The organism is Mycobacterium sp. E1214, from assembly GCF_001666755.1.
GTDB lineage: Bacteria > Actinomycetota > Actinomycetes > Mycobacteriales > Mycobacteriaceae > Mycobacterium.
On sequence record NZ_LZJC01000098.1, the window covers coordinates 1 to 55,301 of the forward strand.

At 71.9% G+C, this 55,301-nt stretch carries 56 protein-coding genes and 2 pseudogenes (1 of these 58 running past the window's edge); 31 read left to right on the forward strand and 27 right to left on the reverse strand.

Going from position 1 to position 55,301, the window contains the following annotated elements:
- The 6 genes and pseudogenes from A5700_RS14410 to A5700_RS14435 all read left to right on the forward strand — a co-directional run.
- Nucleotides 1-79, forward strand: a pseudogene (locus A5700_RS14410) (type VII secretion protein EsxI); the annotation flags it as partial.
- 118 nt (nt 80-197) lie between these two features.
- Nucleotides 198-1,100, forward strand: a complete 903-nt coding sequence (locus tag A5700_RS14415; protein ID WP_068075017.1) for an ESX secretion-associated protein EspG — start codon at nt 198-200, stop codon at nt 1,098-1,100.
- A 266-nt stretch (nt 1,101-1,366) separates the two neighbouring features.
- Nucleotides 1,367-2,881 (forward strand): type VII secretion integral membrane protein EccD, encoded by a 1,515-nt coding sequence (eccD, locus tag A5700_RS14420; RefSeq protein WP_068075019.1) that lies wholly within the window; start codon nt 1,367-1,369, stop codon nt 2,879-2,881.
- A pseudogene (locus A5700_RS14425) lies at nt 2,859-3,524 on the forward strand (S8 family serine peptidase); the annotation flags it as partial. The gene eccD and the pseudogene A5700_RS14425, both read left to right, overlap by 23 nt.
- A gap of 120 nt (nt 3,525-3,644) precedes the next feature.
- On the forward strand, nt 3,645-4,499 hold the full coding sequence (locus A5700_RS14430; RefSeq protein ID WP_068204814.1) for a cyclodehydratase: 855 nt from the start codon (nt 3,645-3,647) through the stop codon (nt 4,497-4,499).
- 125 nt (nt 4,500-4,624) lie between these two features.
- Nucleotides 4,625-5,980, forward strand: a complete 1,356-nt coding sequence (locus tag A5700_RS14435) for an AarF/UbiB family protein (RefSeq protein WP_156671222.1) — start codon at nt 4,625-4,627, stop codon at nt 5,978-5,980.
- On the opposite strand, the gene A5700_RS14440 is transcribed toward A5700_RS14435, so the two are convergent.
- The 3 genes from A5700_RS14440 to A5700_RS14445 form a co-directional block, all read right to left on the reverse strand.
- Nucleotides 5,981-6,262, reverse strand: a complete 282-nt coding sequence (locus A5700_RS14440; RefSeq protein ID WP_068070369.1) for a WhiB family transcriptional regulator — start codon at nt 6,260-6,262, stop codon at nt 5,981-5,983.
- A 134-nt stretch (nt 6,263-6,396) separates the two neighbouring features.
- On the reverse strand, nt 6,397-6,558 hold the full coding sequence (locus A5700_RS26120) for a hypothetical protein (protein ID WP_156671218.1): 162 nt from the start codon (nt 6,556-6,558) through the stop codon (nt 6,397-6,399).
- 86 nt (nt 6,559-6,644) lie between these two features.
- Entirely contained in the window at nt 6,645-8,738 is a 2,094-nt protein-coding gene (locus A5700_RS14445) for an ATP-dependent DNA helicase UvrD2 (protein ID WP_197502845.1), read from the reverse strand.
- Nucleotides 8,739-9,079: 341 nt separating this feature from the next.
- Between A5700_RS14445 and mrx1 the strand changes: the two genes are divergently transcribed.
- Together mrx1 and A5700_RS14455 are read left to right on the forward strand one after the other, a co-directional pair.
- Nucleotides 9,080-9,334: a mycoredoxin Mrx1 gene (mrx1, locus tag A5700_RS14450; RefSeq protein WP_068070367.1), complete on the forward strand. Its 255-nt coding sequence runs from the start codon at nt 9,080-9,082 to the stop codon at nt 9,332-9,334.
- Nucleotides 9,335-9,375: 41 nt separating this feature from the next.
- Nucleotides 9,376-10,077 (forward strand): sensor domain-containing protein, encoded by a 702-nt coding sequence (locus A5700_RS14455; RefSeq protein ID WP_082960501.1) that lies wholly within the window; start codon nt 9,376-9,378, stop codon nt 10,075-10,077.
- Between the two features lie 3 nt (nt 10,078-10,080).
- Here A5700_RS14455 and nudC read toward each other — a convergent pair whose 3' ends face one another.
- From nudC to A5700_RS14475, 4 genes are all read right to left on the reverse strand, one after another.
- Nucleotides 10,081-11,004 carry an NAD(+) diphosphatase gene (gene nudC / locus A5700_RS14460; protein ID WP_068070365.1) on the reverse strand — a complete coding sequence of 308 codons (924 nt, stop codon included), beginning with the start codon at nt 11,002-11,004 and terminating at the stop codon, nt 10,081-10,083.
- Nucleotides 11,004-12,074 carry a TrkA family potassium uptake protein gene (locus A5700_RS14465; RefSeq protein ID WP_068070364.1) on the reverse strand — a complete coding sequence of 357 codons (1,071 nt, stop codon included), beginning with the start codon at nt 12,072-12,074 and terminating at the stop codon, nt 11,004-11,006. The genes nudC and A5700_RS14465 overlap by 1 nt, the downstream gene beginning before the upstream one ends.
- A gap of 80 nt (nt 12,075-12,154) precedes the next feature.
- Nucleotides 12,155-15,460, reverse strand: coding sequence for an ATP-dependent helicase (locus A5700_RS14470; RefSeq protein ID WP_068070378.1), 3,306 nt, complete (start codon nt 15,458-15,460; stop codon nt 12,155-12,157).
- Nucleotides 15,457-18,606, reverse strand: coding sequence for an ATP-dependent DNA helicase (locus A5700_RS14475; protein WP_068204816.1), 3,150 nt, complete (start codon nt 18,604-18,606; stop codon nt 15,457-15,459). The genes A5700_RS14470 and A5700_RS14475 overlap by 4 nt, the downstream gene beginning before the upstream one ends.
- A 123-nt stretch (nt 18,607-18,729) precedes the next feature.
- Here A5700_RS14475 and A5700_RS14480 point away from each other — a divergent pair, with 123 nt between their 5' ends.
- From A5700_RS14480 to A5700_RS14490, 3 genes are read left to right on the forward strand one after another with little or no spacing between them, the layout of a single operon-like run.
- The gene (locus A5700_RS14480; RefSeq protein ID WP_068070362.1) at nt 18,730-18,933 is read left to right on the forward strand and encodes a hypothetical protein; all 204 of its coding nucleotides are present in this window, start codon (nt 18,730-18,732) and stop codon (nt 18,931-18,933) included.
- A gap of 54 nt (nt 18,934-18,987) precedes the next feature.
- Nucleotides 18,988-19,773 (forward strand): alpha/beta hydrolase, encoded by a 786-nt coding sequence (locus A5700_RS14485; RefSeq protein WP_068070361.1) that lies wholly within the window; start codon nt 18,988-18,990, stop codon nt 19,771-19,773.
- Between the two features lie 2 nt (nt 19,774-19,775).
- Entirely contained in the window at nt 19,776-20,084 is a 309-nt protein-coding gene (locus A5700_RS14490; protein ID WP_068070360.1) for an MGMT family protein, read from the forward strand.
- Here the strand turns inward: A5700_RS14490 and A5700_RS14495 are convergent.
- The 3 genes from A5700_RS14495 to A5700_RS14505 form a co-directional block, all read right to left on the reverse strand.
- The gene (locus tag A5700_RS14495) at nt 20,081-20,935 is read right to left on the reverse strand and encodes a TIGR02569 family protein (protein WP_068070359.1); all 855 of its coding nucleotides are present in this window, start codon (nt 20,933-20,935) and stop codon (nt 20,081-20,083) included. The two genes, A5700_RS14490 and A5700_RS14495, sit on opposite strands and share 4 nt — an antisense overlap.
- A gap of 36 nt (nt 20,936-20,971) precedes the next feature.
- Entirely contained in the window at nt 20,972-22,156 is a 1,185-nt protein-coding gene (gene moeZ, locus A5700_RS14500) for an adenylyltransferase/sulfurtransferase MoeZ (protein WP_156671223.1), read from the reverse strand.
- A gap of 69 nt (nt 22,157-22,225) precedes the next feature.
- On the reverse strand, nt 22,226-23,251 hold the full coding sequence (locus A5700_RS14505) for a DUF3152 domain-containing protein (protein WP_156671219.1): 1,026 nt from the start codon (nt 23,249-23,251) through the stop codon (nt 22,226-22,228).
- 198 nt (nt 23,252-23,449) lie between these two features.
- Here A5700_RS14505 and A5700_RS14510 point away from each other — a divergent pair, with 198 nt between their 5' ends.
- On the forward strand, nt 23,450-24,136 hold the full coding sequence (locus A5700_RS14510) for a TetR/AcrR family transcriptional regulator (protein ID WP_068070356.1): 687 nt from the start codon (nt 23,450-23,452) through the stop codon (nt 24,134-24,136).
- Here the strand turns inward: A5700_RS14510 and A5700_RS14515 are convergent.
- Nucleotides 24,123-24,392 carry a DUF3107 domain-containing protein gene (locus tag A5700_RS14515; protein ID WP_082959884.1) on the reverse strand — a complete coding sequence of 90 codons (270 nt, stop codon included), beginning with the start codon at nt 24,390-24,392 and terminating at the stop codon, nt 24,123-24,125. The two genes, A5700_RS14510 and A5700_RS14515, sit on opposite strands and share 14 nt — an antisense overlap.
- 224 nt (nt 24,393-24,616) lie before the next feature.
- On the opposite strand from A5700_RS14515, the gene A5700_RS14520 reads away from it, so the two are divergent.
- Complete coding sequence (locus tag A5700_RS14520; RefSeq protein WP_068070355.1) at nt 24,617-25,423, forward strand: MmpS family transport accessory protein; 807 nt, start codon at nt 24,617-24,619, stop codon at nt 25,421-25,423.
- A gap of 2 nt (nt 25,424-25,425) precedes the next feature.
- Here A5700_RS14520 and A5700_RS14525 read toward each other — a convergent pair whose 3' ends face one another.
- Entirely contained in the window at nt 25,426-26,166 is a 741-nt protein-coding gene (locus tag A5700_RS14525) for a ferritin-like fold-containing protein (protein WP_068070354.1), read from the reverse strand.
- A 254-nt stretch (nt 26,167-26,420) separates the two neighbouring features.
- On the opposite strand from A5700_RS14525, the gene A5700_RS14530 reads away from it, so the two are divergent.
- Nucleotides 26,421-27,950, forward strand: a complete 1,530-nt coding sequence (locus tag A5700_RS14530; RefSeq protein ID WP_068070353.1) for a DEAD/DEAH box helicase — start codon at nt 26,421-26,423, stop codon at nt 27,948-27,950.
- A 16-nt stretch (nt 27,951-27,966) separates the two neighbouring features.
- Nucleotides 27,967-29,181: a hypothetical protein gene (locus A5700_RS14535; protein WP_068070352.1), complete on the forward strand. Its 1,215-nt coding sequence runs from the start codon at nt 27,967-27,969 to the stop codon at nt 29,179-29,181.
- Here A5700_RS14535 and A5700_RS14540 read toward each other — a convergent pair.
- Complete coding sequence (locus tag A5700_RS14540) at nt 29,178-29,978, reverse strand: ParA family protein (RefSeq protein ID WP_068070351.1); 801 nt, start codon at nt 29,976-29,978, stop codon at nt 29,178-29,180. The genes A5700_RS14535 and A5700_RS14540 overlap by 4 nt on opposite strands.
- 152 nt (nt 29,979-30,130) lie before the next feature.
- Between A5700_RS14540 and A5700_RS14545 the strand changes: the two genes are divergently transcribed.
- From A5700_RS14545 to A5700_RS14555, 3 genes are read left to right on the forward strand one after another with little or no spacing between them, the layout of a single operon-like run.
- On the forward strand, nt 30,131-30,721 hold the full coding sequence (locus tag A5700_RS14545) for an acid phosphatase (protein ID WP_068070350.1): 591 nt from the start codon (nt 30,131-30,133) through the stop codon (nt 30,719-30,721).
- On the forward strand, nt 30,718-31,818 hold the full coding sequence (locus A5700_RS14550) for an isochorismate synthase MenF (protein ID WP_068070349.1): 1,101 nt from the start codon (nt 30,718-30,720) through the stop codon (nt 31,816-31,818). The genes A5700_RS14545 and A5700_RS14550 overlap by 4 nt, the downstream gene beginning before the upstream one ends.
- The gene (locus A5700_RS14555) at nt 31,815-32,297 is read left to right on the forward strand and encodes a GNAT family N-acetyltransferase (RefSeq protein ID WP_068070348.1); all 483 of its coding nucleotides are present in this window, start codon (nt 31,815-31,817) and stop codon (nt 32,295-32,297) included. The genes A5700_RS14550 and A5700_RS14555 overlap by 4 nt, the downstream gene beginning before the upstream one ends.
- Here A5700_RS14555 and A5700_RS14560 read toward each other — a convergent pair.
- Entirely contained in the window at nt 32,249-32,683 is a 435-nt protein-coding gene (locus A5700_RS14560; RefSeq protein ID WP_068070347.1) for a hypothetical protein, read from the reverse strand. The genes A5700_RS14555 and A5700_RS14560 overlap by 49 nt on opposite strands.
- Before the next feature lie 77 nt (nt 32,684-32,760).
- Here A5700_RS14560 and A5700_RS14565 point away from each other — a divergent pair, with 77 nt between their 5' ends.
- Together A5700_RS14565 and whiB1 are read left to right on the forward strand one after the other, a co-directional pair.
- Entirely contained in the window at nt 32,761-33,735 is a 975-nt protein-coding gene (locus tag A5700_RS14565) for a diacylglycerol kinase family protein (protein WP_068070346.1), read from the forward strand.
- 272 nt (nt 33,736-34,007) lie between these two features.
- On the forward strand, nt 34,008-34,262 hold the full coding sequence (gene whiB1, locus A5700_RS14570; protein WP_068070345.1) for a transcriptional regulator WhiB1: 255 nt from the start codon (nt 34,008-34,010) through the stop codon (nt 34,260-34,262).
- Nucleotides 34,263-34,325: 63 nt separating this feature from the next.
- On the opposite strand, the gene A5700_RS14575 is transcribed toward whiB1, so the two are convergent.
- Complete coding sequence (locus A5700_RS14575; RefSeq protein ID WP_068070344.1) at nt 34,326-35,825, reverse strand: sensor histidine kinase; 1,500 nt, start codon at nt 35,823-35,825, stop codon at nt 34,326-34,328.
- A 27-nt stretch (nt 35,826-35,852) separates the two neighbouring features.
- The gene (locus A5700_RS14580) at nt 35,853-36,068 is read right to left on the reverse strand and encodes a biotin/lipoyl-binding carrier protein (protein ID WP_068070376.1); all 216 of its coding nucleotides are present in this window, start codon (nt 36,066-36,068) and stop codon (nt 35,853-35,855) included.
- 177 nt (nt 36,069-36,245) lie between these two features.
- On the opposite strand from A5700_RS14580, the gene A5700_RS27425 reads away from it, so the two are divergent.
- Nucleotides 36,246-36,320: a 50S ribosomal protein bL37 gene (locus A5700_RS27425; protein ID WP_011728008.1), complete on the forward strand. Its 75-nt coding sequence runs from the start codon at nt 36,246-36,248 to the stop codon at nt 36,318-36,320.
- A gap of 15 nt (nt 36,321-36,335) precedes the next feature.
- Here the strand turns inward: A5700_RS27425 and rsrA are convergent, their stop codons facing one another.
- Together rsrA and A5700_RS14590 are read right to left on the reverse strand one after the other, a co-directional pair.
- A complete protein-coding gene (gene rsrA, locus A5700_RS14585) occupies nt 36,336-36,638 on the reverse strand; it encodes a mycothiol system anti-sigma-R factor (RefSeq protein WP_068070343.1) in 303 nt (100 codons plus the stop codon).
- Nucleotides 36,635-37,297 carry a sigma-70 family RNA polymerase sigma factor gene (locus A5700_RS14590; protein ID WP_197502844.1) on the reverse strand — a complete coding sequence of 221 codons (663 nt, stop codon included), beginning with the start codon at nt 37,295-37,297 and terminating at the stop codon, nt 36,635-36,637. Before A5700_RS14590 ends, rsrA begins: the two co-directional genes overlap by 4 nt.
- Before the next feature lie 294 nt (nt 37,298-37,591).
- On the opposite strand from A5700_RS14590, the gene A5700_RS14595 reads away from it, so the two are divergent.
- The 3 genes from A5700_RS14595 (at nt 37,592) to A5700_RS14605 (ending at nt 39,268) form a co-directional block, all read left to right on the forward strand.
- Nucleotides 37,592-38,452: an NAD(P)-dependent oxidoreductase gene (locus tag A5700_RS14595; protein WP_068070341.1), complete on the forward strand. Its 861-nt coding sequence runs from the start codon at nt 37,592-37,594 to the stop codon at nt 38,450-38,452.
- Between the two features lie 10 nt (nt 38,453-38,462).
- Nucleotides 38,463-38,951 carry a YbaK/EbsC family protein gene (locus tag A5700_RS14600; protein ID WP_068070340.1) on the forward strand — a complete coding sequence of 163 codons (489 nt, stop codon included), beginning with the start codon at nt 38,463-38,465 and terminating at the stop codon, nt 38,949-38,951.
- 68 nt (nt 38,952-39,019) lie between these two features.
- Complete coding sequence (locus tag A5700_RS14605) at nt 39,020-39,268, forward strand: hypothetical protein (protein ID WP_068070375.1); 249 nt, start codon at nt 39,020-39,022, stop codon at nt 39,266-39,268.
- Nucleotides 39,269-39,273: 5 nt separating this feature from the next.
- Here the strand turns inward: A5700_RS14605 and A5700_RS14610 are convergent, their stop codons facing one another.
- Nucleotides 39,274-40,044 (reverse strand): SOS response-associated peptidase, encoded by a 771-nt coding sequence (locus A5700_RS14610; RefSeq protein ID WP_068070339.1) that lies wholly within the window; start codon nt 40,042-40,044, stop codon nt 39,274-39,276.
- Between the two features lie 44 nt (nt 40,045-40,088).
- On the opposite strand from A5700_RS14610, the gene aroA reads away from it, so the two are divergent.
- Entirely contained in the window at nt 40,089-41,375 is a 1,287-nt protein-coding gene (gene aroA / locus A5700_RS14615; RefSeq protein ID WP_068070338.1) for a 3-phosphoshikimate 1-carboxyvinyltransferase, read from the forward strand.
- Nucleotides 41,372-42,352, forward strand: coding sequence for a ribosome small subunit-dependent GTPase A (rsgA, locus tag A5700_RS14620; protein ID WP_068070337.1), 981 nt, complete (start codon nt 41,372-41,374; stop codon nt 42,350-42,352). The genes aroA and rsgA overlap by 4 nt, the downstream gene beginning before the upstream one ends.
- Here rsgA and A5700_RS14625 read toward each other — a convergent pair.
- Nucleotides 42,339-42,815 carry a helix-turn-helix domain-containing protein gene (locus A5700_RS14625; protein ID WP_068070374.1) on the reverse strand — a complete coding sequence of 159 codons (477 nt, stop codon included), beginning with the start codon at nt 42,813-42,815 and terminating at the stop codon, nt 42,339-42,341. The genes rsgA and A5700_RS14625 overlap by 14 nt on opposite strands.
- A 95-nt stretch (nt 42,816-42,910) precedes the next feature.
- On the opposite strand from A5700_RS14625, the gene A5700_RS14630 reads away from it, so the two are divergent.
- The 3 genes from A5700_RS14630 to A5700_RS14640 are packed head-to-tail and all read left to right on the forward strand — an operon-like array spanning nt 42,911 to nt 45,481.
- The gene (locus A5700_RS14630) at nt 42,911-44,092 is read left to right on the forward strand and encodes an acetyl-CoA C-acyltransferase (protein ID WP_068070336.1); all 1,182 of its coding nucleotides are present in this window, start codon (nt 42,911-42,913) and stop codon (nt 44,090-44,092) included.
- 8 nt (nt 44,093-44,100) lie between these two features.
- Nucleotides 44,101-44,994 (forward strand): NmrA family NAD(P)-binding protein, encoded by an 894-nt coding sequence (locus tag A5700_RS14635; RefSeq protein WP_068070335.1) that lies wholly within the window; start codon nt 44,101-44,103, stop codon nt 44,992-44,994.
- Nucleotides 44,987-45,481, forward strand: coding sequence for a DUF302 domain-containing protein (locus tag A5700_RS14640; protein WP_068070334.1), 495 nt, complete (start codon nt 44,987-44,989; stop codon nt 45,479-45,481). The genes A5700_RS14635 and A5700_RS14640 overlap by 8 nt, the downstream gene beginning before the upstream one ends.
- On the opposite strand, the gene A5700_RS14645 is transcribed toward A5700_RS14640, so the two are convergent.
- Nucleotides 45,478-46,689 (reverse strand): cytochrome P450, encoded by a 1,212-nt coding sequence (locus tag A5700_RS14645; protein ID WP_068070333.1) that lies wholly within the window; start codon nt 46,687-46,689, stop codon nt 45,478-45,480. The genes A5700_RS14640 and A5700_RS14645 overlap by 4 nt on opposite strands.
- A 186-nt stretch (nt 46,690-46,875) precedes the next feature.
- Between A5700_RS14645 and A5700_RS14650 the strand changes: the two genes are divergently transcribed.
- Entirely contained in the window at nt 46,876-47,430 is a 555-nt protein-coding gene (locus tag A5700_RS14650) for a TetR/AcrR family transcriptional regulator (protein ID WP_197502843.1), read from the forward strand.
- Nucleotides 47,431-47,487: 57 nt separating this feature from the next.
- Here A5700_RS14650 and A5700_RS14655 read toward each other — a convergent pair whose 3' ends face one another.
- From A5700_RS14655 to A5700_RS14680, 6 genes are all read right to left on the reverse strand, one after another.
- Complete coding sequence (locus A5700_RS14655) at nt 47,488-49,197, reverse strand: GMC oxidoreductase (RefSeq protein WP_068070331.1); 1,710 nt, start codon at nt 49,195-49,197, stop codon at nt 47,488-47,490.
- The gene (locus tag A5700_RS14660) at nt 49,194-50,687 is read right to left on the reverse strand and encodes an NAD(P)/FAD-dependent oxidoreductase (protein WP_068070330.1); all 1,494 of its coding nucleotides are present in this window, start codon (nt 50,685-50,687) and stop codon (nt 49,194-49,196) included. Before A5700_RS14660 ends, A5700_RS14655 begins: the two co-directional genes overlap by 4 nt.
- Before the next feature lie 100 nt (nt 50,688-50,787).
- Nucleotides 50,788-51,864 (reverse strand): AraC family transcriptional regulator, encoded by a 1,077-nt coding sequence (locus tag A5700_RS14665; RefSeq protein ID WP_068070329.1) that lies wholly within the window; start codon nt 51,862-51,864, stop codon nt 50,788-50,790.
- 7 nt (nt 51,865-51,871) lie between these two features.
- Nucleotides 51,872-52,882: an SMP-30/gluconolactonase/LRE family protein gene (locus A5700_RS14670; protein WP_082960500.1), complete on the reverse strand. Its 1,011-nt coding sequence runs from the start codon at nt 52,880-52,882 to the stop codon at nt 51,872-51,874.
- Nucleotides 52,879-53,688 carry an SDR family NAD(P)-dependent oxidoreductase gene (locus tag A5700_RS14675; protein WP_068070328.1) on the reverse strand — a complete coding sequence of 270 codons (810 nt, stop codon included), beginning with the start codon at nt 53,686-53,688 and terminating at the stop codon, nt 52,879-52,881. Before A5700_RS14675 ends, A5700_RS14670 begins: the two co-directional genes overlap by 4 nt.
- The gene (locus tag A5700_RS14680; protein WP_068070327.1) at nt 53,685-54,950 is read right to left on the reverse strand and encodes an acyl-CoA dehydrogenase family protein; all 1,266 of its coding nucleotides are present in this window, start codon (nt 54,948-54,950) and stop codon (nt 53,685-53,687) included. The genes A5700_RS14675 and A5700_RS14680 overlap by 4 nt, the downstream gene beginning before the upstream one ends.
- Nucleotides 54,951-55,139: 189 nt before the next feature.
- Between A5700_RS14680 and A5700_RS14685 the strand changes: the two genes are divergently transcribed.
- Nucleotides 55,140-55,301, forward strand: partial view of a mycofactocin-coupled SDR family oxidoreductase gene (locus tag A5700_RS14685; protein ID WP_068070326.1) — the start only. The gene runs 684 nt beyond the window's last position; only the first 162 of its 846 coding nucleotides appear in the window; the start codon lies at nt 55,140-55,142; its stop codon lies off the right edge, out of view.

The window sequence follows — 55,301 nt, forward strand, 5'->3', positions numbered from 1 at the left end:
CTCCCACGGCCAGAAGGTGCAAAGTGCCGGCAGCAACATGGCCAGCACGGACAGCGCCGTCGGGTCCAGCTGGGCCTAACCGCAACCTCAGGCGCGGCAGCACACCCGGAAGTGGTGTGCTGCCGCGTCCTGCGGTTATCGTGCAGTTTGAGCCCCTGAAAGTTTTGGGGACCGGCTAGGGACCGACAGAGGTATCGATGGACCAACAGAGCACCCGCACCGACATCACCGTCAACGTCGACGGTTTCTGGATGCTTCAGGCACTGCTCGACATCCGGCATGTGGCACCGGAACTGCGGTGCCGCCCGTATGTCTCCACCGACTCGAGCGACTGGCTCAACGAGCATCCCGGCATGGCCGTGATGCGCGAGCAGGGCATCGTCGAAAACGATGAGGTGATCGAGCACGTTGCCGCCCGGATGAGAGTGCTCGCCGCGCCCGACCTCGAGGTCGTCGCCCTGCTGTCCCGGGGCAAGCTGCTCTACGGGGTGGTGGACGACGAGAACCAGCCGCCCGGTTCGCGCGACATCCCCGACAACGAATTCCGGGTGGTCTTGGCGCGCCGCGGCCAGCACTGGGTCTCCGCGGTGCGAGTCGGCGGCGACATCACCGTCGACGATGTCGCGGTGGCCGACAGCGCGTCGATCGCGTCGCTGGTCATCGACGCCCTGGAGTCGATCCACCACGCGGAGCCGGCGGCCATCAACGCGGTCAACGTGCCGCTGGAAGAGATGCTCGAAGCGACCAAGTCGTGGCAGGAGTCCGGCTTCAACGTCTTCTCCGGTGGCGACCTGCGCCGCATGGGGATCAGCGCGGCCACCGTGGCGGCGTTGGGGCAGGCGCTGTCGGACCCGGCAGCCGAGGTCGCGGTATACGCCCGGCAGTACCGGGACGACGCCAAAGGCCCCAGCGCGTCGGTGCTGTCCCTCAAGGACGGGTCGGGCGGCCGGATCGCGCTCTATCAGCAGGCCCGGACGGCGGGTTCGGGGGAGGCGTGGCTGGCGATCTGCCCGGCGACCCCGCAACTCGTGCAGGTCGGCGTCAAGACTGTGCTGGACACCCTTCCGTACGGCGAGTGGAAAACGCACAGTCGCGTGTGACATTCGATGAAACATAGAGTTTACCAACGCCTTTGCACTCAACATGCGGTTGAGATGCCGACACGGCATACTTCTTGCAAAGAGCAGCAGCAAACCTTTAGCCAGTGTCACCACACTCTTAATCGCAAGGCGAGGCAGATGAAATCCGAAACAGTCGGGCCGCGCGGTCACCGGCGTCGCAACGCCTCGGTGAGTGCATCGGCACAGACTCCCGCGCGACGGGCGGCACGGGGTTACTCAATCATCACGGTAGAAAGTGCAGGGCGATGACTGCGGTAGTTGTTGAAGCACCACAGCCTGACGTCGAGGGAATCTCACAGCCTCAGGCGGTAGTCGTCGGCGTCATGGCCGGCGCCGGCGTCCAGATCGGTGTCCTGCTGGACGCCAACGCCCCCGTCTCGGTGATGACCGAGCCGCTGTTGAAGGTGGTCAACAGCCGGCTCCGGGAGCTGGGCGAGAGCCCGCTGGAGGCCAAGGGCCGCGGCCGTTGGGCGCTGTGCCTGGTCGATGGGTCGCCGTTGCGGGCCACCACCTCCCTCGCCGAACAGGACGTCTACGACGGCGACCGGCTCTGGATCCGGTTCATCCCGGACACCGAGCACCGCTCGCAGGTCATCGAGCACATCTCGACCGCGGTCGCCGCGGACCTGAGCAAGCGCTTCGCCGCGATCGACCCCGTCGTCGCGGTCCAGGTCGGTGCCTCGATGGTGGGCATCGGCGTCACCACCGCCGCCGGCCTGCTCGGCTGGTGGCGGTGGCACCACAACTCGTGGTTGCCCACGGTCTACGCCGGGGTGATCGGCCTGCTGGCCCTGGGCGTCGCGCTGATGCTGCTGATGCGCGCCCGCACACAACAGGACCGTCGCGTCGCCGACATCATGTTGCTGAGCAGCCTGGCGCCGATCTCGGTGTCCGCCGCGTCGGCGCCGCCCGGTGGGGTGGGATCGCCGCACGCCGTGCTCGGCTTCGGCGTGCTGACCGTCGGCGCGATGCTGGCCCTGCGGTTCACCGGTCGTCGGCTGGGCATCTACACCGCGATCGTCACCGTGAGCCTGGTGACCGCGATCGCCGCCCTGGCCCGGATGGTCGCCATGACCAGCGCCGTGACGCTGCTGACCACGGTCGTGCTGGTCAGCGTGCTGGTGTACCAGAGCGCCCCCTCGATCGCCCGCCGTCTGGCCGGGATCCGGCTGCCCGTGTTCCCGTCGGCCACCAGCCGCTGGGTGTTCGAGGCGCGTCCGGACCTGCCCACCACGGTGGTGCGTTCCGACGGTGGCCCGCCGGTCCTGGAGGGGCCCGCCTCGGTTCGCGACGTGCTGACCCAGGCCGAGCGTGCCCGCTCGTTCCTGACCGGGCTGCTGACCGGGCTGGGCGTGCTGATGATCGTCTCGCTGACCGCGCTGTCGGACCCGCACACCGGCCAGCGCTGGCTGCCCGTGTTGCTGGCCGGTTTCAGCGCCGGCTTCCTGATGCTGCGCGGCCGCTCCTACGTCGACCGCTGGCAGGCCATCACCCTGGCCGGAACCGCTGTCCTGATCGTCGCCGCGGTGGTGTTGCGGTACGCGCTGGTGCTGCAATCCGGCCTCGCGGTTTCGATCAGCGCGGCGATCCTGGTGCTGCTGCCCGCGGCGGGCCTCACGTCCGCGGCCGTGGTGCCGAACTCGATCTACAGCCCGCTGTTCCGCAAGTTCGTGGAATGGATCGAATACCTCTGCCTCATGCCGATCTTCCCGCTGGCATTGTGGTTGATGAACGTCTATGCAGCCATCCGTTACCGCTAACGACAAGAGGTGGCGGGGTCGCGCGTCCGGCGCGGCCCTTGCCGCCGTCTTACTTGCGTCCGGCGCCTTGGGCGGCATGCCGCCCGCGTACGCCGTCTCGCCGCCGACCATTGATGCCGGGGCGGTGCCGCCCGACGGCCCGCCGGGGCCACCGGCCCCGATGAAGCAGACCGCCTACTGCACCGAGGTCGGCGTGCTGCCGGGCTCGGACTTCCACGTACAGCCCAAGTACATGGACATGTTGAACCTGCAGGAGGCGTGGCAGTTCGGCCGCGGCGCCGGGGTGAAGGTCGCGGTCATCGACACCGGTGTGAGCCCGCACCCGCGGTTCCCGCACCTGATTCCGGGTGGCGACTACATCATGGGTGGCGACGGCCTGTCGGACTGCGACGCGCACGGCACCATCGTCGCGTCGATGATCGGCGCCGCCCCCGCCGGCGGCGCGGGTGCACCGCCCGCGGCCCCACCGCCGCGCCGGCCGGTCACCATCCCGACCACCGAGCCGCCGCCGAAAGCGCCGCCGCCGCAGACGGTGACCCTGTCGCCGTTGCCCCAGACGGTGACGATGGTTCCGCCGAGCCCGCAAGAGGAGCCGGCACCGGGACCGTTCGGCGCGCCGCCGCCCCCGCCGGCCGCCCAGCCCTGACGGGTTAGGCCCGCTCGCCGCGCCGGTGCCCGCGGGGCGACACCGAACGACCTGCGACGACGCGACCCTGTGGACAACTGAACGTGCCGGTCGCCGTCGCCGTGGCATCCTGCGGCGATGCCCTCGGCCGTCGCCTCCTACGCGCTGGACCCCGCGCTGCCCGTCCTGCTGCGCCCCGACGGCGCCGTCCAGGTCGGCTGGGACCCGCGCCGCGCGGTGCTGGTCCGGCCGCCCGCCGGCCTGGCCGCCGCCGAACTGGCGGGCCTGCTGCGCTCCATGTCCTCCCCCACCCCGTTGGGCGAACTGCAGCGACGGGCGCGCGAGCGCGGCCTGCGCGACGCCGACGGCCTGACCCAGCTGGTCGCCCAGCTCGTCGGCGCGGGCGTCGCCACCGAAAGCGGGCCCACGCCCGGGCGGGCGCCGTCGGTGCGGGTGCACGGCCGCGGGCCGCTGTCCGAGCTGCTGGTGGAGGCGCTGCGCCGCTCGGGCGCCCGCCTGGCGCACAGCAGCCAACCGCACGCCGGCGTCTCGGCCGCCGACACCGACCTGGTGGTGCTGGCGGACTACCTGGTCGCCGATCCCCGCCTGGTCCGCGACCTGCACAGCCAGGGCGTGGCGCACCTGCCGGTGCGGGTGCGCGACGGCACCGGGCTGGTGGGGCCGCTGGTGATCCCGGGGGTCACCAGCTGCCTGACCTGCGCCGACTTGCACCGCAAGGACCGCGACGAGGCATGGCCCGCGATCTGCGCCCAGCTGCGCGAGACCGTCGGGGTGGCCGACCGGGCCACCGTGCTGGCCACGGCGGCGCTCGCGCTCGGCCAGGTGAACCGGGTGATCGCGGCCGTGCGCGGCCGACAGGCCGTCCCCGATCCGCAGCCGCCCCAGACCCTCAACGCCACACTGGAATTCGACGTGGCGGCCGGCACAATCGTCACCCGGCACTGGGCGCGGCATCCCCTGTGTGCGTGCTGACGCCAGCCTGGCCGGGCGCACCGGCACCCACCGACTGTGCCGTTCGGCACACGGGCAGCGCCGATGCCGAGGTGGGCGCCAGCGGGTGTTACCGGATCGACAGCGCGGCCCCCCGACCGTCGTGGATGATGGGAGACGTGGCAGACATCAAGCGTGGCCGCGCTGCGCGCAACGCGAAGCTGGCCAGCATCCCGGTCGGATTCGCCGGCCGGGCGGCGCTCGGCTTCGGCAAGCGGCTGACCGGCAAGTCCAGGGACGAGGTCCAGGCCGAGCTGCTGGAGAAGGCCGCCAACCAGCTGTTCACCGTCCTCGGCGAGCTCAAGGGCGGGGCGATGAAGGTCGGCCAGGCGCTGTCGGTGATGGAAGCGGCCATCCCCGAGGAGTACGGCGAGCCCTACCGCGAGGCGCTGACCAAGCTGCAGAAGGACGCCCCGCCGCTGCCCGCCAACAAGGTGCACCGGGTGCTCGACGGGCAACTGGGCACCAAGTGGCGGGAACGGTTTCGTTCGTTCGACGACAAGCCCGTCGCCTCGGCGAGCATCGGGCAGGTGCACAAGGCGGTGTGGTCCGACGGCCGCGAGGTGGCCGTCAAGATCCAGTACCCGGGCGCCGACGAGGCGCTGCGCGCCGACCTCAAGACCATGCAGCGCATGGTCGGGGTGCTCAAGCAGCTCTCCCCCGGCGCCGACGTCCAGGGGGTGGTCGACGAGCTGATCCAGCGCACCGAGATGGAGCTCGACTACCGGCTGGAGGCCGACAATCAGCGCGCGTTCGCCAAGGCCTACGCCGACCACCCGCACTTCGCGGTGCCACGCATCGTCGCCAGCGCCCCCAAGGTGGTGGTGCAGGAGTGGATCCAGGGCATCCCGATGGCCGAGATCATCCGCCACGGCACCACCGAACAGCGCGACCTCATCGGCACCCGCCTGCTGGAACTCACCTTCGACGCGCCGCGGCGGGTGGGCATGATGCACGGCGACGCGCACCCCGGAAACTTCATGCTGCTGCCCGACGAGCGGATCGGCGTCATCGACTTCGGTGCCGTGGCTCCGCTGCCCGACGGCTTCCCCGTCGAACTCGGGGTCATCATGCGGTCGGCCCTCGACAAGAACTACGCGGTATTGCTGCCGACGATGGAGAAGGTCGGGTTCATCCAGAAGGGGCGGCAGGTCTCCGAGCGCGACATCGACGAGATGCTGCGCGCCTACGTTGAACCCATCGAGGTCGACGTCTTCCACTACAACCGCAAGTGGTTGCAGAAGATGACCAGCGTCGAGGTGGACCGGTCGGTGTCGCAGATCAGGACCGCCCGGCAGATGGATTTGCCGCCCAAGCTGGCCATCCCGATGCGGGTGATCATGTCGGTGGCCGCGATCCTGTGCCAGCTCGACGCGCACGTGCCGATCAGGGCGCTCTCCGAGGAGCTGATTCCCGGCTTCGCCGAGCCGCTGCCCAGCTCGACGGAGTCGGGCAGCCGCTAGCTAGGCGGCGACCTCGTCGGCGCCCCGGTCCTTGCGGGGACGCCCGCGGGGGCGTTTGTAGCTCAGGATGGCGCCGCGCTCGAAGATCTCACCGCCCCACACCCCCCACGGCTCGGCGCGGTCCAGCGCCTCCGCCAGGCATTGCCGGCGCACCGGGCAGCGCGCACACAGCGTCTTGGCCCGCTCCAGGTCCGTGGGGGCCTCGGCGAACCAAAGGTCCGGATCGCCTGCGTGACAAGGCAATTCCAGCGACGGCTGTCTGGGGACCGGCGATGCCGACATGTCCTGCTCACCTGCTTCCTGATCGGGGCTTCGTGGTGATCCGGACCAGGTGTGGGCGGGGATGCAGTCCCGACAAAGATGGCCACGGATCCTTGACTTTCGGGTCCGTGGCCATTTCGGGGGAAGACGGGGGTCTAGCGGTGACCCCGATCCACGGACGCGTCGGTCGCGGCGGCGCGATGCTTGGCACCGGCCGCCCAGGCGGCGGCCTTTCGGGCGGCCGAACGGGAGGTACCCGCGGACAGCGCCGCGCCGACCACGCCTACACCGAATACGTCGACGAGCATCGTGGCCACCTCCCTTCCTTCTCCGGACTGCGATTCTGAGGGTAAACGCTCGGCCGCGCGAACCACAAACGATTTTCTGACCTGCGGCGCAGGCCTCAGCGCCCCCGCACCAGGCTCAGCACGTCCGACCCGTACTGCTCGAGCTTGCGCGCGCCGATGCCGGGGATCGCGATGAGCGCCTCCTCGTCGCCGGGCCGCAGCTCGGCGATCGCGATCAGCGTGTTGTCGGTGAAGACGACGTAGGCGGGCACCTTCTGCTCCTTGGCGACGTCCGTCCGCCACGACTTGAGTCGCAACAGCAGGTCCTCGTCGACGTCGCCGGCGCAGGTCTCGCATCGCCGCAACATGACCGCCGCGGGCGTGCTCAACTCCCGGTTGCAGATCCGGCACCGGGTCGCGGCCCCACGGGTGCGCCGCGCCTTGGTGGGCATCGCGTCGGCGCGGGTCTGCGGGGCGATGCCGTTGAGGAACCGCGACGGCTTGCGGCTCTGCCGCCCGCCCGGGGTCCGCGACAGCGCCCAGCTCAGCGACAGATGCACCCGCGCCCGGGTGATCCCCACGTAGAGCAGGCGGCGCTCCTCCTCGACCGCCTCGCTCTCCGGGCCGTGCGAAAGCGCGTGCGAGATGGGCAGCGTGCCGTCGGCCAGCCCGACCAGGAACACCGCGTCCCACTCGAGCCCCTTCGCGGCGTGCAGCGACGCCAGCGTGACGCCCTGGACCACCGGTGGGTGACGCGCGTCGGCGCGCAGCCGCAACTCGGTGAGCAGCCCGGGCAGGTCGAGCTGCGGACGCTGCGCCACCTCGACGTCGACCAGCTCCGCCAGCGCGGACAACGCCTCCCAACGCTCCCGCGCGCGGGTGCCGTCGGGCTCCTCGCCCGTCAGGCCCAGCGGCTCGAGGACGGCGCGCACCACCTCGGGTAGCGGGCCCTCGGCGCCCCGCTCCGCCGCCCGCTGCAACGCCAGCAACGCCTGCTTGATCTCCTGGCGGGTGAAGAAGCCCTCGCCGCCGCGCACCTGGTAGGCGATGCCCGCCTCGGTCAGCGCCTCCTCGTAGATCTCCGACTGCGCGTTGACGCGGTAGAGCACGGCGATCTCCGACGCCGGGGTGCCGGACTCGATGAGCCGCGCGATCTCGGCCGAGACGGCGGCGGCCTCGGCCGGCTCGTCGGGATGCTCGCGAAACGCCGGCGCCGGACCCGGTGGCCGCTGGCCGAGCAGGTGCAGCTTGCTGCCGGCCACCCGGCCGCGAGCCGCGGCGATCACCTGGTTGGCCAGCGACACCACCTGCGGGGTCGAGCGGTAGTCCCGCTCGAGGCGCACCACGCTGGCGTCGGGGTAACGCCGCGAGAAGTCGAGCAGGAACCGCGGCGTCGCGCCGGTGAACGAATAGATGGTCTGGTTGGCGTCGCCGACGACGGTCAGGTCGTCGCGGTCGCCCAGCCACGCCGTGAGCACCCGCTGCTGCAGCGGGGTGACGTCCTGGTACTCGTCGACGACGAAGCAGCGGTAGCGGTCGCGGAACTCGTCGGCGACGGCGGAGTCGTTTTCGATCGCGGCGGCGGTGTGCAGCAGCAGGTCGTCGAAGTCGAGCAGCGTGACGTCGTCATCGCGGGCTTTGAGCGCCTCGTAGGCGGCGTAGACCGTCGCGACGCGGGCGGCGTCCAGCGGGGTGTCGCGGCCCTCGGCGGCCACGGCGGCCGGGTACTCCTCCGGCCCGACGAGCGACGCCTTGGCCCATTCGATCTCGCCGGCCAGGTCCCGGATGTCGTCCGTGCTGGCGTTGATCCGGCTGCGGCTGGCCGCGCGGGCGACGACGGCGTACTTGCTGTCCAGCAGCTGCCAGCCGGTGTCGCCGACCACCCGCGGCCAGAAGTACCGCAGCTGCCGACGCGCGGCCGCGTGGAAAGTGAGGGCCTGCACCGCGCCGACGCCGGTGCCGGCGGTGGCGTCGAGCGCGCGCAGCCGCGCGCGCATCTCCCCCGCCGCGCGCTGGGTGAACGTGACCGCCAGGACCTGCCCGGCGGCCACATGGCCACCGGCGACCAACTGGGCGATCCGGTGCGTGATGGTGCGCGTCTTGCCCGTGCCGGCGCCCGCGAGCACACACACCGGGCCGCGCGGCGCCAGCACGGCTTCGCGTTGCTCCTCATCGAGGGCGGCGGTGAGCGGGTCAACGACCGTCGGCATGGCGTCCATATCGGCCTCCCATACTGGCAGCCGCGACCGACAAACGGTCGGCACCGCCGCGGGCCGCCCGCGTGGCTCCGCGTGTCGCCCGGCGAGTTGCCGCGCCAGCGCCCGACTCCTGCGCATCCCGCTGCGCGGAACACTGCGTCGCCGGGCCCACCACACCGCCCGACTCCTGCGCATCCCACTGCGCGGAACACTGCGCCGCCGGGCCCACCACACCGCCCGACTCCTGCGCATCCCACTGCGCGGAACACTGCGTCGCCGGGCCCACCACAGCGCCCGACTCCTGCGCATCCCGCTGCGCGGAACACTGCGTCGCCGGGCTACGTTAACGAACTATGACCACAGCCCCGCTCACCGTCTACACCACGTCCTGGTGCGGTTACTGCCACCGCTTGATGACGGTGCTCAAGTCCAACGGCATCGCCTACGAGGCCGTGGACATCGAGCACGACCCGGCGGCCGCGGAGTTCGTCGGCTCGGTCAACGGCGGCAACAAGACCGTGCCGACGGTCAAGTTCGCCGACGGGTCGACCCTGACCAACCCGAGCGCGGCGCAGGTGAAGGCGAAGCTGGCCGAAGCGGGCGCCTGAGCGCTGCGGCGCCCGGGCGCGACGCCCGTACGATACTGACCATGGCGTCGAGTCTCCGGCCGGATCGCGTCGCGCCGACACCCCTTCCCTTTCTGCTCCGTCTCTCCCGCCTCGCCAGGACGCTGGCCACCGCCGTGGTTTGCGGCCTGGTGGCCCTGGCGTCGGCGTGCGCGGATCCGCCGATCGACCTGCGGGTCGAGCCGCCCGAGCACGCCTACGCCGAGTCGCTGATCGTCAGCCTCGACGACGTCCGGCACATCGCCAACTTCGAAGGCCTGCAACCGTATTCGTACGCCGACCGGCACCACCCGGTGCCCGGCAATCTGAACGCCCCCGGCCCCTGCCGGGCGGTCGGCAGCAGCGACCTCACGTTCACCGCCGGGTGGAAGGAGTTCCGCGCCGTCGCCTACAGCGGCACCACCGACGACCTGCGGCCGGGCGGCATCGCCCCGATCAACGAGGTCACCCACGCGGTCGCGCTGTACCGCGACGCCGACGCGGCGCGCGACGCGCTGACTCAGCTGCAATCGACGCTGGGACAGTGCGCCTCCCTGCATGACAAGGCCTACGAGTTCACTCTCAGCAAGCCCGACCCGTCGACCCTGCAGCTCTCCTCGGAGGGCTGGAGTCACATGTACCGGGCGAAGAACACCGTGCTGGCCTCCGTCGGGGTACTGGGCATCGAGCCGACCGACCAGATCGCCCACCGGGTGTTGCAGACCATCACCGAGCGCGTCAAGTAGCCCTCAGCCGATCGCCGCCCACGATTCGATGATCACGCGGGCAATCGAAATCGACCCGGGCAGAAGCAGTTTCGAGTCCGACGAGCTCGACCAGTCGCCCTGCGCCAGCGCCGCACGGACCTCGTCGCGGTTGAACCACGCCGCCTCGGCGATCTCGCCGTCGTTGAAAGCGAACTCTTCGGTGGGGTCGGCCACCGCGTGGAAGCCGACCATGAGCGACCGCGGGAACGGCCACGGCTGGCTGCCCAGGTACCGCACGTCGCGGACCGTCAGGCCGATCTCCTCGTGGATCTCCCGCGCGACGCACACCTCGAAGGACTCCCCGGCTTCGACGAACCCGGCGAGCAACGAGAACATCCGCTCCGGCCACACCGTCTGACGGGCCAGCACCGCCCGGTCGCCGCCATCGTGGACCAGGCAGATCACCGCGGGGTCGATGCGCGGGTATTCCTCCTGGCCGGTCACCGGGTTGACCCGCGCCCAGCCCGCCCGCGCCGGCCGTGTCGGCGAGCCGTCGACCGCGCTGAAGCGCGCCCTGTCGTGCCAATTGAGCAGCGCAACGGCCGTCGACACCAGCTGACTGCTGGTGTCGTCGAACACCGGGCCGAGGCCGCGCAGGTTGACCACCTCGGCGCGCACCCCCTGGTCTTCCGGGGCCTGCAGCGCCCCGCGCACGGCCCAGACGTGGCGACCGTCCTCCAGCCGGCCCAGGAACACCGCCTCGGCCGGCGGCTTGTCGGCCAGCTCCGTCGCCCGCCCTAGCACCACCCCGCCGTCGGCGACCAGCACCTGGCTGCGGCCGTCCACCCGCAGCAGCGCCGCGTCCGCCCACCCCGCGGCCGCGGCCTCGACGTCGGTGCGCAGCTGGTCGGCCCGGTCGGCGCCGACGCGAGACAGCAACGGCACGCTGCTCAGCTGAAAATCCACTAGTGCCCCGCGTTCCGCAGGTACAGCAACCGGTCGGTGGCCTCCACGGCGTCCACCTCGGGCGCGCCGATGCGCAGCAGCCGGCCGTCGCGCATCACCCCGAGCACGATGTCCCGCAGGTGCCGCGGCGAGCCGCCGACCTCGGTCTGCTCGACCTCCCGCTCGGCGATGGCCAGGCCGACATCCGGGGTCAGCAGGTCTTCGATCATCTCGACGACGCTGGGCGTGGTGGTGGCGAGCCCCAGCAGCCGGCCCGCGGTGGCGGAGGAGACCACCACCGAGTCCGCCCCCGACTGCTGCAGCAGGTGCTGGTTCTCGGCTTCCCGGATGGACGCCACGATCTTGGCGGTGGGCGCGAGCTCGCGCGCCGTCAACGTCACCAGCACCGCGGTGTCGTCGCGGCTGGTCGCCACGATGATGGACGCCGCGTGCTGCGCCCCGGCCAGGCGCAGGACGTCGGCCTTGGTGGCGTCGCCGTGCACGGTCACCAGGCCCGCGTTCGCCGCACCCTCCAGCGTGCCGCGATCGGTGTCGACGACCACGACGTCGCCCTGGGCGGCCTCGTCCCCGAGGATGGCGGTGACCGCCGTTTTCCCCTTGGTGCCGTAGCCGATGACGATGGTGTGGTTGCGCACTCTGCTCCTCCAACGCTGAATCTTCCACCCTTGCCGGGAGCGCTCGGAGAGCACCTCGAGCGTCGTGCCGACCAGGACGGCCAGGAACGCGATGCGCAGCGCGGTGAAGATTAACGTGTGCACCAGCCGGGCGGTCTCGGTGTAGGGGGTGATGTCGCCGTAGCCGGTGGTCGACAGCGAGACCGCGGAGAAATACAGGCAGTCCAGGAACGTCAGCGGCGCGTTGCGCACGTCGCGGTAGCCGGTGCGGTCCGCATAGACGATGAGCGCCGCGCCGAACAGCACCACCAGCGCGATGGCCACGCGGCGCACGATCACCCGGATGGGGCTCCCGTGATCCTCGGGAATGCGCAGGACGCCGACCAGTTGGTGGCCGCGCTGGGCCGTCAGGCTCTCGTTCAGCCCACGCAGCGTGCGTAACCTACCGTGGCGCACAGCGGTCCGTCGTCGGCTTCACCTCAGCGCATGTGACAGGCACGAGTCCATGTAACCACGGTCCCCGCCCGACGGCCGGGTCACGCGTCGGCGGCGCCGGCGCCGAGCAGCCCGGCCAGCTCCGCGGGGCTGGGCAGATCGTCGGCGCGGATCGTGGTGCGGGCGCGCACGTAGTGAAACGCCGTGCGCACCGACGCCTCGGGAACGCCGGCCAGCGCGGCCCACGCCAGGCGGTACACCGCGAGCTGGACGGCGGCCTGCCGAAGCGCGTCCGGGCCGCGGGGCGGTTCGCCCGTCTTCCAGTCCACGACCGTGGCCCCGCCGTCGGGGTCGGCGAACACCGCGTCGATGCGGCCGCGCACCAAGGTGTCGCCGATTGGCATCTCGAACGGCACTTCGACGGCAACGGGTGTGCGCGCCGCCCACGGCGATTCGGTGAAGGCCGCCTGCAGGGCGGCCAACTCGTGCGGATCCCCGACGTCGGCGTCGGCGGCGCCCGGTAGGTCACCGAGATCGAACAGCCACTCGGCGCCGTAGAACTTCTGCACCCACGCGTGAAAGGCGTTGCCCAGCAACGCGTGCGGATCCGGCCGCGACGGCAGGCGGTGCATCAGACGTTGCGCCGCGGCCTGCGGATCGCGCGCCAGGTCCACCAGGCCGCTGACCGACAGTTGACCCGGCAGGGCGCGGGGCGCGGGGGCGGCCAGCCGCGCCTTCTCGGCCAGCAGCGCGTCGACGTCGGCCGCCCACCCCTCGGCGTCGGCGTCCCCCGCCCCGACGCCGGCGACCGCGCAGTCCCCGGCCGCCATCGCCGCGGCCACCAGGGCCGCGCCGCGCTCGACCGCGTCGCGGCGCGCACCCAGCGGGTCGACCGGCCAGTGCGCCTCGACGGCGTTGTCGCGCAACGGGTTCGCCTCGCCGTCGGCCGGGGCGGGCGCCCAGTGCGCCACCTCCCCGCACGGCGCGCCAGCGGCGGCCGAGCGGTCGATGACGTCCTTGACCTCGCACAGGAACTCCGAGGGCCCGCGCGGCTTGATGCCGGTGGCGCCCCAGTGATGGCCCGACACCAGCAGGGTGTCTTCGGCCCGGGTGATCGCGACGTAGAGCAGGCGGCGCTCCTCGTCGACGCGCCGCTGTTCGAGCTGGCGGCGGTGCTCGGAGATCGTGTCCGACAGCTGCTTTCGATTGGTGACGGCGGACGTGTCGAGCACCGGGATGCCCAGCGCGCCGGTGGACGCGCGGTCCCCGCGCAGCAGCGGCGGCAACTCGGCGGCGTCGGTCAACCAGGTGCTGCGCGAGGCCGTCGACGGGAACACCCCGCCCGAGAGGTGCGCGACCGCCACCACCTGCCACTCCAGGCCCTTCGCGGAGTGCACGGTAAGGATTTGGACGCGGTCGCGCGCCGCCGCCACGGGCGCCGGCGCCAGCCCGTTCTCGACGGTCTCGGCCGCGTCGAGGTAGGCGAGCAGCCCCGCCACCGACGCCGCCGCCGGCGGGTCGGTGACCCGCCCCGCGGCGCCGGCCCGCTCGGCGTAGCCGGCGACCACGTCGGCGAAGGCGTCGAGGTGCTCGGTGCCGGCCCAGCCCGCCGCCCCGGCCGTCGCGCGGACCTCGCAGTCCAGGCCCAGCGTTCGCCGCACCTCGGCGACCAGGTCGGGCAGGGGGTGTCCGAGGTGGCCGCGCAGCGCGCTCAGCTCCGCGGCCAGCGCGGTGATGCGCCGGTGACCGGCGGCCGAATACGCCTCGGGCGGCCCGGGGTCGGCGATCGCGTCGGCCAGGCACGCCGCGTCGGCGTCCGGGCCGGCCGCCCTCGCGATCGACTCGGGCGAGCCGGGCGCGGGCGCCCCGGCACCGCCGCTCAGCGTCACCGCGCGCCGCCACAGGGCGGCCAGGTCGGCGGCCCCCAGACGCCAGCGGGGGCCGGTGAGCACCCGCATCGCGGCCGCGCCCGCCGTCGGGTCGGCCACCAGGCGCAACATGGCGACCAGCTCCGCGACCTCCGGGACCCACAGCAGCCCGGCCAGCCCGACGACCTCGACCGGCACCCCGCGGGCCCGCAGGGCGTCGGCGATGGGCGCGGCGTCGGCGTTGCGCCGCACCAACACCGCGGCCGTCGGCGGGCTGACGCCGTCGGCGCGAGCCCGCGCGTAGTGGGCGTCGAGCTGGTCGGCGATCCAGTCCCGCTCGGCCTGGACGTCCGGCAGCAGCGCGGCCAGCACGGTGCCCGGCGGGGCGTCCGGGCGTGGGCGCAACGCGTGCACGGAGACGGAGCGGCTGCGCGCCTCGGCCGAGACCGCGTTCGCCACCTGCAGGGTGGTCGGCGGGTTGCGCCAGCTGGTCCGCAGTTCACGGACCGGCGCGGGCGTGCCGTCGGAGCGGGGAAAGTCGGTGCTGAACCGCGGCAGGTTGGTGGCCGACGCACCACGCCAGCCGTAGATCGACTGGATCGGGTCGCCCACGGCCGTGAGCGCCAACCCGTCGTCGACGCCGCCGCCGAACAGCGCGGACAACGCGACGCGCTGCGCGTGCCCGGTGTCCTGGTACTCGTCGAGCAGCACCACCCGATAGCGGGCCCGCAGGTCGTCACCGACCTGCGGGAAGGCCGCCGCGAGCCGTGCCGCGGAGGCCATCTGCGCCCCGAAGTCCATCACCTTCGCGGCGCGCATCCGCTGCGCCAGCGCGTCGAGCAGCGGCACCAGCTCGGTGCGCTCGGCCTGGGCCGCGGCGAGCCGCAACAGCCATTGGCTGGGCCCGCGGTCGCGCTGGTAGGGGCCGGCCGGCAGGGCGTGCACGAGCCGCTCCAGCTCCACGTGGGTGTCCCGGAGCTGGGCGGTGTCCACCAGGTGCTCGGCCAGCGCGCCCCACAGCCGCAGGACCATCGCGGTGACCGCGGCCGGGGTCTTGTCGAGGTGCAGCTCACCGCGGTAGCCGGTCACCACGTCGAACGCCAGCTGCCACAGCTCGGTCTCGCCGAGCAGCCGGCTGTCGGGTTCGGCGGGCAGCAGCAGCCCGTAGTCGCGCAGCAGCGAGCCGGCGAACGCGTGGTAGGTGCTGACCGTCGGCGCGGCGTCGGTCTCGAACGCCGGGGCCCCGCCGGCGCCCAGGCCGACGCCGGCCAGCCGCCCCAGCCGCGAGCGGACCCGACGCAGCAGCTGCCCGGCGGCCTTGCGGGTGAACGTCAGGCCCAGCACCTGGCCCGGGTCGGCGTATCCGTTGGCGACCAGCCACACCACCCGCGCGGCCATGGTCTCGGTCTTGCCGGCCCCGGCGCCGGCGATGACGACCAGCGGCCCCGGCGGCGCGGCGATCACGGCGGCCTGTTCGTCGGTGGGCGGGAACAGCCCGAGGGCGCCGGCCAGTTCTGCCGGGCTGTAGCGGGCGCTCACGATGCCGCCCCGTCGCCGTGGGCGGGGCAGGCCGGGCGGACGGGGCAGTGCGCGCAACCGTCGTTGCGCCGCGCGACGAACCGCGGGCCGGTCGCCGCGTCGGCCGCGTGCCGCACGGCGTCGCGCCACTGCGCGACGCCCGCGGGGGTGAGCGGGTCCTGCTCGCGTTCCGCCGCCCCGGCGGCGCCCGTCTTGCCGACGTACACGAGCCGGGCGCCGCCGGGTTCGACGGCGTCGGGGTCGGCGGCGACCATGCCCTCGGCCACGGCCAGCTGGTACATCGCCAACTGGGCGTGCTGCTGGGCGTCGTCCTTGCTGACCGGCGTCTTGCCCGTCTTGATGTCGACGATCACCAGCCGGCCCGCGGCGTCGCGCTCCAGCCGGTCGACCCGGCCGCGCAGCCGCACCTCGCCGCCGTCCGCGCGCGGCGCGCCCAGGGTCCCGTCGATGTCGACCTCGACGCCCACCTCGGTCAGCGCGCCGCGGGTCTGCGCCCGCCACTCGACGAACGCCTCGAGCATCGCCCGGTGCCGGGCCAGCTCGTTGGCCGAGTGCCACTGCGCGTCGAAGGGCAGGTGCTGCCAGGCGCGCTCGAGGGCGGCGAGCAGCTCGGGCTCGCCGCGGTACGGCTCGGCGACCAACGCGTGCACCACCGAGCCGATCGTCGAACGCAGGTCGCGCGGGTTCGTCCCGCCGTGCCGTTCGGCCAGCCAGCGCAGGGGGCAGTCGCTGAGGGTCTGCAGGGACGACGGCGTCAGCGTCACGGCATCCGCGGCGCCGCGCAACGGCGCGCCGGTGCTGAGCGGGGTCAGGCCGTGCCAGCTCGACGGGTCGGCGCCCGGCACCCCGGCGGCGGCCAGGCGCGCCAACTGCGCCGCCGCGCAACTCCGGGCCGCGTCGTCGACCGCGCCGTCGGGGGCGCAGACCACGCCGCGCAGCCGGCCCACCAACGCCGCGGCGGACAACACCCGCGGCGCGGCGACGGGTTGCGCCGCGGCGAGATCGCCGCCGTCGCCGGCCCACTGGGCGATCTCGGAGAAGAACGGCGACGGCAGCGCGGCCTCGTCCCCCGCCCCGCCCGCGTCGCTGTCCACGGCCGTCACCAACACGCGGCGCCGGGCCCGGCCCAGCGCCGCCACCAGCAGCCGGCGCTCCTCGGCCAGCAGCGGCGCCCGCACCGACGCCTGCTCGGCCACGCCGTCGAGCGCGTCCAGCAGCCGCTGCGTGGCCAGCACCCCACCGCGCGGAACGGTGTTGGGCCACAACCCGTCCTGCAGGCCGGCGACGACCACGACGTCCCACTCGTGGCCGAGCGCGGCGTGCGCGCTGAGGACGGCGACCTGCTCGGCCGGTGCGACCGGTTCGGCGGTGGCACCCGGCAACTGCAGCGCGCTGACGTGCTCGATGAACCCGCGCAGCGACGCGCCCGCGGTCCGCGACACGTAGTCGTCGGTGATGTCGAACAGTCGCGTGACCGACGCCAGGTCACGGGTCGCCTGCGCGCCGCCGGGGCCGCCGCGCTCGGCCGCCGCCAGCCAGCGGCGCTGCAGGCCGGACCGCTGCCACGCCGCCCACAGGATGTAGCGCGGATCCTGGCCCGCGCGGTGGGACCTCGCGGCGGCGTCGAGCACGGCGCGGACCCGCTGCAGCGGGCGGAACTGCGGCGCCGGCGGGCACCCGGCGGCGCCGGACAGCGCCTCGGCCAGCAGTTCGGGAAGGTCCGCCGGCCCGGGGTGGGCGCGCTGCAGGGCGCGGCGCAGTTGGCGCAGCGTCACCGGGTCGACGCGGCCGAGCGGGCCGGTCACCAGGGCCAGCGCCCGCTCGCCGTCGAGCCCGTCGGAGGTGGCGAGCAGGACCGTCAGCAACGCCCGGACCGCCGGCTCCTCGGACACGGCGGCCCCGACCGCGGGCGCGGCCACCGGCACCCCGGCGGCCGCCAGTGCCCGCGGCAGCCGGGCGCCGGCGCGCGGCACCGACCGCACGACGACCGCCATCTGTGACCACGGCACGCCGTCGAGCAGGTGCGCGCGGCGCAGCGTGTCGGCGATCAGCGCCGCCTCGGCGTGCTCGGACGCGGCCAGGCGGACCGTCACGGAGCCGTCCTCGGCGCCGGTGCCCTCGATCCGCCGGCCGGGGCCGCTGCCGGGCAGCCGGCCCGCGATGCCGCTGACGGCGCGCGCCACCGCCGGCGCGCAGCGATGCGACACCGTCAGCGTCACCGACGAGGTTTGCGGACCCGCGTCGTCGAGGAGGCTCGCGGATTCGCCGCCGCGGAAGCCGAACACCGCCTGGTTGGGGTCCCCGGCGATCAGCGCCGCGTCGGCCCCGGCCGCCAGCACGCGGACCAGCCGGGCCGCCTGCGGGTCGAGCTGTTGGGCGTCGTCGACCAGCAGGACCCGGATGCGGGCGCGCTCGGCCGCCAGCAGCTCGGCGTCCATGGCGAACGCCTCCAACGCCGCGCCGACGAGTTCGGCGGCGCCCAGCGCCGGCGTGGTCGCCTGCGGCGCCGCCGTGCCCGCCGCCGCCCGCAGCAGCATCACCTGCTCGTACTGCCGCGCGAACTGGCCGGCGGCCGTCCACTCCGGCCGGCGGCTGCGCCGGCCGAGGCGCTCCAACTCCTGCGGGTCGACGCCGCGTTCGGCGCAGCGCGCCAGCAGGTTACGCAATTCGGTGGCGAAGCCCGCGGTGCCCAGCGCGGGCCGCAGCGGCGCCGGCCACGCCACCGCCGAGCGGGGACCGTCGGCGATGTCACCGGCCAAGAGCTCGCGGATGATGGCGTCCTGTTCGGCGCTGGTCACCAGCCGCGGGGGCGCGTCGCCGGTGCGCTCGGCGGCCCGGCGCAACACCGCGTAGGCGTAGCCGTGCACGGTGCGCACCAACGGTTCGCGCACGGCGGCGCGCCCGGCGCCGGCGGGGCGCGAGTTGAGCAGCGCCGTCGTCAGGCCGCTGCGGGCCCGGGCGCCGAGGCGGCCCGAACCGGTAAGCAGCAGAAGCGATTCCGGCTCGACGCCGGCGCGGATCCGGGCGATCGCGGCGTCGACGAGCAGGCTGCTCTTGCCCGTGCCGGGACCGCCGAGGATGCGCACCCGGCCGCGCGCGCCCGGGTCGAGGACGGCGTGCGCGTCGGCACCCCACGTGTACGGCATGAGGGCATGACACCACGGGGGTCCGACAAGGGCCGCGACCTCGCGGGCCGACGCCGCCGCGCCGCGGCCCCTACCCTGGAGGGCGCAAGCAACCCGACGAAACGCAAAGGAGGGCTTTCGGTCGTGAGGGATGACGAACGCGGGTTTCCCGCCGACGAGGCTCCGGAGGGGGACGCCGTGGAGCAGCTGCAACCGGTCGACCCCGACGACGAGGTCGGCCTGGACGTCGGCTACGTGAACGCCGGCGAGCGGGAGGCCAACGAAGCCGACGTGATCGAGCAGGCCTACGTCGTCTCCGGCGAGGACGAGTGGGACGACGATCGCTGAGCCGCTGCCGGTGCCCATACCGGTCCCATCGCGGGCACCTGGCACGATCGACGGGTGACCGCTGAGCTGCACGTGCACCGCTTCGGGCCGCCGGGCGCGGTCGACGTCCTGGCCCTGCACGGGTTGACCGGCCACGGGCAACGCTGGCAGCACCTGGCCGGGCTGCTCCCCGAATTGCGCTTTGCCGCACCGGATCTGGTGGGGCACGGCAGGTCGTCGTGGGCGGCGCCCTGGTCCATCGACGCCAACGTCGCGGCGCTGGGCGCGCTGCTCGACGACGCGGCCGACGCGCCGGTGCTGGTCATCGGGCATTCGTTCGGCGGGGCACTGGCCATGCACCTGGCCGCCGCCCGGCCGGACAAAGTGGCGGCCCTGTTGCTGCTCGACCCGGCCGTCGGGCTCGACGGCGCGTGGATGAGCGACATCGCCCAGGCGATGTTGTCCTCGCCCGACTACCCCGACGCCGACCAGGCGCGGCAGGAGAAGGCGCACGGTTCCTGGTCGGACGTCGACCGGGACCTGTTGGACGCCGAGATCGACGAGCACCTGATCGAGCTGCCGAACGGCCGCTATGGCTGGCGGGTCAGCCTGCCCGCGATGATGTCGTACTGGAGCGAGCTGGCCCGCCCGGCGGTGCTGCCGCCGGCGGACACGGCGACGGTCCTGGTGCGCGCCAACTGGACGTCGCCGCCGTACGTGACCGACCAGCTGACCGGCGCCCTGCGGCAGCGGCTGGGCGCCGGGCTGCGGCTGCTGAGCTTCGAGTGCAACCACATGGTGCCCTACGCCAAGCCGGACGAGGTCGCCGCGCTGGCCCGCGAGCTCCGGCAAGGCCGCTGACCGTGGCGCCGGTCACCGACGAGCAGGTCGAGCGGGTGCGCGGGCTGGTGGCGGCGGTGCCGCCCGGCAGGGTGGTGACCTACGGCGACATCGCCGCCGTCGCAGGGCTTTCCAGCCCCCGCATCGTCGGCTGGATCATGCGGACCGACTCCTCCGACCTGCCGTGGCATCGGGTCATCACCGCGTCGGGACGCCCCGCGCAGCACCTGCGGACCCGGCAGCTGGAACTGCTGCGCGCCGAGGGGGTGCTCGCCGTCGACGGCAGGGTCCCGTTGGACGCGGTCCGCTACGAATTCCCGTCCGGCGCCTAGAGCACCAGCCGGACCAGCGCCGCCGTGCGGGCCAGCCCCGGGAAGGCCTCGGCGGTCGACCGCGGGTGCAGGGCGTGCACGGCCAGGCGGAACATCAACGCGCGCAACAACATCTGCGGCCACTCCGGCAGGGCGTTCCAGCGCTCGATGAGCCCGTCGTCGGCGTCACCCCAGGACAGGGCGTCGACCACCACGACGCCGGCGGCCCACGACGCGGGACGCCAGTAGGGGGTGATGTCGGTGATCCCGGGCGCCGCGGTGCCCACGAAAAGCACTGTGCCGTACAGGTCGCCGTGCACCAGCTGGTTGGGGCTCTTGGTCGGCCTGCGCAGCGTGGCGAGCTGCTCGACGAGCTCGACGGAGCGCTCCGCGTCGGCGGTCGGCGGGGCCACCCGCGCGCCCGGCGGCACCGAACCCAACGGCCGTTCCTCCCAGGCGGCGCGGTCGGCGGCGATGAAGATGTCGACGTCGCCCCACGGCGCGGTGGGGCCCTGGGTCAGGAACCGCGGGCGTTCGAGTTTGCCGGTGGCCTCGTGCAGGCGCACCGCCGCGGAGACCACCTCGTCGTGCCGGGGTTCGGGCGTGCCCGCCACGAACGTGTCGGCCCGCCAGCCGGACACCACGTAGCGCCCGTCGGTCGAGCGGACGGGTCGGGCCAGCCGGACGCCGTCGACGAACAACGTCTCGCGCACGCGCGCCGACCACGCCGCGCGCGCGTTGTCGGCCACCAGCGACAGGACGACTTCACCGCAGCGCCAGCCGCCTTCCCAATTGGCGCCCAGATAGACGGGTTTGACGCCGCCCAAGCCGAACGCCGAGAGCACATGGTCCGGCGGCGGCTCGACAGTCACACCGGTACTCTAAACGAGGCCGCCGGCGCGACCGGATCAGTACAGGACCATGTCGGGCTGCATCTGCTCCGCCCAGGCCACGATGCCGCCCTGCAGATGCACCGCGTCGGTGAAGCCGGCCTCGCGGATCTGCTCCAACGCCCGCGCCGAGCGCACCCCCGTCTTGCAGTAGAGCACCGTCTTGCGGTCCCGCGGCAGCTTTGCCAGGCCCTCGGCGGAGGCGAGCAGCGACTGCGGGATGAGCTGCGCCCCGTCGATGTGCACGATGTCCCATTCGACGGGCTCGCGCACGTCGATCAGCGCTGGCCGGGCGCCGGAGTCCAGCAGGTCCCGCAGTTCCCGCGGCGTGATGGTGGAACCGCCGTCGGCGGGCGCCGGTTCGGGCGCCACGCCGCACACCTGGTCGTAGTCGATCAGCTCGGTGATGGCGGGCCGGAACGCCTCGGCGGGGTCCCTGCGGATCGCGATGGTGCGATACGTCATGGCCAGCGCGTCGTAGATCATCAACCGGCCGAGCAGCGACTCGCCCAGCCCGGTGATGAGTTTCACCGCCTCCGTGGCCATCACCGACGCGACAGAGGCGCACACGACGCCCAGCACGCCGCCTTCGGCGCACGAGGGCACCGAGCCGGCCGGCGGCGGCTCGGGGTAGAGGTCGCGGTAGTTCAGCCCGCGGCCACCGGGCGCGTCCTCCCAGAACACCGACACCTGGCCCTCGAACCGGTAGATCGACCCCCACACGTAGGGCTTGCGTGCCAACACCGCCGCGTCGTTGACCAGGTACCGGGTCGCGAAGTTGTCGGTGCCGTCGACGATCAGGTCGTAGCGCCCGAACAGATCGAGGGCGTTGCCGCGGTCCAGGCGGACCTCGTGCAGGCACACCTCGACGAGCGGGTTGATCGCGGCGATCGACTCGCGGGCCGACTGCGCCTTGGGGCGCCCGACGTCGGCGACGCCGTGGATGATCTGGCGCTGCAGGTTGGACTCGTCGACGACGTCGAAGTCGACGATGCCGATCGTGCCGACGCCGGCGGCGGCCAGGTACAGCAGCGTGGGCGCACCCAGGCCGCCCGCGCCGATCACCAGCACCCGGGCGTTCTTCAGCCGCTTCTGCCCGTCGACGCCGAGGTCGGGGATGATCAGGTGCCGGCTGTAGCGCGCCACCTCGTCGCCGGTCAGGTCGTCGGCGGGCGCCACCAGCGGCGGCAACGGCGTGGACACGGTGCTCATCTCCTCGATCGCGGGTCTGCCACCATCACAGCAGCCACCCGCCGCGACGGCAACGAACGGCTAGGCGATCGGGAACGGCCAGGGGTTGAACCGACAGGTCTTGCCGTCGGCCTTGACCACGTCGGGGTCGAACTGGGCCGCGTCGTTGTTCGACGTCGAGAAGGTCTGCTGCATCATCACCGGCGCCAGGGCGCCCTGCTGTTCGCACGCCTCGTGGTGCAGGTAGCCGATGGCGTGGCCGACCTCGTGGTTGATCACGTACTGCCGGTAGGAGCCGATGTCGCCTTCGAACGGGACGGCGCCGCGGATCCAGCGCGCCTCGTTGATGAACACCCGCGCCTCCTTGTTGGGCCCGTAAACCGGGTTGTAGCAGGAGGTTTCCAACCGGAACTCGTAGCCGCAGCCCTCGCGCACGGTGACGGGGGAGACCAGCGAGACCCGGAAGTCGGGCTTACCGTCGTCGATCCGGATGAACGCGAACTGCGGGTTGTGCGTCCAGCTCTTGGGGTTGTCCAGGGTCTGGTCCACCATCTCGGCGAACGCGTTGTCGCCGCCGAACATCGCGGGGTCGACGCCGTTCTCGACCTCGACGGAGTACCGGAACACCTTCATGGTGCCCTGCCCGATCTGCGGCGTGGTGCCCGGCACCACGTGCCACGTCTTGTCCCCGGCCTCGGTGAACGGCCCGCCGTTGGGCAGCGTCCCGGCGGGCAGGTTGGCGTCGAAGGCGGCCAGCCCGCGCGGCGGGGCGTCGATGATCGAGGTGCCCAGCGAGCCGATCGGCTGCGGGCTCTGCGTGGGCTGACTCGCCAACGGGGCGGTGGCGGCGGTTCCGGTGACCGTCTGGTAGACGACCACGACGGTGACCACGGCCAGGACCGGCAGCGCGTAGGCCCGCCAGCCGTAGGTGGAGACGAACCGGCCCAGCCAGGTCTGCTTGCGCCACTGGCGTGGCCGCTCCCGGTCGGAGCGCACCCGCCCGGCGTCCCGCGCCAGCGGGTCGCGCAGGGCCCGCAGCGGCTCGCGCCACTCGTCGCGCAGCACCGGCGCTCGGCCGGCGCCGCGGGCGGGCCGCTGCGACGTCATTTTCCCAGGATTGCACAACCCGCCCTGCGGGCCGCCCGTGGCGCGCCCGAGCCGGCCCCGCGACACCGCCGCTGCCTGCGGCGACGGCGGCGACGGCGGTCACCGAGCTGTTACGGGTAGTAAGGTCTTTCAACAACGAGTAGCGCGGCGGGCCGGTGGAGCCGATGCCCGGTTGCCGACCGATCAGATGAGGACTCGATGAGCGAAGTCGCCAAAGCGCCGGCACGGCGTGCCGTCAAAACGGGCGATCGCGCTCGGCCCGCCGACGGGCTGGCGGCCTCCAGCCGGCGCGGCAACCGGCTGCCCCGCGACGAGCGCCGGGGCCAACTGCTGGTCGTCGCCAGCGACGTCTTCGTCGACCGCGGCTACCACGCCGCGGGCATGGACGAGATCGCCGAGCGCGCCGGCGTCAGCAAACCCGTTCTGTACCAACACTTCTCGAGCAAACTCGAGCTGTACCTGGCCGTGCTGGCCCGGCACGTGCACAACCTAGTGTCGGGCGTGCAGCAGGCGTTGAGCACCACCACCGACAACCGGCAGCGCCTGCACGCCGCGGTCCAGGCGTTCTTCGACTTCATCGAACACGACAGCCAGGGCTACCGGCTGATCTTCGAAAACGACTACGTGACCGAGCCCGAGGTGGCCGCCCAAGTGCGGGTGGCCACCGAATCCTGCATCGACGCGGTGTTCGCGTTGATCAGCGCGGACTCGGGCCTGGACCCGCACCGCGCCCGGATGATCGCCGTGGGCCTGGTCGGCATCAGCGTGGACTGCGCCCGGTACTGGCTGGACTCCGACCGCCCCATCTCCAAGGCCGACGCCGTCGAGGGCACCGTCCAGTTCGCCTGGGGCGGCCTGTCACACGTGCCGCTTACTCGCTCTTAGCGCCCTTGGCGGCGAGCTTCTCGGCGCCGATGCCGAAGCCGACCCGGCGGGCGTCGGCCGCGCCGATCTCCACGTAGGCGATCTTGCCGGTGTGGATCAGGTAGCGACGGCCCCGCTCGTCGCTGAGCTTGAGCAGGCCCGGACCCGCGCTCAACGCCTGGCCGACCGCCTCCTCGACCTCGGCGGGCGTCTGCGCGCTGGCGATGACCAACTCGCGCGGACTGTCCGTGATCCCGATCTTGACCTCCACGGTCACCCCTTCCGTCGGCCCTTCCGTTGGCCCTTCCGTTGGCGCTGCCGCCGCGAACCCGTCAGCAGCAGGCTAGTGGACGCGGGCGACCCGCATCCGCCACAGCCCCCGCCGGACGGTTCGCGGTCAGCGAAACCCCGGGTCGCGAACGGGTAACGATTCGCTACCGGGTGGGCGTACACCAATGTCGGACGACCGAACCGTGCTGTCCCGTCGCTAACTTCGGCGCCATGGGTACCACCTTGCCCCGCCTCACCGACCGGATCCGGGCTTACCCGGACGAGGACCGCTACCGCTCGTACCGGGCCTCCGACGAGTCCTACGACTCTTACGGCTCCTACGACGAGGGTCACGACGAGGACGTCGACGCCGACCTCGACGGGGACGCGTACGTCGACGACGACTACAACTGGACCGGCTGGCCGGCGAACCCGCGTTGGCGCCCGGCGACGGCCGTCCTGGGTGCCGTCCTGGCCCTGGGCGCCATCGGCACCGCGGTGATCATCAACAGCGGCGACAGCGCGTCCACGAAGGCAACCCTGGGGGCGCCCACTGCCCAACCCGCGAGCTCGGCGTCGGTGACGACGAGCCCGTCGGCGTCGCCCAGCGCGGCCCCGGCGCCGTCACGCACCGCGCAGCTGCCCCAGGAGACCGTGACCACCATCACGCCCAGCGCGGCGCCCGGCACCCTGCCGGCCCTCGCCCCGGCCGCCACGCCCACCGCGGCGCCGCCCCTGGCCGCCGCGCCGCCCGCGGCCGCGCTGAACCCGCGCACCGTGGTCTACAGCGTGACCGGCACTAAGCAGCTGCTGGATCTGGTCAACATCGTCTACACCGACGCGCGGGGCTACCCGCAGACCGAGTTCAACGTGTCGCTGCCCTGGTCGAAGGTGGTGGTCCTGAACCCGGGCGTGCAGAACCCGTCGGTCGTCGCGACGAGCTTCCTCGGGCAGCTGAACTGCTCGATCGTCAACTCCGCCGGGCAGGTCGTGGTGGCGGCGGGCAACAACTCCAGCCTGGCGAGCTGCGCGCGCTGAGGTCAGCTCAGCCCGAGGTCGCGCATCCGGCGATCGTGGGTCTGCTGTAGCCGGTCGAAGAACGCGTTGAGCTGGCCGAGGCCGCCCGCGCCCGCGACCACCAAGTCGACCAGTTCGTCGTGGTCGGCCAGCAGGTACTGGGCCTGCGTGATGGCCTCACCGAACAGGCGTCGCGACCACAGCGCCAGCCGGCTGCGCTGCTTGCCGCTGGAGGTCACGGCGGCGCGGACCTCGGCCACCACGAACTGGGAATGCCCGGTCTGCGAGAGCGCCTCCCGCACGATGCCGGCGATCTCTTCCGGCAACCCCTCGGCGATCTCCAGATACAGATCGGCCGCCAACGCGTCGCCGACGTAGGTCTTGACCAGCGCCTCGAGCCAGGTGCTGGGCATGGTCAGCCGGTGGTAGTTCTCCAACGCCGAGACGTACTTCGACATCGCCGCCACCACGTCCACACCGCGGCGCTCCAGGGCGTCGTGCAGCAGCTCGTAGTGCTGCATCTCGGCGGCGGCCATGCTCGCCATCGAGATGCGTCCGCGCAGGTCGGGGGCCATCCGCGCCTCGTCGGTCAGCCGGTAGAACGCAGCGATCTCCCCGTAGGCCAGGACCGCGAACAACTCGTTGACGCCCGGGTGGTCTGCCGACAGGCGGGGCGCCCCGGAACCGCTGGGCCCGTCCCCCTGGTCGGCTTCCGAATCGGCTTCCGAATCGGCTTGGGAGGGCTGACGGGAGGGCCGGGTCATGGCAACACTCTAATCGGCGGACTTAGCGGAAAATGGGTGCCAGCTGTCGACCAGCTATCATGGGAGTAGATAGCGGCTGTATTTGATGCCGCCGTTATCGGCGAAATGTGCGCGCACAGCTGGCCCGCCACTCTTCAGCAGGGGCCCGCGACTCGGCGACGTCATCCGGAGTCGGAACTCGTGCGCGCGTGACCGCGACAGAGAAACACCGACAATTTCACCCGAGACGTCACCGAAAGGCTGCTCATCCACGCATGACGACACTGACCAACACAACTGAACTCACCTTTGCCCAACTCGATGTTCGCGACGAAATCGTGCGCGCTCTGGCCGAGAAGGGCATCGAGCGCCCGTTCGCCATCCAGGAACTGACCCTGCCCCTCGCCCTCGCCGGCGACGACCTGATCGGGCAGGCCCGCACCGGCATGGGCAAGACCTTCGCATTCGGCGTGCCCCTGCTGCAGCGCATCAGCACCGGCAACGCGACGCGACCCCTCAACGGCACCCCCCGTGCCCTGGTCGTGGTGCCCACCCGGGAGCTGTGCGTCCAGGTGACCGAGGACCTGGCGTCCGCCGCCAAGTACCTGACCGCCGACGGCGGCCGGCGCCTGTCGGTCACGCCCATCTACGGCGGCCGCGCCTATGAGCCGCAGATCGAGGCGTTGCGCGCCGGCGCCGACGTCGTCGTCGGCACCCCGGGCCGGCTGCTCGACCTGGCCCAGCAGGGGCATCTGCAGCTGGGCGGGCTGTCCATGCTGGTGCTCGACGAGGCCGACGAGATGCTGGACCTGGGCTTCCTGCCCGACATCGAGCGCATCCTGCGTCAGATCCCCACCGACCGGCAGTCGATGCTGTTCTCGGCGACCATGCCCGGGCCGATCATCACCCTGGCCCGTACCTTCATGAACCAGCCGACCCACATCCGCGCGGAGGCGCCGCACTCGGCGGCCACCCACGACACCACCAAGCAGTACGTCTACCGGGCCCACGCCCTGGACAAGGTGGAGCTGGTCAGCCGGGTGCTGCAGGCCGACAGCCGCGGCGCCACGATGATCTTCACCCGCACCAAGCGCACCGCCCAGAAGGTCGCCGACGAGTTGGCCGAACGCGGCTTCAAGGTCGGGGCCGTGCACGGCGACCTCAACCAGGCGGCCCGGGAAAAGGCCCTGAAGGCCTTCCGCACCGGCGAGATCGACGTCCTGGTCGCCACCGACGTGGCCGCCCGCGGCATCGACATCGACGACGTCACCCACGTCATCAACTACCAGATCCCCGAGGACGAGCAGGCCTACGTGCACCGGATCGGCCGCACCGGACGGGCCGGCAAGACCGGCGTCGCGGTCACGCTGGTGGACTGGGACGAGCTGACCCGCTGGTCGCTGATCGACAAGGCGCTCGGGCTGGACTGCCCCGAGCCGCCCGAGACCTACTCCAGCTCGCCGCACCTCTACGCCGAGCTCGGCATCTCCGCCGAGGCCGCCGGCACGGTCGGCGAGAAGCGCAAGTCGCACGGCCAGCGCCGCCCGAAGGACCAGGACGCGCCGAAGGCCGAGCGGTCCCCGCGCGCCCGTTCGGGCAACCGGCGGCGCACCCGCACCCGCGCCGGGCAGCCCGTCAGCGGCCACCCGACGGGCGGCACGCCCGCCGGCGGATCGGGCGGGGACGCGCCCGCGGACGCCCCGGCCAGCGCTCCCCCGGGCAACGCCGCCGGCGCCAACCGGCGTCGCCGCCGGCGCCGCAAGCCCGCCGAGGCGGCAACGACCCCGTCTGCCGGCGCCAACTAGCGCCCCCCGCCGCCGCATGGTCAGACCCGAGCGCCGGACCAAGCGCGATCTCTTGGCCGCCGCGGCCATCGCGGTCGTCGTGGCGGCCGCCGCGTCGCTGATCTGGTGGACCAGCGACGCCCGCGCGACCATCAGCCGGCCGGCCGCGGTGCCCGCGCCCAACCCCGGGTCGGCGCGCCAGGTGCCGGCCGTGCTGCGGCAACTCTGGACTGCCGCCAGCCCCGCCACCACCGGCCCGGTGGCGGTGGGCGGCACCCTGGTCACCGGCGACGGCCGCCAGGTCGACGGCCGCGACCTCGACACCGGCCGATCCCGCTGGAGCTACGCCCGCGACGCCGACCTGTGCGGCGTGTCGTGGGTGTACCACTACGCCGTCGCCGTCTACCACGACGACCGCGGTTGCGGGCAGGTCAGCACCCTGGAGGGGTCCACCGGCCGGCGCGGCGCGGCCCGCAGCGGTTACGCCGACCCGCGGGTGCGGCTGTCCTCCGACGGCACCACGGTGCTCTCCTCCGGCGCCACCCGCGTGGAGCTGTGGCGCTCGGACATGGTTCGGATGATCGTCTACGGCGAGACCGACGCCCGGGTCAAACCGTCGGCGCGCGGCCTGCACTCCGGGTGCCGGCTGCTGTCCGCCGCGGCCAGCTCGTCGGCGGTCTCGGTGCTGGAGAGCTGCGCCAACCAGGCCGACCTGCGCCTGAACCTGCTGCGCCCCGGCAAGGACGACGACGAACCGCAGCAGCACCTGGTGTCCGAGCCGGGCGTCGCGCCGGACGCGGGCGCTCGGGTGTTGGCGGTCGTCGACAGCAACACGGCCGTGTACCTGCCCACTCCGCAGCCGCGCGTCGAAGTCCTCGACGAGACCGGCGCCACCGTCTCGAGCACGCTGCTGGCCCGGCCCCCGTCCACTGCGGCGGCGGTGTCGCGCACGGGCAGCCTGGTGACCTGGTGGACCGGCGATTCGGTGCTGGTGTTCGACGCCGGCACCCTGGCGCTGCGGTACACCATCGCCGCGGGCGCTAACACCGTCCCGTTGGGGCCGGGCGTGATGATGGCGGGCCGGCTACTGGTGCCGGTGACCGGCGGGCTCGGCGTCTACGACCCGCTCAGCGGCGCGAACGAGCGCGACATCCCGGTGGACCGGGCGCCGAGCGGCGCGGCGGTGGTGCCGGCGGTTTCCGGGTCGCGGATCTTCGAGCAGCGCGGCGACACCGTGGTGGCGCTCGGTTAGGCGTCGACGGTGAACGTCGGCAGCGGCTTGCCCGTCTTCCAATGCTTGAGCAGCGCCTGCGCGAGCTCGGTGTAGGCCACGGCGCCCTTGTTCTTGCGGCCGGCGATCACCGACGAGCCCGAGGCGCTGGCCTCGGCGAACCGCACGGTGCGCGGAATCGGCGGGGCCAGCAGCGGCAGGTCGTAACGATCGGCGACGTCGAGCAGCACGTCGCGGGTGTGGGTGGTGCGCGAGTCGTAGAGCGTCGGCAGGGCGCCCAGCAGCCGCAGGTCAGGGTTGGTGATCTGCTGGACGTCGCTGACGGTGCGCAGGAATTGGCCGACGCCGCGGTGCGCCAGCGTCTCGCACTGCAGCGGCACGATCACCTCGTCGGCGGCGGTCAGCCCGTTGAGGGTGAGCACTCCCAGCGACGGGGGGCAGTCGATGACGACCACGTCGAAGTCGTCGGCGAGCTTCGCCAGCGCCCGTTTGAGCGCGTATTCGCGGCCCGCCCGCATCAGCAGCATCGCCTCGGCGCCGGCGAGGTCGATGTTGGCCGGCAGCAGCGTCATGCCCTCGATGGTCGCGACCAGCGCGGCGTTGGGCTCGACGTCACCGAGCAGCACCTCGTGCACCGACACCGCCAACTTGTCGGGATCCTGACCCAGCGAAAAGGTCAAACACCCCTGGGGGTCCAGGTCGACGAGCAGCACCCGTTGTTTCGCGTCGGCCATCGCCGCTCCCAGCGAGGCCACCGTGGTCGTCTTGGCGACGCCCCCTTTTTGGTTGGCCACCGCCAACACCCGGCACTTGGTCACAGGCGCCGCTCCTTTTCATCGCTTCGTCCCCCGCACAACGCAAGGTGCCCCCACTGCGTCGCCGCGCGGTTCCAGTGCCCATCCTGGCATGGCCGACCCGGGGCGCGCTTCGGCCAGCAGCCACGGCATGTCGTCCGGCAGAATCGGTGGACATGGGCGTGCACAATCACCGACTGGCGCTGCTGCGCCACGGCGAGACTGAGTGGTCGAAATCCGGGCAGCACACCGGCCGCACCGAGGTCGACCTCACCGACACGGGGCGCACCCAGGCCAAGCTGGCCGGGCGGGTCCTCGCCGACCTCGGATTGGCCGACCCGCTGGTGATCAGCAGCCCCCGCCAGCGGGCGCTGGACACCGCGGAGCTGGCCGGGCTCACCGTCGACGAGGTGTCCCCCCTGCTGGCCGAGTGGGACTACGGGGCCTACGAGGGCGTGACCACCGACCAGATCCACGAAACCGACCCGGACTGGCTGGTCTGGACGCACGGCTGCCCGGATGGCGAGAGCGTCGCCGATGTCAGCCGCCGCGCCGACGAGGCCGTCGCGATGGCGCTCGAGCACATGGACACGCGCGACGTGGTGTTCGTCGGGCACGGACACTTCTCCCGCGCGGTGATCACCCGGTGGGTCGAGTTGCCGCTAGTCGAGGGCAGCCGCTTCGCCATGATCACCGCCTCGATCGGGGTGTGCGGATTCGAACACGGTGTGCGACAGCTGACTTCGCTCGGGCTGACCGGTCAGTGACGGCCGCCGAGCCGCCGTTCGTGCTGTGCGGGCCCACCGGGACGCTGATCGGCGACGGGGTGCGGTGCAGCTACCGCGAGTTGCCGGCGGCCCAGGCGGCGCTGCGGCACGGTGATGCGCCGATCGTGTTGGGGGCGTTGCCCTTTGACGTAGCTCGGCCGGTCGCCCTGGTGGCGCCGGAGGCGGTGCGGCGTCTCGAGGTCCCGCCGCGCTGGGCCGACTTCCCGCTGCCCGCGGTGCGGATCGACGCCGCCCTCCCGCTCCCGGCCGATTACCGCGACCGCGTCAGGCGGGCGCGCGATTCGCTGGCGGCGCCGGGCAGTTCATTGCACAAGGTGGTGCTGGCGCGGGCGCTGCGCCTGGTCGCCGACGCGCCACTGGACGCCCGCACCGTCCTGCGCCGGCTGATCGCCGCCGACCCGACCGCCTACGGTTACCTCGTCGACCTGACCCCCGCCGGCGGGGACCACGCGGGCGCGGCGCTGGTGGGCGCCAGCCCGGAACTGCTGGTGGCCCGCCGCGGCGACCGCGTCGAATGCCGCCCGTTCGCCGGGTCGGCCCCGCGGGCCGCCGACCCCGACGCCGACGCCGCCAACGGCGCCGCCCTGGCCGCGTCGGCCAAGGACCGCCACGAGCACCGGCTGGTCATCGAGACGATCCGCACCGCGCTGGAACCGCTGTGCGACGAGCTGTCGATCGCCGCCGAACCGCAACTGAGCCGCACCGCCGCGGTGTGGCACCTGTGCACCCCGATCAGCGGCCGGCTGCGCGACACCTCGATCACCGCCATCGATCTGGCGCTGGCCCTGCACCCCACCCCGGCCGTCGGAGGCGTTCCAACCCGGGACGCGACGCGGCTCATCGCCCAGCTCGAGGGCGACCGCGGCTTCTATGCCGGCGCGGTGGGCTGGTGCGACGCGAACGGTGACGGCCGCTGGGTGGTCTCCATTCGCTGCGCGCAACTGTCACCCGACCGGCGCAGCGCACTGGCGCACGCGGGCGGCGGCATCGTCGCCGAATCCGATCCCGACGCCGAAGTCGCCGAGACGACAACGAAATTCGCCACCATCCTCGACGCCCTGGAGGTCCCGCGATGAGCCAGCACGTCCGCCGCGCTGCGCCCGGCGACGCCGCGGCCATCACCGCCATGATCCACGAGCTCGCCGCCTTCGAACACGCCGCCGATCAGTGCACGGTGGCCGAGACGCAGATCGCCGCGGCGCTGTTCGGCGCGGAGCCGACGCTCCGCGGGCATGTGGCCGAGGTCGGCGGCGAGGTCGCCGCGATGGCGTTGTGGTTCACCAACTTCTCGACGTGGGACGGCGTGGCCGGCATCTATCTCGAAGACCTGTTCGTGCGGCCCGCGTCTCGGCGCCGCGGGCTGGCCCGCGCGCTGCTGGCGGCGCTGGCCGCCGAATGCGTGCAACGCGACTACACCCGGTTGACCTGGGCTGTGCTGAACTGGAACGCCGACGCCATCGCGCTCTACGACGGCATCGGCGGTGCGGCGCAACGGGAGTGGACCACCTACCGGTTGTCCGGCGCCCCGCTGGCGGAGCTGGCGGCGTCGCCCTGATCGCCGCCGGCGGCCCAGCGCACCGCGGCGGGGCTGAACAGCAGCGCCAGCACGGCCAGCGCCGACACGCCCAGCGGGACCCCGAACGCCGGCCGGTGCGATCCGACCGTCAGGTACCACGCGACCGGAAGCAGCAACAGCTGGGTGAACACGCCCAGCCCGCGACCCCAGCGCTTGCCCATCGTCAAGGCGCGGCCCGCGGCCAGGACCACACCGCCCACGACGACGAACCACGCCGCCGTCCCCAGGCCGTTGACGACGCGCTGGTCGGCACCGGCGATGCCGCGCACCACCAACACCACCGCCACGACCAGCGCGGCCGCGCCCTGGCCCGCCACGACGCGACCCGCGCCGCGCACGGGCGCCGGGGCGGCGGGTGAGGTCACAGCGTCAGCGTAGCCACCGCGCGCCCACCGCTGACCGCACAGCGGGGCCTTAGCCGCTCCGCCTAAGCTCAGGCCTCATGCGGGCCGTGCTGATCGTCAACCCCACCGCCACCTCGACCACCCCGGCCGGCCGCGACCTGCTCGCCCACGCGTTGAAGAGCCGCCTGCAGCTCAGCGTGGAACACACCAACCACCGCGGCCACGGCACCGAGCTCGCGGAGAAGGCGCTGGCCGACGGGGTCGACCTGGTGGTGGTGCACGGCGGTGACGGCACGGTCAGCGGCGTGGTCAACGGCCTGCTCGGCCGCCCCGGCTCCACCCCGACGGGACCGGTGCCCGCGGTCGCGGTGGTGCCCGGCGGCTCGGCCAACGTGCTCGCCCGCTCGTTGGGCATCTCCCGCGATCCGGTGGCGGCCACCAACCAGCTCATCCAACTGCTCGACGACTATCGCCGGCACCGGACGTGGCGCCGCATCGGCCTCATCGACTGCGGTGAGCGGTGGGCGGTGTTCAACACCGGCATGGGCGTGGACGCCGAGGTGGTCGCGGCGGTCGAGGCCGAGCGCGACAAGGGCGGCAAGGTCTCGGCCTGGCGCTACATCCGCGCGGCGGTCCCGGCCGTGTGGGGCTACACCCGCCGCGAGCCGATGCTGGAGCTCGAACTGCCCGGCCGCGAACCGGTGGGCGGCGTCAGCTTCGCCTTCGTCTCGAATTCCAGCCCCTGGACGTTCGCCAACGAGCGTCCGGTGTGGACCAACCCCGGGTGCGCCTTCGAGAAGGGGCTCGGCGTGTTCGCCCCCACGACGCTCAAGCCGATTCCCACCCTGCGCATCGTGCGGCAGATGTTCGCCAAACGGCCGAGATTCGACTTCAAACACCTCATCACCGCCGACGACGTCGATTTTCTGCGAATCACCTCCACCGGCGGCCCGGTGGCGTGCCAGTTCGACGGCGATTACCTCGGCGTGCGCGAAACAATGACATTCAGGTCCGTCCCGGACGCCCTCGCGGTCGTCGCGCCTCCCTCGAAAATGGCCGCCGAGCAGCCGTAACGCCGTCCGCGACGAAGTCGCGAAACGCCTGCTCGGGCGGCGGAGCTCCGCAGTGTAGTACAACGGAGTAAGGGTTCGGCTACGGGTTGATCAAAGTGAGATAGCACACGAGCGAACGTGGCGCTATTGACATCCGTTGAGCCTGTGAAACGATCAGAAGGTTGCATGCAGAAATACATGTAGGGGCACGGACCTGTTTCTTGTGCACGCGATAGCAGCCTTGAGAAAACGGCCGTGCGCCTTGCTGCGCACTCAGTGAGGAGTAACAACTTATGGATTGGCGCCACAAGGCGGTCTGTCGTGACGAAGACCCGGAGCTGTTCTTCCCGGTAGGGAACAGCGGCCCGGCGCTCGCGCAGATCGCTGACGCGAAACTGGTCTGCAATCGATGCTCGGTGACCACAGAGTGCCTCGCCTGGGCTTTGAACACGGGCCAGGACTCGGGCGTCTGGGGCGGCATGAGCGAAGACGAGCGGCGCGCACTCAAGCGTCGCAACGCCCGGACGAAGGCCCGCAGCGGAGTCTGACCCAGTCAGTGCCAAGAGTGCGGCCCCGACGAACCGTCGGGGCCGCACTCTTGCGTGGGGTCATCACAGCAGCAGCCGGGCGCGCCGGCCGATCGGCACCCGCAGCACCACGTCGGTGCCCCGGGCGGCGGCCTGACGCATTCCCAGCGTCCCGTCCAGCTCCGCCGACACCAGCGTCCGCACGATCTGCAGGCCGAGGCTGTCCGAGGTTTCCAGGCTGAACCCGTCGGGCAACCCGCGCCCGTCGTCGTGCACCACGACGTCCAGCCACCGCGCCGAACGCTCGGCGCGGATGGTCACCGAACCCTCCTCGGCCGCCGGATCGAAGGCGTGCTCGATCGCGTTCTGCACCAACTCGGTGATGACCATGATCAGCGCCGTCGCCCGGTCGGAGTCCAGCACCCCCAGGTCGCCGACCCGGTTGATCCGGATCGGCCGGTCCACGGATGCCACGTCGTTCATGATGGGCAGGATCCGGTCGATCACCTCGTCCAGGTTCACCTGCTCGTCCACCGACATCGACAACGCGTCGTGGACCAGGGCGATCGACGACACCCGGCGCACGGACTCGATCAGCGCCTCGCGCCCCTCGGCGTTGACGGTCCGCCGGGCCTGCAGCCGCAGCAACGCCGCCACCGTCTGCAGGTTGTTCTTCACCCGGTGGTGGATCTCGCGGATCGTGGCGTCCTTGGAGATCAACGCGCGGTCGCGGCGCTTGACCTCGGTGACGTCGCGGATCAGCACCGCGGCGCCGGCGCTAGCGCCGTCGACCACCAGCGGCAGCGTCCGCAGCAGCACCGTCGCGCCGCCGGCGTCCACCTCCATCCGCATGCTCTTGCCGCCGGCCAGCAGGTCGAGCACGTGCTCGGCCAGCTCCTGCGCCTCGAACGGGTCGGAGACCAACGGCCTGGTCACCTTCACCAGGTTGCGGCCCTCGAGGTCGCTGGTCAGCCCCATCCGGTGGTAGGCCGAGACCGCGTTGGGGCTGGCGTAGGCGACGACGCCGTCGACGTCGAGGCGGATGAAGCCGTCACCGGCCCGGGGCGTGGATCGCGACATCACCACGTCACCCACGTCGGGGAAGGTGCCCTCGGCCAGCATCCGCACCAGGTCGCGGGCGCAGTCCCGATAGGCGGTCTCCAGCTGCCCGGACGTGCGGTCGGCGGCCACGGCGGTCTGGTGCTGGGTGAGCACGGCGACCACCCGCTCGCCGTAGCGCACCGGTGACGCCTCGACGTGCGGGCCGGGCAGCCAGGCGTCTTCTTCGCCGGCGTCGTCGTCGCGCCTGGCGGTGCCGTCCGCGAACGCCCCGGCCACCAGCGGCAATTGGTCGGCGGGGACGACCGTGCCCACCGAGTCGGTGAGCAGCACCGTCGGCGCGGTGTTCGGCCGGCACTGGGCCACGCACACCAGCACGTCGTCGTCGCGGTGCACCCACATCAGGTAGTCGGCGAACGACAGGTCCGCGAGCAGCTGCCACTCCCCCACCACGGCGTGCAGGTGGTCCACCGCGTTGCCCGGCAGCATCGTGTGTTCGGCGAGCAGATCACCGAGAGTTGACATCGTGGACTCCCCGGATCCCCCGGGTGGCTAGCTGATCACCGCGATCAGGTCGCCGGCCTGGATGACGTCACCGACGGCCACGCTCACCTTGCTGACGGTGCCCTCGACCTCGGCCAGGACGGGAATCTCCATTTTCATCGACTCCAGCAGCACGACGACGTCGCCCTTACCGATCTGATCGCCCTCGTTCACAACGACTTCGAGCACGCTGGCCACGATCTCGGCGCGTACGTCCTCCGGCATCTTCACCCCACTCGTCTCACGGCTGCTGCTGGTCCGTCGAGCATCATCAGGCTCGGCCTACATCGAACCATAGGACCGGGCGTGGCCGCGGGGCACGGGCGGCTGTGAGAGACTAGGGGTCACGCCAGCGGGCGCCCGGCGCCCCATTTCCCAGGCATATCCACGGAGGTTTTCACCATGGCCAAACGAGGCCGGAAGAAGCGCGACCGCAAGCACAGCAAGGCCAACCACGGCAAGCGGCCCAACGCCTGACCGAACGGCCGGCGGCTACTGCAGTTCGCGGATGATCGTGGTCCGGCGGATCTCGAGCCGGAGCCGCTCCCGCAACCCCTCGGGGGCCCGCTCGCCCTTGCACTTGGACGCGACGAGCGCCTTGATCCGTTCCTCGAGCCCGTAGTGCTTGAAGCAGCCCGGGCACGCCTCGAGGTGCGCGCGCAGCTGCTCGCGGGTGTCCGGGCCGCATTCGCCGTCGAGCAGCAACCACACCTGGCGGATCACCTCCGCACAGCCGACGCTGCCGTGCGCAGCGTCGTTGGGGCATACGTCGCCTGGGTTGGACGACTCACTCATGACGACACCTCCTCGTGCGCCTGCTGCCCGCGGGTGAAACCGCGCTCCTTGGCCACGTCGGCCAACAGGCCGCGCAGCTGCCGTCGACCGCGATGCAGCCGCGACATCACCGTTCCGATGGGCGTATCCATGATCTCGGCGATTTCCTTATACGGGAAACCCTCGACGTCGGCGTAGTAAACCGCCATCCGGAATTCTTCCGGCAAAGCTTGCAGCGCGTCCTTGATTTCCGAATCCGGCAGGGCCTCCAGCGCCTCCACCTCGGCGGAGCGCAGCCCGGTCGACGAGTGCTCGGCGTTGGACGCCAGCTGCCAGTCGGTGATCTCCTCGGTGGGGTATTCGGCCGGCTGACGCTGCTTCTTGCGATAGCTGTTGATGTAGGTATTGGTCAGGATGCGGTACAGCCACGCCTTGAGGTTGGTGCCCGCCCTGAACGACCGGAACCCCGCGTAGGCCTTGACCATCGTCTCCTGCAGCAGGTCCTCCGCGTCGGCGGGATTGCGCGTCATGCGCAGCGCGCCGCCGTAGAGCTGGTCGAGCAGCGGGATCGCGTCGCGCTCGAACCGCGCGGTCAGTTCCGCGTCCGTCTCCTCGCGCGGCGCGGCCTCGGGACTGTCCGGTCCCGTCGCGCCGTCCAGGCCATCCTCGGAGTCGGCCATGTGGATCAACCCGGTCCCTTCTGCTGCGGTGTCCCCGGAGAGCACCGGCCACGCCACCGGGCCGGCCAGGAAACCGGCCAACGGTTGGGCAGCCGCTGGCGTGCCCAACAGGCTCGTCGCCGTCGACACCAAACTGCTCCTCCCAATCTAAAGGCTGCTCCCGACACTGTCCGCCCGGGTAGGCCGCATCCGCATCTACAGAACCGAAAGCATCAACAGCCCCGGCGGCCCGACTATTTCCGCGCCCCGCGGTCCCGTAATCCGGGGCGTCCGACCAGCGCGTTAGTGTGAGCCATGTCGCAAGCACAGTCCCTGCAGGGCAAGACGATGTTCATCTCCGGGGCCAGCCGCGGGATCGGCCTGGCGATCGCCAAGCGCGCCGCCCAGGACGGCGCCAACGTCGCGCTGATCGCCAAGACCGCCGAGCCGCACCCGAAGTTGCCGGGGACGGTGTTCACCGCGGCCAAGGAGCTCGAGGAGGCGGGCGGACAGGCCCTGCCGATCGTCGGGGACGTGCGCGACCCGGAGTCCGTGGAGTCGGCCGTGGCCCAGGCCGTCGAGCAGTTCGGCGGCATCGACATCGTCGTCAACAACGCGTCGGCGATCAACCTGGGGTCCATCGCCGAGGTGCCGATGAAGCGCTTCGACCTGATGAACGGCATCCAGGTGCGGGGCACCTACGCGGTGTCGCAGGCGTGTCTGCCGCACATGAAGGGCCGGGAGAACCCGCACATCCTCACGCTGTCGCCGCCGGTGCTGTTGGAGAGCAAGTGGCTGAAGCCGACGGCGTACATGATGGCCAAGTACGGCATGACGCTGTGCGCGCTCGGCATCGCCGAGGAGATGCGCGACGAAGGCATCGCGTCGAACACGCTGTGGCCGCGCACCCTGGTCGCCACCGCCGCGGTGCAGAACCTGCTCGGCGGTGACGAGGCGATGGGCCGCGCCCGCAAGCCCGAGGTGTATTCCGACGCGGCGTACGTCGTGCTCACCAAGCCGGCCCGCGAATTCACCGGCCACACCCTGCTGTGCGAGGACGTGCTGCTGGAGTCCGGGGTCACCGACCTGTCGGTGTACGACTGCGTGCCCGGGTCGCAGCTCGGTGAGGACTTCTGGGTCGACGGCGTCAACCCGCCGGGCTACTCCGGCCCCTGACGGGCCAGGCGTGGCCGGCGCCGCCACACCCGGGATCGCCGCGCTGATCAAAGCCGGTGTGCCGCACGAGATCTACAAGTTCGAGCACGACCCGCGGGAGCAGTCGTTCGGCGCGGAGGCGATCGAGGCGTTGGCCCGGGCCGGCGACGCCGCGCCGGGTCAGATCTTCAAGACGCTGATCATCGAGGTGCCCACCGGGCTATCGGTGGCGGTGGTGCCGGCGTTGGCACGCCTGTCGCTCAAGGCGGCCGCCGCGGCGCTGGGCGTGGCCAAGGCGTCGATGGCCGAGCCCGCGGTCGCCGCCCGCAGCACCGGGTACGTGCTGGGCGCCGTCTCGCCGTTCGGGCAGCGCAGGCCGCTGCCGACGGTCCTGGATTCCAGCGCGCTGGCGTGGGAGCGCGTGTTCTGCAGCGCCGGGCGGCGCGGCTGGGAGGTCGCGGTCGCGCCGCGGGACCTGATCCGCGTGACCGGCGCCGTGACGGCCGACCTGTGCGCCTGAGGGCCGAAGGTGAAGCCGCGGTGAAAAGCGGGTCGGCGCGCGGGCCGTCGCGCTACGCTCCGGCCATGATGACGAAGCGACCCCGCGCGGCGACCCTGCTCGCCGCGGGCGCACTGGCCGCGGCCGGCTTGCTGAGCACCGGCGTGGGCGTCGGCAACGCCGACACGATCCAGACCGAGGGCAACTATCAAACCCGGGAGGCGTGCCAGAACGCCGGGCCGGGCGTCAAGGCCAGCACGCCGGGCAACTGGAACAACTTCTGGTGCGTCCCGGACCGCAACGTCAACGGCAACTGGAAGCTCGTTCTGAGCAACTGACCCCGTCAGAGCAGCTTCATCTGCTCCGCGTGCGACTCGGCCGGCTCGAGCAGCTCCGGCCCGTTGTTGCGGACGCTGTTGACCAGCGTCGACACCTCCCGCGTCCGGATGTCGCGCACGTCGGGCACGCGGGACAGGATGCCCTCGTCGACCGGGGCGTCCGGGTCCAGCCAGCGATCCCAGTCGCGCTCGGGCAGCACCAGCGGCATCCGGTCGTGGATCCCGGCGAGCTCGCCGGGCGCGTCGGTGGTGACGATCGTGCAGCTGAGCAGCGGCGCCGCGTCCTCGGACCCGCCGGGCGGCTTCCACACCGACCACAGCCCCGCCATGAACAGCGGCTCCCCGTCCTCGCGGTACATGAAGAACGGGGTCTTGCGGGACTTCTTGTCCCCGACGTCGGGGTTGACCCGCCACTCGTAGTAGCCGTCCATCGGCACCAGGCAGCGCTTGGACTTGGCGCTCGACCGGTACGCGGGCGAGGTGGTGAGCTTGTCGGCGCGGGCGTTGATGAGCAGCGGCCCCTTGGCTTCGGGCGTGCCGTCGGCCGTGGCCTTGGCCCACGGCGGGACCAGGCCCCAGCGCATCAGCCGAACCCGCCGGGTGGGCTGGTCGTCGGGCTCGGCGTGCCGGCTGACCACCGCGGCGATCGTGGACGTGGGGGCCACGTTGTAGTTCGGGGCCGCCGCGTCGGGCGCCGCGCCGGTGGCCTCGTCGATCGCCTTGATCTTCTCGGCCAGCAGGGCCGGATCCGTCGTGACCGCGAACCTTCCGCACATACGTCCCATAGTGGCAGGGCGGGGCGACAGGCGATGATGGACCGGTGACCACCTGGACCGCCCCCACCGCAACCGACCCTGTGCACGCGACCGTCACCGTCCCCGGATCGAAGTCGCAGACCAACCGGGCGCTGTTGCTGGCCGCGCTCGCGGCCGCCCAGGACACGGGCAGCCCGACCGTCAGCGGCGCGCTGCGCAGCCGGGACACCGACCTGATGATCGGGGCGCTGCGCACCCTGGGCCTGCGGGTCGACGGCGACGGGACCGAGCTGACGGTCAGCGGCCGCGTGTCGCCCGAGCCGATGGCGCAGGTGGACTGCGGCCTGGCCGGCACGGTGCTGCGGTTCGTCCCCCCGCTGGCGGCGCTCGCCAAGTCGATGGTGGAGTTCGACGGTGACGAGCAGGCCCGCAGCCGGCCGATCGTCCCGCTGCTCGACGCGCTGCGCGGGCTCGGCGTGCGCATCGACGGCTCCGCACTGCCCTTCCGCGTCCTGGGCACCGGGGAGGTGGTCGGCGGGACCGTGGACATCGACGCGTCGGCGTCCTCGCAGTTCGTGTCGGGGCTGTTGCTGTGCGCGGCGTCCTTCAACGAGGGGGTGGTGGTGCGGCACACAGGCGCCGAGCTGCCCTCCGCGCCGCACATCGCGATGACGGTGGTGATGCTGCGGCAGGCCGGGGTGGACGTCGACGACTCCGAGCCCAACCGCTGGCAGGTGCGGCCCGGGCCGGTGGCCGCGCGGCACTGGGAGGTCGAACCGGACCTGACCAACGCCGTGCCGTTCCTGGCGGCCGCGGCGGTGACCGGCGGGACCGTGCGCGTCACGGGTTGGCCGGCCGCCAGCGTGCAACCCGCCGACCACATCCTGGCGGTGCTGCGTGACCTGAAAGCGACTGTCACACAGGATGACTCGTCAGTGGAAGTGCGCGGCACCCGCGAGTACGCCGGTTTCGACGTCGACCTGCGGGCCGTCGGTGAACTCACCCCGTCGGTCGCGGCGCTGGCCGCGCTGGCCACCCCCGGGTCGGTGTCGCGGCTGTCCGGGATCGCGCACCTGCGCGGCCACGAGACGGATCGGCTCGCCGCGCTCAGCAAGGAGATCAACCGGCTCGGCGGCGACTGCCGCGAGACCTCCGACGGCCTGGTGATCACCGCCACCCCGCTGCGGGCGGGGACCTGGCGCGCCTACGCCGACCACCGGATGGCGATGGCCGGTGCGATCGTCGGGTTGCGGGTGCCCGGTGTCGAGGTGGACGACATCGGCGCCACCGGCAAGACGCTGCCCGAGTTTCCGCAGCTGTGGGCCCGCATGCTCGGGGAGCCCGGCATGTGAGACCCGGCGACTACGACGAATCCGACGTCAAGATCCGCTCCGGGCGGGGCTCGCGGCCGCGCACCAAGACCCGGCCCGGGCACGCCGACGCCCGGTCGGCCATGGTGGTCAGCGTCGATCGAGGCCGCTGGGGGTGCGTGCTGGACGGCGACCCCGCGCACCGCGTCACCGCCATGCGGGCGCGCGAACTCGGGCGCACGCCCATCGTCGTCGGCGACGACGTGGACGTCGTCGGTGACCTGTCCGGGCGCACCGACACCCTGGCCCGCATCGTGCGGCGCGGCGAGCGCCGCACGGTTCTGCGGCGCACGGCCGACGACACCGATCCGACGGAACGCGTGGTGGTCGCCAACGCCGACCAACTGCTGATCGTCGTGGCGCTGGCCGACCCGCCGCCCCGCACGGGCCTGGTCGACCGGGCGCTGATCGCCGCCTACGCGGGCGGGCTGACGCCGATCCTGTGCCTGACCAAGACCGACCTCGCGCCGCCCGGGCCGTTCGCCGAGCAGTTCGTCGACCTCGACCTGACGGTCGTCACCGCGGGCCGTGACGACCCGCTGCTGGCGGTGGCCGACCTGCTGGAGGGAAACATCACCGTACTGCTCGGCCACTCCGGCGTCGGCAAGTCGACGCTGGTCAACCGCCTGGTCCCCGACGCGGAGCGGGCCGTCGGCGCGGTGACCGACATCGGCAGGGGCCGGCACACCTCCACCCAATCGGTGGCGCTTCCGCTGGCCACCTCGGGCTGGGTGATCGACACCCCAGGGATCCGCTCGTTCGGGCTGGCGCACATCGCGCCCGACGACGTGCTGATGGCGTTCTCCGATCTGGCCGAGACCATCGAGAACTGCCCGCGCGGCTGTGGGCACATGGGGCCCCCGGCCGACCCCGAGTGCGCGCTGGACGGGCTGACCGGGCCGGCCGCGCGCCGCGTCGCCGCGGCCAGGAGGCTGCTGGGCGCGCTTAGGGAGCCTTAGCCGCCAGTCGCACACCCAGCTCGTCGGGCGGCACTAAATGCCCTTCGGCGCAGCGGATTTCGACGGTCGCCTCGGCCCCGCAGCCCACATGCGTCAGCCTCAGTCGGTTGCGTCCGGGCAGGTGGCGCCTTCCCCACTCGAACAGCGACCACACCACCGGCATGAACTCCACGCCCGCCTCGGTGAGGACGTATTCGTCGCGGCTGCGCTGGCCGGGCTCCTGGTACGGCTGGCGCCGCAACAACCCCAGGTCGACCAGTTCGGACAGCCGCGCCGACGTGGCGGCCTTGGTGATGCCGACCCGCCGGGCGAAGTCGTCGAAACGCGTGGTGCCGTAGTAGGCCTCGCGCATGATCAGCATCGCTGATTTCGTGCCGACCACCGCCATCGTCTTCTCGATCGCGCACTCACCGACCGCCGACCAGGCGTCACGGTCGGCGAGCGGCCCCTGCAGCAGTGTCATGTAAATCACCTCCCGGGCTGGGTTGCAATCAGCATACCGAGATGTTTACCTGGGTACAGCTTTCTATACCTAGATGGTGGACTCAAGGAGGAGCCATGAATCAGGGCCGCGACGCCGTTATCGTCGGAGCCGTTCGTACCCCCATCGGCAAGGGCAAGGCCAGTGGCGCGCTGCACGACGTGCTGCCCGTCGACCTGCTGGCCCACAGCCTGCGTGAGCTGGTGACCCGCACCGGGGTGGACCCCGCGCAGATCGACGACGTCATCGCCGGCGCCGTCACCCAGGTCGGCGACCAGGCGGTCGACATCGCCCGCAACGCCCTGTTGGGCGCGGGCTTCCCGGAGTCCGTCCCCGGGGTCACGATCGACCGCCAGTGCGGCAGCAGCCAGCAGGCCATCAGCTTCGCCGCCCAGGGCGTCATCGCCGGCGCCTACGACCTGGTGATCGCCGGGGGCGTGGAGTCCATGGGCCGCGTGCCGATGGGCACCCAGGTGTTGCCCGGCAGCGATCCCTTCGGCGCGGGCATGGCCGCGCGTTACCCCGAAGGCTTGGTGCCGCAGGGCATCAGCGCCGAACTGATCGCGGCCAAGTGGGGCCTGTCGCGCGCCGAGCTCGACGAGTTCTCCGCCGGCAGCCACGACAAGGCCGCCCGCGCCACCAAGGAGGGGCTGTTCGACAACGAGCTGGCGCCGATCGCCGGCCTGTCGACCGACGAGATCATCCGTCCCGGCACCACCGTCGAGACGCTCGCCAAGCTGCAACCCGCGTTCTATAGCGACAAGATGAAAGAGCGCTTCCCCCAGATCAATTGGGAGATCACCCCGGGTAACTCCTCACCGCTGTCGGACGGCAGCGCCGCGGTGCTGATCACCAGCAGCGAGGGCGCCACAAAACTGGGCCTGCGCCCCCTGGCGCGCATCCACACCACCACGGTGGTGGGCGACGACCCGCTCTACATGCTGACCGGCATCATCCCGGCCACCGAGAAGGTGCTGCGTCGCGCGGGCCTGACGCTGGCAGACATCGACCTGTTCGAGGTCAACGAGGCCTTCGCGCCCGTGGTGCTGGCCTGGGCCAAGGACACCGGAGCCGATCTGGCCAAGACCAACGTCAACGGCGGGGCGATCGCCATCGGGCACCCGCTGGGCGCCAGCGGCGCCCGCATCATGACCACGCTGGTCAACGCTTTGGAGCAGCGCGGCGGTCGGTACGCCTTGCAGACGATGTGCGAAGGCGGCGGCATGGCCAACGCCACCATCATCGAGCGCCTGGGCTGAGCGCGGCCATGACCAAGGTCCTGGTGACCACCGCCAACGGCGACACCGGCCGTCCGATGGTCGAGTGCCTGCTCGACCGCGGACTGCCGGTCAGGGCGATGGTCCGGCGGGATGACGACCGCGCGCAACGTCTGCGCGATGCCGGTGCCGAGGTGGTGTGCGGAGACCAGCTCGATCTGGGCGATGTTCGCGCGGCACTGGCCGGCGTGCGGCGGGCCTACTTCAATTTCCCGGTCGGTGACGGACTGGTGGAAGCGGCGGTGATGTTCGCCGAGGCGGCCAGGGAGCAGAGCCTCGAGCTGATCGTGAACATGAGCCACATTCAGTCGCGGCCCCGGGCGCGGAGTAAGGCAACCCAGAACCACTGGCTCTCCGAGCAGGTGTTCGACTGGTCGGGCATTCCGACGACCAACCTGCGGGTCACGTTCTTCATGGAATGGCTGACCTACATCGCGGGGGCGATCCGCGGCGGCCGCTATGTGATGCCCTTTGACGCCGAGAGTCGCTTCGCCCCCATTGCCGCACGGGATATCGCGTTGACCGCCGCGACCATCTTGAGCGATCCGCGCGGACACGGCGGTCGCACGTACACCCTGACCGGGCCGGTCGAGTACAGCCACCAGGAACTGGCCGCCGAGGTCGGCCGCGTCCTCGGTCGGGAGCTCCCGTTCGAAAAGGTCGGCGCGGCAACGTTTCTGGAGCTGCTCGGGATCCCCGACGACACCGCCAAGCGCAGGCACTTCGAAGCAGTCACGGTCGACCAACGGGAAGGGCGCTTGGCCGGCGTCAGCGATACCGCGCGCACCATCGTCGGCCGCCCGCTCAGCACGGTCGCGGACTTTGTCAACGACCACCGCTCGATGTTCGAAGAGCACCACGACAGAGAGGCCGAACATGTCTGAGCGCACAGAAATTCGCTTCGACGGCGTGCGGGTGCGGTACGACAGCGCCAAGAGTTACGACCAACTGGTCAGCGCGCTGCTGGACGAGATCGGTCACCGGCCGGTGCCGATCAACGAGTTCGCCCGCACCCGCGACAGCTGGGAGTCGTTCGAGCAGGAGGTCGAACCCCACGTCAGCCCCAGCGGGTTCATGCTGTTCGGCACGTTCGACCACGGCGCGTGGATCACCAAGGCGGGCATCGACCGCAAGGTGTTGCGCGTGGTCCTGGGCAACCCGCTGATCGCCATCACGATGCTGCGCCACGACGTCAAGGCCGGCTTGTTCGCGCCCGTCGAGGTGGTGATCGTGGACGAAGGCGAAGGAAGCAGCCTCACTTACGTCAAGCCGTCGTCGCTGATGGTCGTCGAACCCAACGCCGACTTGCGCAGCGCCGCAGAGGCTTTGGACGCCAAGCTGGCCGCGCTGGCCGAGCAGGTGATGGGCTAGCGCACAGCGAGGTGCAGCCGTTCGAGGCGGCGAACCAGGACGCTGGGCAGCCACGGGCCGACGTCGGCCGCCTCGATCCACGTCGTCTGCTCGAGCAGCATGCGAAAGACGATGCGGGCTTCCAGGCGCGCCAGGGCGGCTCCGACGCAGAAGTGAGCGCCCTTGCCGAACGTGACGTGCCCCTTCGCGCCGCGACGATCGAGCCGAAAATCGTTGGCGCAGTCGAAGTGTCGGACGTCCCGGTTGGCCGCTCCCCACAGCAACAACAGGTGCGCATCGGCGGGCAGCTCGACGCCGGCCAACGTCGTGTCGCGCACCACGTGCCGGTAATGGCCCCGAAACGGCGACTCGTAGCGCAGGGTCTCCTCGATGAAGGCGTCCAGCGCTTCCGGGTTGGCGCGCAGCTGCTCCTGCAGGCTCGGGCGGTCGGCCAGGAGCCAGGCGGCGCTGCCGAGTAACGACGCGGTCGACTCCCCCGCCGCGCTGAACAGCGTGAGCATGATCGCAAGCGCGGGAAGCTGGTCCAGCTCGCCGGAGCGGTTGCGCGCGGCGAGGTCGCCGATCAGGCCTTGCCCGGCATCGTCGGCGTTGGCGAAGTGCTCCAGGACGTATCCGGACAGCTCCAGCGCGGCCATACCGGCGGCCTCGAGTTGGGGCGGGCTGACGATGCCGTCGAGCAGCGTGGTGGTGGCATACCCGAGCCGGATCAGCCTGTCGACGTCGCCGTCGGGCAGCCCGAGCAGGCGGGCGACCACCATCATCGGCAGCCGATTGGCGACGGCGCTCATCCACTCGATCCGCCCGTCGACCAACGCCTCGGACCAGAGCCGCCGGGCGGTGGCTTCGGCGAACTCCTCGATGACGCGCACCCGGCGCGCCGACAGGTGGGGCAGCAACAACTTGCGGTGCACCGCGTGCAGGGGATCGTCGGCGGTCGCCAGCGCGTTCATCGGGCCGCCGAGCGAACCCATCTCGTACGGGGTGACGGTCCCGTCGTCGTGATACACCATCGTCGCGGTGAGGTTCGACGAGAAGTCCTCGACGCGGTTTACGGCGTCGAGGACGGCATCCCACCCGCAGACCGCGTAGAAACCGGAGTCGCCGATGCGGTTGACCCCCGCCGCGCTGCGCATCCGGTCGTACAACGGGTAGGGGTCCTGGATCGCGGCGCTTCCGAAGAATGCGCACGGATCCACCACGGCGGTCATGAGCCAAGGCTGAGCGGTGCCCGTGAGCTGCGTCAACGGGTCGCGGGGAACCTGCGGAGCCGCGTTGGACGTGCGGGGCGTGGGTTCTCTCAGGCCACCGCGCCGACCAGCACCGCCGATGAGAGAAGCGGCGGATTTTTTCGCACGATGATAAAACGAGTTGGTGGTTTCGCTGCGGGGACGCCGCTGATGGGCGACGACTGGCTAGTCGGGCGCGACCGCCACAGCGCGGGCGTCGAGCGGATCTACGCCGCGGCCGCCGACCTCATGGTCCGGCGGGGCTACGAGGCGTTGCGCATCGAGGACCTGGCCGCCGCCGTCCACTGTTCACCGGCGACGATCTACCGCCATGCCGGCGGCAAGGCGCAGATCCGGGACGCGGTGATGGGCCGGCAAGCGGAGCGCATCCTCGATTCGGTACGTGCGGCGATCGCCGGGCTGACCGGTACCGACCGCGTCGTCACCGCCACCACCGTCGCGCTGCGGCGCCTGCGGGCGGACCCCCTCGCGCAACTCATGCGCACGAGAACCGCGGCGCGCAGCAACGAGTGGCTGACCGACTCACCCGTCGTCGCCCGCTTCGCCACCGAGATGGTCGGCCTCAGCGAGCCCGACCCCCTGGCGGCGCAATGGCTGATCCGGGTGTTCCTGGCGCTGTGGTGTTGGCCCCTGGGCGACGCCGATGCCGAGGAGGCCATGGTGCGCCGGTTCCTCGGGCCGCCCTACGCCATCGACCGGTGATGCCGGCGCTTCGGAGATGACCGCGGGCCACGGCGCCCGCCGGCCGGGCTGACGACGTCAGGCACCGATGCGCAGCGCGCCGGGCGCGGTGTCGGGCACCGCGGGGTGGGCCGGCAGCACCGGCCGGACCCGCACGTAGCCCGAGCCCAGCGGCGGGCGCGGGTCCGGCTCACCCTTGTTCGGCCACAGCGAGGTGGCCCGTTCGGCGAGCGCGGTGATGGTCAGCGACGGGTTGACGCCCAAGTTCGCGGTGATCGTCGAGCCGTCGATGACGTGCAGCCCCGGATACCCGTGCATGCGGTGGTAGGGATCCACGACGCCGTCGGCGGCCGTCTCACCGATCACGCAGCCCCCGATGAAGTGCCCCGTCATCGGGATGTCCGCCAGATCCGCCCAGGCGCCGCCGGCGATGCCGTCGAGGTGCTCGGCCGCGCGGCGGGCGACCTCGTGGCCGACCGGGATCCACGTCGGGTTCGGCTCCCCCACGCCCTGCCGCGTCACCATGCGCCGCCCGAACAGCCAGCGCCGGGTGCAGGTGGTCAGCGAATTGTCGTGGGTCTGCATCACCAGCAGGGGGATCGTCTGCTCCGACCAGTTTCGCGGGTTCAGCAGGCGGCGCAGGTCTTGGCGTTGGCGCGCAAGCTCTTTCAATCCCGTCCGCCAGCGCCGGCCGCCCTCGTGCAGGTTCGCCGAACCGTCGACCAGCACGGTGCCCAGCAACCCCATCAGGTTGGAGTCGTGCCCATAGCGGCACGGCTCCACGTGGGTGTGCTCGTCCGGATGGATCGAGGAGGTGATCGCGACGCCCTCCGAGTAGTCCACGTCGTCGCCGCGTGCCCGCACCGCCAGGATCGCCTCGGAGTTGGTGCGCGACAACTCGCCCAGGCGCGGCGAGACGTTCGGCAGGCTGCCGCGGTCGCGCAGCCGGTGCAGCAACCGTTGGGTCCCCAGCGCGGCGGCCGAGAACACGACCTGCTCGGCGGTGAACGTGCGGCGGCCCCGGCGCAGCTTGCCCCCGGTGCGACGCGTCGCGACGTCGTACCCGCCACCCGGGCGGGGCCGCACGTCGACCACCGTGGTCAGCGGATGTACACTCGCGCCGAGCTTTTCGGCCAGGTACAGGTAGTTCTTGACCAACGTGTTCTTGGCGTTGTGCCGACACCCCGTCATGCATTCCCCGCAGTGCCGGCACGCGTTGCGATCCGGCCCGGCCCCGCCGAAGTAGGGGTCGCCGACCGGGGCGCCCGGGGCGGCCAGCTCACCGTCGGCGCCGGTGAAGCACACCCCGACCCGGGTGGCGTGGAAGGTGTCCGCGACGCCGAGATCGGTGGCCACCTGCAGCATCACCTTGTCCGACGGCGTCGTTCGCGGGTAGGTCTCGACGCCGAGCATCCGGGAGGCCTGGCTGTAACAGGGCGCCAGCTCGTCCTTCCAGTCCGTGATCGTGCTCCAGCGCGGGTCGGCGTAGAACGGGTCGCCGGGCTCGTAGAGGGTGTTCGCGTAGACCAGCGAGCCCCCGCCCACGCCCGCGCCGCTGAGCACGACGGCGTCGGACAGGACGTCGATGCGCTGGATGCCGTAACAGCCGACGGCGGGCCGGAAAAGGTAATCCCTGATGTGCCAACTGTTTTTAGCCAGGTCCTGGTCGCGGAACCGGCGGCCCGCCTCCAGCACGCCGACGCGGTACCCCTTTTCGCTCAGGCGCAGCGCCGTGACGCTTCCCCCGAAGCCGGACCCGATCACCAGCACGTCGTAGTCGAACGTCACGCGTTGACCCCCTCGGCGACTCGCCGCGGCCGTACCTCGACGTAATCCGCGAGATTCACTGTGTCGGTGCGGCGCTGATATTCGCGCACCAGCCCGGGCCAGTTGGTGGTGACGCGGCCCGAGGCGGTGCGATACCAGGAGTCGCAGGTGGTCCACACCCCGGAATCCAGACGGGACTGCACGTCGGTGTCGTAGGCCTGCTCGACGGTGTCCCGAATCTCCAACGCTCGCAGCTCATTTGAGCGGCTGAGCCGTTCGGTGATCTGCCGGATGTAGCGGGCCTGCTGCTCCATCATCAGGATGATCGAACTGGTGCCGAGGTTGGTGTTCGGGCCGTAGATGAGGAACATGTTCGGGAAGCCCGGCACGGACATGCCGAGGTGCGCCCGGGCCCCCTCCGCCCACTCGCCGTGCAGGTCGCGCCCGTCGCGCCCGGTGATCGTCATCGGCGCCAGGAATTCGGTGGCCTTGAACCCGGTGCCGTAGATGATGACGTCCACCTCGTGCAGCCGTCCGTCGGCGGTGCGCACGCCCGTCGCCGTCACCTCGGCGATGGGCTCGGTCTGTACGGCGACGTTCTCCTTGGCCAGGGCCGGATACCAGTCGCTGCTGAACAACACCCGCTTGCAGCCCACCGGGTAATCGGGGGTGAGCTTGGCCCGCAGCACCGGGTCCTTGACGTGCCACTTCAAGTTCAGCGACGCGAGCACCCCCACCAGGCGGGCCAGCAGCGCCACCCTGGTCAGGGCGAGACCGAAGAACTCCGAGATCTGCCAGATCAGGCCCCGCATCGCGGCGGCGAACACCGGCACCTTCGCGAAGGCGGCGTGGTGCGCGCCGGTGTAGGCCCGGTCGGGCTTGGGGATGACGTACGGCGCCGACCGCTGGAAAACGGTGACGCGCCGCGCGGTTTCGCGGATCCGCGGAACGAACTGGATGGCGGACGCCCCGGTGCCGAGGACCGCGATTCGCTTGCCGGCCAAGTCGACGTCGTGACGCCACTGCGCCGAGTGAAACGACGGCCCCGCGAACGTGTCCAGCCCCGGGATGGCCGGCAGCGACGGTCGCGACAGCTGGCCCACCGCGGGCACCAGCACGTCGGCTTCGTAGTTTTCGCCGCCCGCGGTCGCCACCCGCCAGGTGGCGGTGTCCTCGTCGTACTGCGCCGAGGTCACCTCCACCCCGGTGCGCACCAGGTCGCGCAGCCCGAACCGGTCGGCCGTGTCGTGGATATAGCCGAGGATGTCGGGCTGCTCGGCGTAGCGCCGGCCCCAGTCGGTTTTCCGCGCGAACGAATAGGAATACAGGTTCGACGGGACGTCACACGCGGCGCCGGGGTAGGTGTTCTCCCGCCAGACGCCGCCGATGTCGTCGGCCTTCTCCAGCACCGTCACCTCGGCGAGGCCGTCCTTGGAGAGCTCGTAGGCGGCGGCGAGGCCGCCGAAGCCGGCCCCGATCACCAGTACGCGAGGACGAGTCGTGGAAGTCATACGTCCAACGTAGGGGCTGGTCGCGGCTCGGCGGCAGCCAATTGCGGTCGCGAAATCCAGGATTCCGGCCACGCTGCCGGCGCGCCCGGCCGCCGAAAGCTCACACCGCCAGCGGCCGCGCGCGCGGCGCCACCGAGCGCTGATAGCGCGCCGGGGTGGTGCCCGTCCAGCGCTTGAACGCCGCGATGAAACTGGTCGCCTCGGCGTAGCCGAGCCGCAGCGCGACGTCCTCGACCGTCAGCGCGCCCGTCGCCAACAGCTCCTCGGCGAGGACGCGGTGCACCTCCTCGGCCAGCTCCCGAAAGCTCGTGTTCTCCTCGGCCAGCCGGCGCCGCAGCGTCCGCTCGCTCATCGCCAGCTGCCGGGCGATGCCCGCGATCGTGTGCGGTTCGCCGTCGATGGAGGCGAGCCGGTCGCGGACCTGCCGGGCCACGCCGGTGCGGGCCCGGCGGGTCTCCAGCAACGCCTGGCACTGCTGCTCGCACATGGCCACGCTCAGCTCGCTGGCGCGGGGCAGCCGGTTGCTCAGCAACGCCGCCGGAAAGCTCGCCGCGTTCACCGGCGCGCCGTAGGTGGGCGTCACGCCGAACACGTCCCGGGCCGCGGCGTCGCCCGAAGACGGTGCGGGGCCGCTGAATTCGATCGCCGTGAACGGGACCGGGCTGCCCAGCAGCTCGGCCATCACCTTGGCGATCGCGGTCAGGTCCCGGCGCACCAGGAATTGCGCCACCGGGCCGGTCAGGTCGGGCAGGTCCAGGCGGATGGCCGCCACCGGCCCGTCGACCGTGACGCTGGGCAGGCAGAAGCCGTAGCTGAGCTCGTAGTAGCGGGCCGCGAACCGCACGGCGTCGCCCAGCGTCGAACTGGTCAGGCACGCGAAGCCGAAGATGCCGAGCGACCCGACGTGGTAGCTGCCGCCCACTCGCATGCCCAGCTGCGTGGCCTCCCCGGCCAGCCGGGTGACCAGGTTGGTCGCGACGGTCAGCTCCTGGCGCCCGAGGATGGTCCGGTCGTGGTCGTGCAGGTCGGCCTCCGACAGGCCGGAGCCGTCCAGCACGTCGCCGGCGGCCAGGCCGTTGCGGCAACCGAAGTCGGTCATCAGGACGACGCTGGCCATGTTGCGCGGGAAATCCCAGTGCGACACCTGCTGCCCGGCGAACACCTGCACGTCGTCCATCGGCGGATCAGCTTGCCGGCAACCGGATCTGCACGATGTCGGAGGCGTGCAGCCCGCCCGCCACCACCACGCCGTTGCGCTCGGCGACACTGGTGACGAAGTCGTAGGAGCCGTCCTCGCTGCGCAGGTCGTGGACCAGCCGCCCTTGGAGGTCGAAGGCCATGACCCAGGCGATCGGCGTGGCCTTGGGCCGCACGGCGGTCGGCAGGTTCCACAGCACCGTCCGCAGGAACCCCGGGCGCGGCAGCAGCCTGTCGAGCAGCGCGTTGCGCGGGGCGGCGACCGCCACCCAGATCAGCCCGTCGCTGCCGAGGCTGATGTTGTCCGGCAACCCGGGCAGGTTTTCGACGAGCGGCTCGACGCTGCTGGTCTTGGCGCCGGTCAGCCAATACCGGCTCACGCGGTAGCCCTCGGTCTCGGCGAACAGCAGGTGCGATTCGTCGGGCGCCAGGGCCAGCCCGTTGGCGAACTTGAGGCCGTCGCGCAAGACGGTGACCACCCCGTCGGCGTCCAGGCGCACCAACAGCCCCGTGCAGGAGTGCTCGAAGACGTCGCCGAGGTAGTGCTGCAGGTCCCAGCGGCGGCTGGAGACGGTGAACCAGATCGTGCCGTCGGCGCCGTCGACGACGTTGCTGGCGAAGCGCAGCGGGGCGCCGGCGACGTGATCGACGAGGACGCGCACGCCGCCGTCGGGCGACATCCGCAGCAGACCGCGGTCGTGATCGCAGATCAGCACCGAGCCGTCGCGGCCGGGCTGCAAGCCGAGCGGCCGCCCCCCGGTGCGACCCACCAGGGTGCGCCGGCCCGTGGCCGGATCGATGCGCACGATGCTGCCGTCGGCCAAGCCGGTCAGCACTAGGCCGTCCCGGTCGAAGATGACGTCCTCGGGCCCCTCGCCGCCGGTGGGAAATCGGCGCGTGATGGCGAAGGGGGCGGTGCGGTCGGTGCGGCCCTGCTCGGGCGGGGCCGGCGGGGGCGTCCAGGATCCGGTCTTGAGAATCCGGCGGGCCTGCGTCACTGCGGTTGACCCCCTTCGGGATTGGCGGCGCGCTCCTCGGCGCGGCGGATCTTGACCCCGGCGGCGAACATCTGCCGTTCGTAGAGCGGGCGGGCCAGCCGCTTGGTCCAGGCGGCCACCCGCGCCTGGCGGTCGGGCAGCACCAGGAACTCCTTGCGTGCCACGGCCGCGACGACGCGGGCCGCGATGTCGTCGGCGCTGCGCGGCGCGCGGTCGATCAGCTTGGCCGCCACCTGGTCGGCCATCGGGTCGCCGCCGCCCAGCGACGACGACAGGTTGCTGCGGAAGAACGACGGGCACACCACCGACACGTCGACGCCCCACGGGCGCAGTTCGTAGCGCAGGCTCTCCGAGAGCGCGACGACGGCGGCCTTACTCGCCGAATACGAGCTCATCGCCGCGGGGTGCACCAGCCCGGCGAGCGAGGCGACGTTGACGACGTGGCCGGCACCCTGCCGCTTGAACAGCGGCACCAAGGCGCGGCAGCCGTTGACCGCGCCGAGCACGTTGATCCTCAGCACCCTGTCCCAGTGGTCGTCGTCGACGTGGTCGATGCGCCCACCGGCGGCGATGCCGGCGTTGTTGACCAGCACATCGAGCCCGCCGAACTCGCCGGCGACGCGCTCGGCCGCGGCGGCCCAATCCGCGGCGGAGCTGATGTCCAGGCGTTGGTAGAACGCCCCCGGCGGCGGGGCCGCCGGCTCGGCGAGATCGGCGATGAGCACGCGGGCGCCGGCCCGGGCATAGCGGGCGGCCAGGGCGGCTCCGAGGCCGGACGAACCGCCGGTGATCAGCACGCGCGTCATCGGCTGGCCCCGTGCTTGCCGAGTTCCACCCGCGCGATGACGTTCTTGTGGACCTCGTCGGGGCCGTCGGCCAGCCGCACCGCCCGGGCGGCGGTCCAGGCGCCGGAGAGCGGGAAGTCGCTCGACATCCCGCCGCCGCCGTGGATCTGCATGGCGAAATCGATGACCTGCTGGGCCACGTTCGGGGCGGCCACCTTGATCGCGCTGACCTCGCTAAGCGCGCCGAGCGGTCCGACCGTGTCGAGCTTGTACGCGGCGTCGAGGATGAGCAGCCGCGTCGAGTCGATCGCGATCCTGGCCTCGGCCACCCGTTCCCGGTTGCCGCCCAGGTTGATGAGCGGCTTGCCGAACGCCGTTCGGGCCAGGCCGCGCTCGCAGGCCAGGTGCAGCGCCCGCTCGGCCAGCCCGACCATCCGCATGGCGTGATGCACCCGGCCGGGCCCCAGCCGGCCCTGCGCGATCTCGAACGCGCGCCCGGGGCCGGCGATGACGTTGTCCAGCGGCACCCGCACGTCGGTGAACGACACCTCGCCGTGCCCGAACGGCTCGTCCAAGAAGCCCATGGTGTCCAGCATCCGCTCCACCTTGACGCCCGGGGCGTCGCGCGGGACCAGCACCATCGAGTGCCGCGCGTACTTGCCCGCCTGCGGGTCGGTGAGGCCCATGACGATCAGGACGGCGCAGTCGGGATGCCCGATCCCGGTGGTCCACCATTTGCGGCCGTTGATCACCACCTGGTCGCCGTCGACCACGGCGGTCAGCTGCATGTTGGTGGCGTCGGAGGACGCCACGTCGGGTTCGGTCATCGCGAAGGCCGTGCGGACGTCCCCCGCGAGCAGCGGTTCGAGCCACCGCGCCCGTTGCCGCTCGCTGCCGTAGCGCAACAGCACCTCGGCGTTGCCGGAATCCGGTGCGTTGCAGTTGAATACGTACGGCGCCAAGAAGGACCAGCCCGTCGCCTCGGCGATCGGGGCGTAGTCGACGTTGCTCAGCCCGGCGCCGCCGCGGGTGCCGAACTGCTGGGCGTAGGCGCCCTCGTGGCCGGCCGGCAGGAACATATTCCACAGGCCTCGGGCCCGGGCCTCGCGGCGCAGGGCGTGCACCTCCTCGGGCACCTGCCACAGGTCGGCGCCACACCCGTCGCGGCGCGCCTCGAGCTGCCGGCGGTGCAGCGCCTCCTCGACCGGCAGAATTTCGTCGGCGACGAACGCCCGCACCTCGTCGGCCAGCTCGGCCGCGCGCGGGGAAACAGACAGATCCATGCCCTCGACGGTATGCCCTGACCGGCCGTAGCCAGCCGGCTAGTCCGTTGGTGTCCGCGGGTCACCCTGACGGGCGGTCATTCGACTGCATGGGCGCGCACTGCCGCCCGTACCGCGACGACGTTCTGCGCCGCGCCGTAGCGGGCCTAGGCTCTCGGGGAAACCCCTCGATCGTAGGAGACAGTCACGATGACGAAAGCCGTTGGCAGAGTCGCCGGCAAGGTCGCGTTCATCACCGGCGCCGCGCGCGGCCAAGGCCGAGAGCACGCCGTCCGCCTCGCCGAGGAGGGCGCCGACATCATCGCCGTGGACCTCTGCGGCGACGTCGACGGCGTCATCTACCCGGGAGCG

Excerpts from the sequence above, each read along its gene's own strand:
- A5700_RS14415 (WP_068075017.1), top strand. The coding sequence starts at position 198 with ATGGACCAACAGAGCACCCGCACCGACATCACCGTCAACGTCGACGGT.
- eccD (WP_068075019.1), top strand. The coding sequence starts at position 1,367 with ATGACTGCGGTAGTTGTTGAAGCACCACAGCCTGACGTCGAGGGAATC.
- A5700_RS14430 (WP_068204814.1), top strand. The coding sequence starts at position 3,645 with ATGCCCTCGGCCGTCGCCTCCTACGCGCTGGACCCCGCGCTGCCCGTC.
- A5700_RS14435 (WP_156671222.1), top strand. The coding sequence starts at position 4,625 with ATGATGGGAGACGTGGCAGACATCAAGCGTGGCCGCGCTGCGCGCAAC.
- A5700_RS14440 (WP_068070369.1), bottom strand. The coding sequence starts at position 6,262 with ATGTCGGCATCGCCGGTCCCCAGACAGCCGTCGCTGGAATTGCCTTGT.
- A5700_RS14445 (WP_197502845.1), bottom strand. The coding sequence starts at position 8,738 with ATGCCGACGGTCGTTGACCCGCTCACCGCCGCCCTCGATGAGGAGCAA.
- mrx1 (WP_068070367.1), top strand. The coding sequence starts at position 9,080 with ATGACCACAGCCCCGCTCACCGTCTACACCACGTCCTGGTGCGGTTAC.
- A5700_RS14455 (WP_082960501.1), top strand. The coding sequence starts at position 9,376 with ATGGCGTCGAGTCTCCGGCCGGATCGCGTCGCGCCGACACCCCTTCCC.
- A5700_RS14475 (WP_068204816.1), bottom strand. The coding sequence starts at position 18,606 with ATGCCGTACACGTGGGGTGCCGACGCGCACGCCGTCCTCGACCCGGGC.
- A5700_RS14505 (WP_156671219.1), bottom strand. The coding sequence starts at position 23,251 with ATGACGTCGCAGCGGCCCGCCCGCGGCGCCGGCCGAGCGCCGGTGCTG.
- A5700_RS14510 (WP_068070356.1), top strand. The coding sequence starts at position 23,450 with ATGAGCGAAGTCGCCAAAGCGCCGGCACGGCGTGCCGTCAAAACGGGC.
- A5700_RS14520 (WP_068070355.1), top strand. The coding sequence starts at position 24,617 with ATGGGTACCACCTTGCCCCGCCTCACCGACCGGATCCGGGCTTACCCG.
- A5700_RS14525 (WP_068070354.1), bottom strand. The coding sequence starts at position 26,166 with ATGACCCGGCCCTCCCGTCAGCCCTCCCAAGCCGATTCGGAAGCCGAT.
- A5700_RS14530 (WP_068070353.1), top strand. The coding sequence starts at position 26,421 with ATGACGACACTGACCAACACAACTGAACTCACCTTTGCCCAACTCGAT.
- A5700_RS14535 (WP_068070352.1), top strand. The coding sequence starts at position 27,967 with ATGGTCAGACCCGAGCGCCGGACCAAGCGCGATCTCTTGGCCGCCGCG.
- A5700_RS14545 (WP_068070350.1), top strand. The coding sequence starts at position 30,131 with ATGGGCGTGCACAATCACCGACTGGCGCTGCTGCGCCACGGCGAGACT.
- A5700_RS14555 (WP_068070348.1), top strand. The coding sequence starts at position 31,815 with ATGAGCCAGCACGTCCGCCGCGCTGCGCCCGGCGACGCCGCGGCCATC.
- A5700_RS14565 (WP_068070346.1), top strand. The coding sequence starts at position 32,761 with ATGCGGGCCGTGCTGATCGTCAACCCCACCGCCACCTCGACCACCCCG.
- whiB1 (WP_068070345.1), top strand. The coding sequence starts at position 34,008 with ATGGATTGGCGCCACAAGGCGGTCTGTCGTGACGAAGACCCGGAGCTG.
- A5700_RS14575 (WP_068070344.1), bottom strand. The coding sequence starts at position 35,825 with ATGTCAACTCTCGGTGATCTGCTCGCCGAACACACGATGCTGCCGGGC.
- A5700_RS14580 (WP_068070376.1), bottom strand. The coding sequence starts at position 36,068 with ATGCCGGAGGACGTACGCGCCGAGATCGTGGCCAGCGTGCTCGAAGTC.
- rsrA (WP_068070343.1), bottom strand. The coding sequence starts at position 36,638 with ATGAGTGAGTCGTCCAACCCAGGCGACGTATGCCCCAACGACGCTGCG.
- A5700_RS14590 (WP_197502844.1), bottom strand. The coding sequence starts at position 37,297 with ATGGCCGACTCCGAGGATGGCCTGGACGGCGCGACGGGACCGGACAGT.
- A5700_RS14595 (WP_068070341.1), top strand. The coding sequence starts at position 37,592 with ATGTCGCAAGCACAGTCCCTGCAGGGCAAGACGATGTTCATCTCCGGG.
- A5700_RS14605 (WP_068070375.1), top strand. The coding sequence starts at position 39,020 with ATGACGAAGCGACCCCGCGCGGCGACCCTGCTCGCCGCGGGCGCACTG.
- A5700_RS14610 (WP_068070339.1), bottom strand. The coding sequence starts at position 40,044 with ATGTGCGGAAGGTTCGCGGTCACGACGGATCCGGCCCTGCTGGCCGAG.
- A5700_RS14625 (WP_068070374.1), bottom strand. The coding sequence starts at position 42,815 with ATGACACTGCTGCAGGGGCCGCTCGCCGACCGTGACGCCTGGTCGGCG.
- A5700_RS14630 (WP_068070336.1), top strand. The coding sequence starts at position 42,911 with ATGAATCAGGGCCGCGACGCCGTTATCGTCGGAGCCGTTCGTACCCCC.
- A5700_RS14635 (WP_068070335.1), top strand. The coding sequence starts at position 44,101 with ATGACCAAGGTCCTGGTGACCACCGCCAACGGCGACACCGGCCGTCCG.
- A5700_RS14640 (WP_068070334.1), top strand. The coding sequence starts at position 44,987 with ATGTCTGAGCGCACAGAAATTCGCTTCGACGGCGTGCGGGTGCGGTAC.
- A5700_RS14645 (WP_068070333.1), bottom strand. The coding sequence starts at position 46,689 with ATGACCGCCGTGGTGGATCCGTGCGCATTCTTCGGAAGCGCCGCGATC.
- A5700_RS14660 (WP_068070330.1), bottom strand. The coding sequence starts at position 50,687 with ATGACTTCCACGACTCGTCCTCGCGTACTGGTGATCGGGGCCGGCTTC.
- A5700_RS14665 (WP_068070329.1), bottom strand. The coding sequence starts at position 51,864 with ATGGACGACGTGCAGGTGTTCGCCGGGCAGCAGGTGTCGCACTGGGAT.
- A5700_RS14675 (WP_068070328.1), bottom strand. The coding sequence starts at position 53,688 with ATGACGCGCGTGCTGATCACCGGCGGTTCGTCCGGCCTCGGAGCCGCC.
- A5700_RS14680 (WP_068070327.1), bottom strand. The coding sequence starts at position 54,950 with ATGGATCTGTCTGTTTCCCCGCGCGCGGCCGAGCTGGCCGACGAGGTG.